The 42,067-nt window shown below is 63.0% G+C and carries 40 protein-coding genes and 1 pseudogene; 31 read left to right on the top strand and 10 right to left on the bottom strand.

The genetic code is table 11. From position 1 onward, the window contains the following. The first annotated feature begins 264 nt into the window (after positions 1–264). The 16 genes from Q0K06_RS07185 to Q0K06_RS07110 all read left to right on the top strand — a co-directional run bounded on the left by Q0K06_RS07185 (position 265) and on the right by Q0K06_RS07110 (position 16,298). On the top strand, positions 265–1,014 hold the full coding sequence (locus Q0K06_RS07185; protein ID WP_294550519.1) for a PHP domain-containing protein: 750 nt from the start codon (positions 265–267) through the stop codon (positions 1,012–1,014). A gap of 144 nt (positions 1,015–1,158) precedes the next feature. Then, complete coding sequence (gene nuoE / locus Q0K06_RS07180; RefSeq protein WP_294550516.1) at positions 1,159–1,653, top strand: NADH-quinone oxidoreductase subunit NuoE; 495 nt, start codon at positions 1,159–1,161, stop codon at positions 1,651–1,653. A 24-nt stretch (positions 1,654–1,677) separates the two neighbouring features. Next, positions 1,678–2,211, top strand: coding sequence for an ATP-binding protein (locus Q0K06_RS07175; RefSeq protein WP_294550514.1), 534 nt, complete (start codon positions 1,678–1,680; stop codon positions 2,209–2,211). A gap of 125 nt (positions 2,212–2,336) precedes the next feature. Then, entirely contained in the window at positions 2,337–2,705 is a 369-nt protein-coding gene (locus tag Q0K06_RS07170; RefSeq protein ID WP_294550511.1) for a (2Fe-2S) ferredoxin domain-containing protein, read from the top strand. 15 nt (positions 2,706–2,720) lie between these two features. Then, positions 2,721–4,523 (top strand): NADH-quinone oxidoreductase subunit NuoF, encoded by a 1,803-nt coding sequence (locus Q0K06_RS07165; RefSeq protein ID WP_294550509.1) that lies wholly within the window; start codon positions 2,721–2,723, stop codon positions 4,521–4,523. Between the two features lie 15 nt (positions 4,524–4,538). Further along, complete coding sequence (locus tag Q0K06_RS07160) at positions 4,539–6,293, top strand: NADH-dependent [FeFe] hydrogenase, group A6 (protein ID WP_294550505.1); 1,755 nt, start codon at positions 4,539–4,541, stop codon at positions 6,291–6,293. A gap of 185 nt (positions 6,294–6,478) precedes the next feature. Continuing rightward, complete coding sequence (locus Q0K06_RS07155) at positions 6,479–7,171, top strand: Crp/Fnr family transcriptional regulator (protein ID WP_294550502.1); 693 nt, start codon at positions 6,479–6,481, stop codon at positions 7,169–7,171. A gap of 75 nt (positions 7,172–7,246) precedes the next feature. Next, on the top strand, positions 7,247–9,259 hold the full coding sequence (locus Q0K06_RS07150) for an S-layer homology domain-containing protein (protein WP_294550500.1): 2,013 nt from the start codon (positions 7,247–7,249) through the stop codon (positions 9,257–9,259). 180 nt (positions 9,260–9,439) lie between these two features. Beyond that, entirely contained in the window at positions 9,440–10,132 is a 693-nt protein-coding gene (locus Q0K06_RS07145) for a Crp/Fnr family transcriptional regulator (protein WP_294550498.1), read from the top strand. Positions 10,133–10,344: 212 nt separating this feature from the next. Beyond that, positions 10,345–10,737, top strand: a complete 393-nt coding sequence (locus Q0K06_RS07140) for a zinc ribbon domain-containing protein (RefSeq protein WP_294550496.1) — start codon at positions 10,345–10,347, stop codon at positions 10,735–10,737. 86 nt (positions 10,738–10,823) lie between these two features. Then, on the top strand, positions 10,824–11,648 hold the full coding sequence (locus Q0K06_RS07135) for a purine-nucleoside phosphorylase (RefSeq protein WP_294550494.1): 825 nt from the start codon (positions 10,824–10,826) through the stop codon (positions 11,646–11,648). A 90-nt stretch (positions 11,649–11,738) separates the two neighbouring features. After that, entirely contained in the window at positions 11,739–13,040 is a 1,302-nt protein-coding gene (locus Q0K06_RS07130; protein ID WP_294550492.1) for an amidohydrolase, read from the top strand. 57 nt (positions 13,041–13,097) lie between these two features. Further along, positions 13,098–14,738, top strand: a complete 1,641-nt coding sequence (locus Q0K06_RS07125; protein ID WP_294550490.1) for a polysaccharide biosynthesis protein — start codon at positions 13,098–13,100, stop codon at positions 14,736–14,738. A 123-nt stretch (positions 14,739–14,861) separates the two neighbouring features. Further along, a complete protein-coding gene (mazG, locus tag Q0K06_RS07120; RefSeq protein ID WP_294550488.1) occupies positions 14,862–15,647 on the top strand; it encodes a nucleoside triphosphate pyrophosphohydrolase in 786 nt (261 codons plus the stop codon). A 68-nt stretch (positions 15,648–15,715) separates the two neighbouring features. Beyond that, positions 15,716–15,991, top strand: a complete 276-nt coding sequence (locus Q0K06_RS07115; protein WP_294550483.1) for an HU family DNA-binding protein — start codon at positions 15,716–15,718, stop codon at positions 15,989–15,991. A 64-nt stretch (positions 15,992–16,055) separates the two neighbouring features. Continuing rightward, positions 16,056–16,298, top strand: coding sequence for an RNA-binding S4 domain-containing protein (locus Q0K06_RS07110; RefSeq protein ID WP_294550480.1), 243 nt, complete (start codon positions 16,056–16,058; stop codon positions 16,296–16,298). A gap of 57 nt (positions 16,299–16,355) precedes the next feature. Here Q0K06_RS07110 and lepB (Q0K06_RS07105) read toward each other — a convergent pair whose 3' ends face one another. The 6 genes from lepB (Q0K06_RS07105) to Q0K06_RS07080 form a co-directional block, all read right to left on the bottom strand. Further along, entirely contained in the window at positions 16,356–16,934 is a 579-nt protein-coding gene (gene lepB / locus Q0K06_RS07105) for a signal peptidase I (RefSeq protein WP_294550477.1), read from the bottom strand. 12 nt (positions 16,935–16,946) lie between these two features. Further along, the gene (lepB, locus tag Q0K06_RS07100; RefSeq protein WP_294550474.1) at positions 16,947–17,534 is read right to left on the bottom strand and encodes a signal peptidase I; all 588 of its coding nucleotides are present in this window, start codon (positions 17,532–17,534) and stop codon (positions 16,947–16,949) included. Between the two features lie 106 nt (positions 17,535–17,640). Continuing rightward, positions 17,641–19,911 (bottom strand): AAA family ATPase, encoded by a 2,271-nt coding sequence (locus Q0K06_RS07095; RefSeq protein ID WP_294550471.1) that lies wholly within the window; start codon positions 19,909–19,911, stop codon positions 17,641–17,643. Continuing rightward, positions 19,908–21,008 carry a DNA repair exonuclease gene (locus Q0K06_RS07090; RefSeq protein WP_294550469.1) on the bottom strand — a complete coding sequence of 367 codons (1,101 nt, stop codon included), beginning with the start codon at positions 21,006–21,008 and terminating at the stop codon, positions 19,908–19,910. Before Q0K06_RS07090 ends, Q0K06_RS07095 begins: the two co-directional genes overlap by 4 nt. 28 nt (positions 21,009–21,036) lie before the next feature. Further along, complete coding sequence (locus Q0K06_RS07085; protein ID WP_294550467.1) at positions 21,037–21,816, bottom strand: TIGR00282 family metallophosphoesterase; 780 nt, start codon at positions 21,814–21,816, stop codon at positions 21,037–21,039. Continuing rightward, on the bottom strand, positions 21,813–22,217 hold the full coding sequence (locus tag Q0K06_RS07080) for a PPC domain-containing DNA-binding protein (RefSeq protein ID WP_294550465.1): 405 nt from the start codon (positions 22,215–22,217) through the stop codon (positions 21,813–21,815). The genes Q0K06_RS07085 and Q0K06_RS07080 overlap by 4 nt, the downstream gene beginning before the upstream one ends. Before the next feature lie 251 nt (positions 22,218–22,468). Between Q0K06_RS07080 and Q0K06_RS07075 the strand changes: the two genes are divergently transcribed. The 3 genes from Q0K06_RS07075 (at position 22,469) to trxB (ending at position 26,386) form a co-directional block, all read left to right on the top strand. Beyond that, complete coding sequence (locus tag Q0K06_RS07075; RefSeq protein WP_294550463.1) at positions 22,469–23,161, top strand: response regulator transcription factor; 693 nt, start codon at positions 22,469–22,471, stop codon at positions 23,159–23,161. A gap of 43 nt (positions 23,162–23,204) precedes the next feature. Then, positions 23,205–25,349 (top strand): HAMP domain-containing sensor histidine kinase, encoded by a 2,145-nt coding sequence (locus Q0K06_RS07070; RefSeq protein WP_294550460.1) that lies wholly within the window; start codon positions 23,205–23,207, stop codon positions 25,347–25,349. 131 nt (positions 25,350–25,480) lie between these two features. Beyond that, positions 25,481–26,386 (top strand): thioredoxin-disulfide reductase, encoded by a 906-nt coding sequence (gene trxB, locus Q0K06_RS07065; RefSeq protein ID WP_294550457.1) that lies wholly within the window; start codon positions 25,481–25,483, stop codon positions 26,384–26,386. Between the two features lie 36 nt (positions 26,387–26,422). Here trxB and Q0K06_RS07060 read toward each other — a convergent pair whose 3' ends face one another. Next, a complete protein-coding gene (locus Q0K06_RS07060) occupies positions 26,423–27,238 on the bottom strand; it encodes an SH3 domain-containing C40 family peptidase (RefSeq protein ID WP_294550455.1) in 816 nt (271 codons plus the stop codon). 241 nt (positions 27,239–27,479) lie between these two features. Here Q0K06_RS07060 and Q0K06_RS07055 point away from each other — a divergent pair, with 241 nt between their 5' ends. From Q0K06_RS07055 to Q0K06_RS07045, 3 genes are all read left to right on the top strand, one after another. Further along, a complete protein-coding gene (locus Q0K06_RS07055) occupies positions 27,480–28,490 on the top strand; it encodes a WYL domain-containing protein (protein ID WP_294550453.1) in 1,011 nt (336 codons plus the stop codon). Between the two features lie 64 nt (positions 28,491–28,554). Then, positions 28,555–29,241 (top strand): response regulator transcription factor, encoded by a 687-nt coding sequence (locus Q0K06_RS07050; protein ID WP_294550451.1) that lies wholly within the window; start codon positions 28,555–28,557, stop codon positions 29,239–29,241. A gap of 276 nt (positions 29,242–29,517) precedes the next feature. Continuing rightward, positions 29,518–31,986: a cation-translocating P-type ATPase gene (locus Q0K06_RS07045; RefSeq protein WP_294550449.1), complete on the top strand. Its 2,469-nt coding sequence runs from the start codon at positions 29,518–29,520 to the stop codon at positions 31,984–31,986. A 45-nt stretch (positions 31,987–32,031) separates the two neighbouring features. Here the strand turns inward: Q0K06_RS07045 and Q0K06_RS07040 are convergent, their stop codons facing one another. Next, positions 32,032–33,024, bottom strand: coding sequence for a biotin--[acetyl-CoA-carboxylase] ligase (locus Q0K06_RS07040; RefSeq protein WP_294550447.1), 993 nt, complete (start codon positions 33,022–33,024; stop codon positions 32,032–32,034). Between the two features lie 171 nt (positions 33,025–33,195). On the opposite strand from Q0K06_RS07040, the gene Q0K06_RS07035 reads away from it, so the two are divergent. From Q0K06_RS07035 to raiA, 8 genes and pseudogenes are all read left to right on the top strand, one after another. Beyond that, complete coding sequence (locus Q0K06_RS07035; RefSeq protein WP_294550445.1) at positions 33,196–33,735, top strand: biotin transporter BioY; 540 nt, start codon at positions 33,196–33,198, stop codon at positions 33,733–33,735. 64 nt (positions 33,736–33,799) lie between these two features. After that, the gene (gene yabP, locus Q0K06_RS07030; protein ID WP_294550443.1) at positions 33,800–34,087 is read left to right on the top strand and encodes a sporulation protein YabP; all 288 of its coding nucleotides are present in this window, start codon (positions 33,800–33,802) and stop codon (positions 34,085–34,087) included. Positions 34,088–34,098: 11 nt separating this feature from the next. Next, positions 34,099–34,311 (top strand): annotated as a pseudogene (gene yabQ / locus Q0K06_RS13925) (spore cortex biosynthesis protein YabQ); the annotation flags it as partial. Positions 34,312–34,591: 280 nt separating this feature from the next. After that, a complete protein-coding gene (locus tag Q0K06_RS07020) occupies positions 34,592–34,867 on the top strand; it encodes a septum formation initiator family protein (RefSeq protein ID WP_294550438.1) in 276 nt (91 codons plus the stop codon). A 44-nt stretch (positions 34,868–34,911) separates the two neighbouring features. Further along, the gene (locus tag Q0K06_RS07015; RefSeq protein ID WP_294550436.1) at positions 34,912–35,364 is read left to right on the top strand and encodes a S1 RNA-binding domain-containing protein; all 453 of its coding nucleotides are present in this window, start codon (positions 34,912–34,914) and stop codon (positions 35,362–35,364) included. 333 nt (positions 35,365–35,697) lie between these two features. Further along, complete coding sequence (locus Q0K06_RS07010; protein ID WP_294550434.1) at positions 35,698–36,855, top strand: amidohydrolase; 1,158 nt, start codon at positions 35,698–35,700, stop codon at positions 36,853–36,855. A 16-nt stretch (positions 36,856–36,871) separates the two neighbouring features. Continuing rightward, the gene (locus Q0K06_RS07005; protein WP_294550432.1) at positions 36,872–37,714 is read left to right on the top strand and encodes a fumarate hydratase; all 843 of its coding nucleotides are present in this window, start codon (positions 36,872–36,874) and stop codon (positions 37,712–37,714) included. A 129-nt stretch (positions 37,715–37,843) separates the two neighbouring features. Continuing rightward, the gene (gene raiA / locus Q0K06_RS07000) at positions 37,844–38,389 is read left to right on the top strand and encodes a ribosome-associated translation inhibitor RaiA (protein WP_294550430.1); all 546 of its coding nucleotides are present in this window, start codon (positions 37,844–37,846) and stop codon (positions 38,387–38,389) included. A gap of 63 nt (positions 38,390–38,452) precedes the next feature. On the opposite strand, the gene Q0K06_RS06995 is transcribed toward raiA, so the two are convergent. After that, a complete protein-coding gene (locus Q0K06_RS06995; protein ID WP_294550428.1) occupies positions 38,453–40,435 on the bottom strand; it encodes a hypothetical protein in 1,983 nt (660 codons plus the stop codon). 12 nt (positions 40,436–40,447) lie between these two features. Next, positions 40,448–40,912 carry a sigma-70 family RNA polymerase sigma factor gene (locus Q0K06_RS06990; protein ID WP_294550427.1) on the bottom strand — a complete coding sequence of 155 codons (465 nt, stop codon included), beginning with the start codon at positions 40,910–40,912 and terminating at the stop codon, positions 40,448–40,450. Between the two features lie 178 nt (positions 40,913–41,090). Here Q0K06_RS06990 and Q0K06_RS06985 point away from each other — a divergent pair, with 178 nt between their 5' ends. Then, complete coding sequence (locus Q0K06_RS06985) at positions 41,091–41,951, top strand: NYN domain-containing protein (RefSeq protein WP_294550425.1); 861 nt, start codon at positions 41,091–41,093, stop codon at positions 41,949–41,951. The last annotated feature ends 116 nt before the right edge of the window (positions 41,952–42,067 follow it).

The following is a 42,067-nucleotide window of genomic DNA, read 5'->3' as shown; positions in this document are numbered from 1 at the left end:
CAGGGTTTTGCTCCGCAAAACGCCTGTTAGGGCGTCAGACAGGTGTTGCCCTTCTGATGCTGAAAGGCGGTGAGTTCTATCCCAAATCTTACTTTCGATCTGCATCTCCACTCCTGTCTGTCGCCCCACCCGGCTTTAGCCGGGCGGGGACCCCGTCTTTTTTATCTGCTCGGGCGGAGTGAATCCGCCCGGCATCAGGGTTTTGCTCCGCAAAACGCCTGTTAGGGCGTCAGACAGGTGTTGCCCTTCTGATGCTGAAAGGCGGTGAGTTCCATCCCAAACCTTACTTTCGATCTGCATCTCCATTCCTGTCTGTCGCCCTGTGGCTCTGAAGACAACACCCCCGCCAACCTGGCGGGAATGTGTGCGCTGGCGGGCATTGAGGCCGCCGCCCTCACTGACCACAACACGGTGGGCAACTGCGCCGCCTTCTGTGAGGCTGCGGAACGGTATGGCATCATCGCCCTGCCGGGGATGGAGCTGACCACTGCCGAGGAGGTCCACCTGGTGTGCGTATTCGGGGATCTGGATGCCGCCCGGGTCTTTGAAGCCGAAGTATTCCGCCGCCTGCCGCCCCTGGAGAATAACCCACGAATCTTTGGCCCTCAGGTGAAGATGGACAGCCGGGACACCGCGCTGGGTGAGGAGCGGCGCATGCTCTCCGCCGCCACCGGCATCGGCATCTATGAGGCGCCCGGCCTGGTGGCGGCCCTGGGCGGGGTCTGCTGGCCCGCCCACATCGACCGCCCCTCCTTCTCCCTCATCTCCAACCTGGGCCTGTGGGACCCGGAGCTGGGCTTTCCCTTCGCGGAGGTTTCCCGCGCCTGTCCCCCCAGCTTTCTGGACCGGCCCGATTTGAAGGGGCTGCCGGTGATCACCGCTTCGGACGCCCACTATCTGGATCAGGTCATGGACGCCTGCCAGCAGATCACGCTGACAGAAAAAAATCCGGCCGCTCTGCTGAGCTGGCTCAAGCGCCCTGATTTCAAGGCTTTCAAAACAATGTCACCTTGAATTTTCAACCCTTTTCCCACATAATTTTGACAATTGTCCGGATTGCCTCTTGCACCCTTCAAAAAAGTTAGATATAATGAACAAATATTAGGCCAAAACAAAGCCCATACATTGAGAACATATACGAAAAAGGAGGACACCTACATGCCAAACTGCAAGACCGTTGTGCCCTACAACGGGACGCCTGAGCAGGAGGAGCGGCTGCGCCAGGTCATCGCCGAGCACAAGGGTCAGCCCGGCTCCACCATGCCCGTGCTCCAGGCCGCTCAGGAGATTTTCGGCTACCTGCCGGAAGAGGTTCAGATTATGATTGCGGAGGGGCTGGACATTCCCCTCTCCGAGGTCTATGGCGTCGCCTCATTTTACGCCCAGTTCTCCATGAATCCCAAGGGCCGGCACCAGATTTCCGTCTGTCTGGGCACCGCCTGTTACGTCAAGGGCGCGGCGGACATTCTCTCCGCGGTAGAGAAGAAGCTGGGTATCCGTCCCGGCTCCATTACCCCGGACGGCAAGTTCTCTCTGGACGCCTGCCGCTGCGTGGGCGCCTGCGGTCTGGCCCCGGTCATGATGGTGGGCTCCGATGTATACGGCCGCCTCACCCCCGACCAGGTCGGGCCTATCCTTGACAAATACGAATAATTGTCCGCCGGAGGGAGCGGAATAATGAAAGAGCTTTCCCTTCACATTCTGGACATTGCCCAGAACTCCATTTCCGCCGGATGCACCAGGCTGGAGCTGTCCCTGACCGATCAGGACGGACAGATCACCCTGGTCATCGGGGACAACGGCCGGGGCATGACGCCGGAATTTCTGGCATCGGTCACCGACCCCTTCACCACTACCCGCACCACCCGCAAGGTGGGCCTGGGCCTGCCCCTCCTCCGCATGGCGGCGGAGCAGACCGGTGGCAGCCTGGCCATTGAGAGCACGGTGGGGGTGGGCACCACGGTGACCGCCCGGTTTTGCACCGGCCACATCGACTGCCCTCCCCTGGGCGACATGGCGGGTACGGTGGCCCTGCTGGTGCAGGGCGCGCCGGAGGTGGACACCATCTACACCCACACCACGCCCCGGAGCTCCTTTACCTTTGACACCCGGGAGATCCGCGCCGTGCTGGGGGAGGGCATCTCCCTGGCCGAGCCGGAGGTGGCCGTGTGGATGCGGGGCTATCTGGAGGATCTGGAGCAGAGCGTTTGATCACGGCGCGGGATGTTTCCATCCCGCTGACAGGACCGCGGCGGGGTCTCCCCGTGCCGGCGGCAGCCCGGCGGGGCGCGCTCCGTCCGGGCGGAAGCCAACTTGTTTGAATGGGGGATGAATTTGTGAAAAGCCTGGAAGAACTGAAGGCCATCCGGGACCGCATGCAGAAGCAGGTCGGTCTGCGTGAGTCCGATGAGAATACCATCCGCGTGGTGGTGGGCATGGCCACCTGCGGCATCGCCGCCGGCGCCCGTCCCGTCCTGGAGGCCTTCCTGGAGGAGGTCAACAAGCGAAATCTGAAAGACGTCACCGTCACCCAGACCGGCTGCATCGGCGTGTGCCGGCTGGAGCCCATCGCCGAGGTATACGTCCCCGGCGAGGAGAAGGTCACCTATGTCAAACTCAAGCCCGAGATGGTGCCCAGGATTGTGGCCGACCATCTGGTCAACCGCCAGGTGGTGACCGAGTACACCATCGGCGCGGCGGAATAAAGGAGGGTATGCGGCATGAATCTGGTTCGATCCCACATCCTGGTCTGTACCGGCACCGGCTGCACCTCCTCCAACAGCCTGAAGATCATTGAGGCCTTTGAGCGCGAGCTGGAGGCCCAGGGCATGGCCAAGGAGGCCCAGGTGGTCAAGACCGGCTGCTTCGGCCTGTGCGCCATGGGCCCCATCGTCATGATCTACCCCGAGGGCGCCTGCTACACCAAGGTCACCCCGGCTGACGTGCCCGAGATTGTCTCCGAGCACATCGTCAAGGGCCGTATCGTCCAGCGGCTGCTCCACATGGAGAGCGACGAGGGCGGCACCGCCACCAGCCTGTCCGAGACCACCTTCTACAAGCACCAGCTGCGCATCGCCCTGCGCAACTGCGGCGTTATCAACCCCGAGGATATCGACGAGTACATCGGTGTGGACGGATACGCCGCCCTGGGCCGCATCCTCACCGAGAAGATCCCGCCCCAGCAGATCATCGACGAGATTCTGGCCTCCGGCCTCCGGGGCCGGGGCGGCGCCGGCTTCCCCACGGGCCGGAAGTGGCAGTTCACCCATGACGCCGTCTCCCCCGACGGGGTGAAGTTCGTCTGCTGCAACGCCGACGAGGGCGACCCCGGCGCCTTCATGGACCGCTCCGTGCTGGAGGGCGACCCCCACAGCGTCATTGAGGCCATGGCCATTGCCGGCTACTGCATCGGCGCTCAGCAGGGCTACATCTACGTCCGCGCCGAGTACCCCATCGCCGTCAAGCGTCTGGAGATCGCCATCAAGCAGGCCAAGGACTACGGCCTGCTGGGCGACAACATCTTTGATTCCGGTTTCTCCTTCAATCTGGAGCTGCGCTTGGGCGCGGGCGCCTTCGTCTGCGGCGAGGAAACCGCCCTTATGACCTCCATCGAGGGCAAGCGTGGCGAGCCCCATCCCCGTCCTCCCTTCCCCGCCAACAAGGGTCTCTTTGAGCGTCCCACCCTGCTCAACAACGTGGAGACCTACGCCAACATCACCTGGATTCTCAACAACGGCGCCGACAAGTTCGCCGCCATCGGCACCCCCAAGTCCACCGGCACCAAGGTCTTTGCCCTGGGCGGCAAGATCACCAACACCGGCCTGGTGGAGATCCCCATGGGTACCCCCCTGCGCACCGTCATCGAGGACATCGGCGGCGGCTGCCCCAACGGCAAGAAGTTCAAGGCCGCCCAGACCGGCGGCCCCTCCGGCGGCTGCATCCCCGCCAGCCTCATCGACACCCCCATGGACTACGACTCCCTGGGCGCCATCGGCTCCATGATGGGCTCTGGCGGCCTCATCGTCATGGATGAGGACAACTGCATGGTGGACATCGCCAAGTTCTTCCTGGAGTTCATCGTGGACGAGAGCTGCGGCAAGTGCTCAGTGTGCCGCATCGGCACCAAGCGTCTGCTGGGCCTGCTGACCAAGATCACCGAGGGCGAGGGCACCCTGGAGGACCTGGACACCATCGAGGAGCTGTGCTACCACCTGAAGTCCAGCGCCCTGTGCGGCCTGGGCCAGACCGCACCCAACCCGGTGCTGTCCACCCTGAAGCACTTCCGGGATGAGTATGTGGCCCACGTGGTGGAGAAGCGCTGCCCCGCCGGCGTATGCAAGAACCTGCTGCGCTATACCATCGACCCCGCCAAGTGCAAGGGCTGCACCCTCTGCGCCAAGAACTGCCCGGCAGGCGCCATCTCCGGCGCGGTCCGCGCGCCCCATGTCATCGACCAGAGCAAGTGCATCAAGTGCGGCGTCTGTATGGATAACTGCCGCTTCAGCGCCATTCTCAAGGGCTAAAGGAGGGGAAAGAAGATGGAACAGAAAATGGTCAATCTGAAAATCGACAATATCCCGGTCTCTGTGCCCGCCGGCACCTCCGTGCTGGAGGCGGCCCGGAACGCAGGCATCAGAATTCCCTCCCTGTGCTTCCTCAAGGACATCAATGAGATTGGCGCCTGCCGTATCTGCGTGGTGGAGGTCAAGGGCGCCAAGAGCCTGGTGGCCTCCTGCGTGTACCCGGTCAGCGAGGGGATGGAGGTCTTTACCAACACCGAGAAGGTCCGCCACTCCCGCCAGCTCACCCTGGAGCTGATTCTGTCCAACCACCGGATGGACTGCCTCACCTGCTCCCGCAGCGGCCGCTGCGAGCTGCAGGATCTGGCCCGGGACCTGGGCATCGACGCCGTGCGGTACGCCGCCGACAACCTGCCCCCCCAGATTGAGGACTCCGCGCCCCATCTGGTCCGGGACAACTCCAAGTGCGTCCTGTGCCGCCGGTGCACCGCCGTGTGCCGCAAGAGTCAGGAGGTGGGCGTCATCGGCTGCAACGACCGGGGCTTTGCCACCCACGTGGGCTGCGCCTTTGACCGGGACCTGAACGAGGTGGACTGCGTGTCCTGCGGCCAGTGCATCGTGGCCTGCCCCACCGGCGCCCTCCAGGAGAAGGACGACACCGCCAAGGTGTGGGCCGCCCTCAACGACCCCACCAAGCACGTGGTGGTGGGCCCCGCTCCCTCCATCCGGGTGACCCTGGGCGAGTGCTTCGGCATGCCTATCGGCACCAATGTGGAGGGCAAGATGGTCACCGCCCTGCGCCGTCTGGGCTTTGACAAGGTATTTGACGTGGACAACGCCGCCGACTTCACCATCATGGAGGAGGGCACCGAGTTCCTCCACCGCCTCCAGGAGGGGGGAACTCTGCCCCTCATCACCTCCTGCTCCCCCGGATGGATCCGGTTCTGCGAGCAGCACTACCCCGAGATGATTCCCAACCTGTCCACCTGCAAGTCCCCGCAGCAGATGTTCGGCTCTCTGGTCAAGACCTACTACGCCGAGAAGATGGGCATCAACCCCCTGGACATTGTGGTGGTGTCCGTCATGCCCTGCACCGCCAAGAAGTACGAAGTACGGCGGGAGGAGATGCGCCAGCACGGCTGGCTGCCTGTGGACATCTCCCTCACTACCCGGGAGCTGGGCCGGATGATCACCCGGGCCGGCCTGCTGTTCCAGAACCTGCCTGACGGCCAGTTTGACGAGATGCTGGGCGTGTCTACCGGCGCGGCCACCATCTTCGGCGCCTCCGGCGGCGTGATGGAGGCGGCCCTGCGCACCGTGGTGGAGATTGTCACCAAGGGCGAAATGAAGCCCCTGGACTTCACGGAGGTCCGTGGTATGGCCGGCATCAAGGAGGCCAGCTACGACCTGCCCGGCAAGACTGTCCGGGTGTGCGCGGTCTCCGGCCTGGCCAACGCCAAGAAGGTGCTGGACGGGGTCAAATCCGGCCAGATGCAGTACGACTTTATCGAGATTATGGCCTGTCCCGGCGGCTGCATCAACGGCGGCGGCCAGCCCATTCAGCACGCCGACGTGCGCAACTGGACTGACATCCGCTCCCTCCGGGCCAAGGCCCTCTACACCCAGGATGCCGGCATGACCTACCGCCGCAGCCATGAGAATCCGGTGCTCCAGCAGGTGTACAAGGAGTACCTGGGCGAGCCCGGCGGGCACCGGGCCCACGAGCTGCTTCACACCACCTATATCCCCCAGAAACGGTACCGGACTGAGTGATATACTACACTTTTCAGATGCGAGCTTAAATCAGAGCCGTCGCTTGACGGCTCTGATTTTTCTATCGTATTTTCAAAAATAGTCATTTGACGTTTTCTTTTTTCATCTTTTATGTATAATAGATAAAAAAGATGATATTACTCTTCTATTTCTTAGACTTATTTTTCTTTAGAGGAAGCCTTTTTATGGATATTGCATCGCTGACCATTCGTTTCCCTTCCATTTCCTCTTTTCTCAATGAGCTTCCCCCTGCGCTTCTCTCCCAGTCCAATTTAATTTATTTTCCCTTAGGGCACACCCTTGTGAAGCGTGATGACCCTGTGGAACATGTATATATCACCCTAAGCGGTGAGCTTTTGGCTTGTAACGAGACCATAGATGGCAAATTCTCTACTTTGCTGACCATGAACGCGCCCACCATTATCTCAGATCTGGAGATTCTTGCAGGGGAAAAGACTTATGTTGCCAATGTAGCCGCCGCCACAGACTGCTGGGCTCTCTCTATTCCGCTGGACCTTTTTGTCTCCACACTTCACCAGGATATTTCATTTTTGTGGTTGGTTACCTCCATCACAGCAAAGAAAAATTATGCTCTCTCCCATATGCGCGGCACTTCTGCTTGCCGCTCCAGTATAGATAAGACTGCTCTCTTTCTTCTCCAGTATTGCTCCGCCAGGGCTCCGTCTCCTCAGCAGGACACTGTCATTCAGCGCACCCGTGCGCTCATTGCCAGCGAGGTCATGGTTAGTCAAAAGACCCTGGACCGCTGCATTATCCGCCTCCGGGAGCTGGATTATCTCTCCATCGTCCACGGCAAGATTCACATTAGCTATGACCAGTATCAGCGTCTTCTCTCCAACTTTTTGCCGGAACTTTAGTTTGTCTGCCGCTTAAACAGGTCATTACGGACCGACAATCCGAAATGATATACTAAGAAACAAGGGAGGATCCACATGAAAAAAGCACTCAGTTTAATGCTCGTACTGACCCTGTTGCTTTCTGTCAGTCTCCCGGCGCTGGCCGCTGACAGCAGTCCGTCTGTCACGGTGCAGACGGTTGCCTGGCCAGTTGTCAAGGGCAGCGAGAGCGCCCCAGCCAATACGGCGACCTACTATCACTACATCCCCGACGGCTTTAAGTTCCGCGGAAACAGTACGCCGGTCATTTTTGTCCTGGGCGATAAAGCCTGGACACAGGACACCGCCAACGAAGCGCTGACCCGCGGCGGCTTTGATCAGATGGCAGCCGACGAAAACGGCCACATCGTATTTGTCAGCCCCTCCAACGGGAAAAACTGGACGGCTGACGATTATGCCCTGATGCAGACCCTCGCCACCAATATTACCGACGATTATACCTATGAGCTGGAGCAGCAGGGCACCTACGACACCGGAATTGGAGAGGACGGCCGTCTCTTTGCCGGGCGCTTCCGCCTCTATACCTTTGCCGAGGGCAGCGCCCAGGCCTTTGTTAAAGAGTATTTGGATACACCTGACGCCACATACTGGGTAGCCCAGTGGGACAACCTGGTGGACGGCTTTGGCGCCGGCTTCCACTATGCCGACGAATTTTCCCGCGATGATAACCTCAACGCTTGGGCGTCGCTTCGCCGCACCAACCGGCTGAGCATGATGGACGGCGTGTCCTATGTGGGCGAATACTCAGTCTATTCTGATTACGGTATTGAGGAGCGGGTCACGCGCTTTACCGCCTCCAGCGGCGTCTCCTTTGAGTACTGCATCTATCTGCCTGACTCCATTGATCTCACCGCTGCCTCCGGGAAGTATCCCCTGGTTTTTGTCTTTCATGGGGCTAATCAGCACCCTGACGGCTATATCCATCTGATGGACTGGCCCGTTGTGGGTGACCAGTACGGCTTTTTTACTGTGGCTGTCAACGGAAATCAGACAAATGCTGACCTGTTAGAGTTGCTGGATCAGCTCATTGAGACCTATCCCATTGACGCCAGCCGCGTCTACTCCACCGGCTACTCCATGGGTGGAATGAAAACTATCTCCCTCGGTTTTGAGCACACCGAACGTTTTGCCGCCATTGCTCCCACTGAGGCCATCCCCAATATGGGACGAGAGTCTTTTTCCTATGATGTTCCTGCTCAGGAAATTCCCACCTTCTGGATCGGCGGTGAGGGAGAGTTCCACATCATCTTCCCCAAGGATACCCCCTACGCCGTGGATTTCATCTCCTTGCTGGCAGAAACGAACGGCTTTACTTACAGCGGCATATATGACGAGAGCCTGGAGTACTACTTCGGCACCACCTTTGACCGCACCTATACCTATAACCGCGCCCCTGCCTACCACGGCGACGCAGGTATCTGGTCCATCCACGAGATGCTTGACCGCGACGGCGTGCCCTCTACTCTTCTCTCCTCGATCTCCAAGCTGGGTCATAGTGCTTACCTTCCCTCTGCCGAGCGCATCTGGAAGTTCTTCACCCAGTTCAGCCGTGCAGAGGACGGCACCTCTGTGTACCATCCCACGCCCTGGACTGACGTGGCCGCAGGCTCCTGGTATGAGGACGCTGCCGCCCACGCCTATGCCAACGGTCTTATGACTGCCTCTAATGGCGGTTTTGATCCTGCCGGTAGCTTTACCGGTGATATGCTGGCCAATGCCCTATACGCTCTCGCTGGTACTCCTGCCGCAGAAAGCGCTACTAGTTGGGCTTCTTCGAACGCTCTACCCACAGGTTCTGTCGCTCTCACCCGCGGCCAGATTGCCCAGGCTCTCTATGATTTCATGGCTCTTATGGATGGTAATCGTACTGTCTCTGCCGATCTGAGTTCCTTCTCCGATGGAGCTGGTGCTCCCGCTGCACTTCAGTGGGCAGTTGGCGCTGGAATAATAAATGGCCGTTCTGACGGTACGCTCGCTGTTAACGAAACCGCCAGCCGATCCGAAGCCGCCGTTATGCTCCAGCGGCTGGCATTGTTCCTGGCCCAATAACCACTTTTCCTGACTTGGAAAGGGCCGTGCTGTAAGCACGGCCCTTTCTCTCTATATCTTTCGCTTGTTCTTCCGCTTCCTATTTTAGCCAATTGTCCAATTTTATATTGCTTTTTCCCCTGTACTTATGTAAAATAGAGAGCAAGACACATTGACTTCACATTTCTGGAGGCGGCAACCATGGATCTCACCAGCTATCGCGAGAGCAGCAAGAAAGTCGCGGAATTTCTCAACAAGGTCCCCCCTGTATTGCTGGACAGCGGCACTCTGGTCCGGGTCCCCGCCGGGCAGGTGGTGGTGCGCCAGGAGGAGCCGGTAAAGTACGCCTGGTTCCTGCTCATGGGCGAGCTGCTCACCTTCAGCGAGACGGAGGACGGCAAGAAGTCCAGCTTCATCACCCTGGACGCCCCCAGCATGCTCTCCGACCTGGAGCTGCTGGCCGACATGCCGGTCTACGCCTCCAATGTCATGGCCAACACCGACTGCGACATGATCCGCTGCGACGCTGCCATGGTTTCCCGCTGGCTGGACAACGACCTGCCCTTCCTGCGGATGGTCTCCGCCCTGTGCAACCGCAAGACCTATGACAGCTCCTATTACCGGGGCAAGTCCGCCTTCCGCTCCAGCCTGGACAAGGTGGCCATCTACCTGCTGCGCTACTGCTCCATAACGCCCCCCACCGCCGCTCGTGAGACGGTGGTCACCAAGACCCGTCAGACCATGTCCAGCGAGCTCATCATGAGCGCCAAGACCGTGGACCGCTGCCTCCAGCAGCTCCAGGACGGGGACTATCTCTCCATCGTCCGGGGCAAGGTCCACATCAACGCGGACCAGTACGCCCGTCTGACGGAAAACTGGGGTAGGAACGACTAACGCCCCTTCCTGTTGCGTCTCTTCCGCCCGCTGTTCCCATCCGGGGGAACAGCGGGCTTTTTCTGCCGTTTTTTCCAGTTTGAACGGAAGTTTTGTCCCGCTTTTCTCCGATAACAGCCGTGTGTCCGTTGCTTTTTTCCCGCCTCTGGTGTAAAATACCTCTGACTTGCCGCATACTATGGCCTGAACGCTGAAAAAGGAGGTTCTCCGGTATGGATGAACGCGTGAGAGAGCTGCTGGATCGGGTGAGAGGCACTGCCCTGACTGTGAGCGAGGCTGCGGGCACCACCGCCCGGTATGCCGCCAAATGCGCCGGGCAGACTGTGGACATTGCCAAGCTGAACATGAAGATTTTTGACCTGAAGACCGACATCAACAACCTGCTACGGGAGGTAGGCCAGACGGTCTACGACACCCATCTGGGCCGCTCCGCCGACCAGTCCGCGCTGGAGGAGACTCTGGGCCAGATTGACGAGAAGAATCGCGCCATCGACGAACTGAAGGACCGCATTGCCGCCCTGAAGCACGCCAAGGAGTGCCCCGCCTGCGGCGCCTCCTGCGGCCGGGACGACAAGTTCTGCAAGCGCTGCGGCCGGCCCTTCTGACGTCGGACGGATTTGTTTTCTTTCCTTCCACTCACGCCGGGCGGGCCCGCCGCCCGGCTCCAACCACTACAAAGGAGGACAATCGTATGCACTATACCTTTGCCCAGTATCAGGAGAGCGCAGACTACATCCGCTCCAAGATCGGTGACTTTATCCCCAAGGCAGCCATGGTGCTGGGCTCCGGCCTGGGCTTCATGGGCGACGTGGTGAAGGAGCCCATTGTGGTGCCCTATAAGGAGATTCCCCACTTCAAGGCCTCCACCGCTCCCGGCCATAAGGGCCAGCTGGTGTTCGGCTATCTGGAGGACAAGCCTGTGGCCGTGATGCAGGGCCGTATGCACCACTACGAGGGCTACTCCTATGAGGAGGTGTCCTACGCCGTGCGTGTGCTTCGCCTGCTGGGCGCCGACACCCTCATCGTCACCAACGCCGCCGGCTGCGTCCGCACCGACTGGAAGGCCGGCGACCTGATGCTCATCACCGACCACATCAAGATGTTCTCCGAGTCCCCCCTCCGGGGCGAGAACCTGCCCGAGTTCGGCGTCCGCTTCCCCGACGCCTCCTCCCTGTACACCCCCGCCCTGCGGGATCTGGCCCGTCAGGCCGCTGCCGAGCTGGGCATCGAGCTGCGTGAGGGCGTCTACTTCTACTGCTACGGTCCCCAGTACGAGACTCCCGCCGAGGTGCGGGCGGCCCGTATCCTGGGCGGCGACGCGGTGGGTATGTCCACTGCCCCCGAGGTCATCGTGGCCGGCCACTGCGGCATGCAGGTGCTGGGCTTCACCCTGCTGAGCAACATGGCCGCCGGCATCCTGGATCAGCCCCTCAGCGAGCAGGAGGTGCTGGACGCCGCCGAGGCCTGCAAGGACAAATTCTCCCGGCTGGTGCTCTCCTGCCTGAAGAAGCTGTAAGGATAACCGCTCCATGGGAGACGGCGCCGGTTCCGGCGTCCGTCTCCGCGGTTTTTTCCCCACTGAATTCTGAGATAAGGGGGTTTTCCCATGTCTGTTTTGTTTGAAAACGCCACCGCCGTGCTGATGGATGAGAAAAACACGGTGCTGGAAGGAGCCTTTGTTGCTGTGGAGGAGGACAAGATCTCCTATGTGGGCGCTGAGCGCCCACAGGGGACCTTTGAGGAGGTTATTGACGCCGCCGGCAAGGTGCTCATGCCCGGTCTGGTCAACGCCCACACCCATGTGCCCATGACCCTCATGCGGGGGTACGGCGACGGCAACAATCTCCAGGACTGGCTGAACAAATTTATCTTCCCGGTGGAGGACAAGTGGGACGGCCGGGCCATCCGCTCCGCCGCCGCCCTGGGCCTGGCCGAGATGATCATGTCGGGCACCACCTGCCTGGCCGACATGTATATGTTCTGCGACGAGATCTGCCAGGAGGTGGCCGCCGCCGGCATCAACGCCAACATCGCCCGGGGCGTCACCGCCTTTGACCCCGCCGCCGACTTCTCCACCTGGACCTCCTGCGTGGAGACCCGGGAGCTGGTGGACAAATGGCATGGGTATAACAACGGCCAGATCCGCGTTGACGCCTGCCTCCACGGGGAGTACACCTCCTTCGCCGCCCCCCGGATTTGGGACGGGGTGGCCCAGTACGCCAGAGATAAAGGCCTGGGCATGCACATCCATATCTCCGAGACCAAAACCGAGCATGAGGAGTGCCTGAGCCGCTGGGGCATGACCCCGGTTCAGGTGATGGAGAAGCACGGCCTGTGGGATGTGCGGGCCATCGCCGCCCACTGCGTATGGACCACGCCGGACGACTGGGCTATCATGGCCGAGCACGGCGTGTCCGCCGTCCACAACCCCTGCTCCAACCTGAAGCTGGGCAGCGGCGTAGCCCCTGTCATTGGCATGCGGAAGGCCGGGGTCAACGTGGCCCTGGGCACTGACGGCGTGTCCTCCAACAACACCACCGACCTCTTTGAGGACATGAAGATCGCCGCCATGCTTCAGAACGGGGTGGAGCACAATCCTCTGGCTCTGCTGCCCTCCGACGCTCTGCGGATGGCTACCGTCAACGGCGCAAAGGCCCTGGGCCGGAACACCGGCCGTATTGCCGTGGGCTGCGATGCCGACCTCATCCTGGTGGACTTCAGCCACATTAACCTGATGCCCCGGCACGACGTGATTTCCAACCTGGTCTACGCCGCCCACGGCTGCGACGTGTCCATGAATATGTGCCGGGGCAAGGTCATATACAAGGATGGGGCCTTCCTCACCATTGACATCGACCGGGTCAAGCGGGAGGTTGAGGCGTATGCCCTGCCCCTGCTCTTCGGCTGAGCCGCCCGCCAACCAACACAGCCGCCCGGCGGCTGTCCCGTGAAAGGAATGTAGCCCTTGTCAAACGCAGAAAAGAAAAGCACCTTCTTCGGCGGCGCAGCCATTCTGGCTGTCAGCGCCATTTTGGTGAAGGTCATCGGCGCCATTTACCGCATCCCCCTGGGGAACATTCTCTCCGACGAGGTGATGGCCGACTACAACAGCGCCTACAACATCTATAACTTCTTCCTCACCATCTCCACCGCCGGCCTGCCCGTGGCCCTGTCCAAGACCATTTCCGAGGCCAACGCCCTGGGCCGCCACAACCAGGTCCAGCGCACCTTCCGGGTGGCTTTTGTTACCTTCCTTGTCCTGGGCCTGGTCAGCTTCTTCTGCATGACCGTGCTGGCCGCGCCTATGGCCCAGATCGTCATCAGCAACCCCAAGGCGGTGTACTGCGTCATGGCGCTGGCCCCGTCGGTGCTGTGCGTGTGCGTCATGTCCGCCTTCCGCGGATACTTCCAGGGCCACTTCAACATGATGCCCACCGGCATCTCCCAGGTCATCGAGGCCTTCTTCAAGCTGGTGGTGGGCCTGGCCCTGGCCCTCTTCCTGGTCAACGTGGTCCAGAAGCCCGAGCTGGGCAGCGTAGGCGCCATCATCGGCGTGTCCTGCGGCAGCGTGGTGGCCCTGTTGTATATCCTATTTCTGTTCTTCCGGGACCGGGGACGCCGCCGCACCCATGCCACCGACACCCCCGAGCGCTCCGGCCGCATTCTGGCCAATCTGCTGCGGCTGGCCATCCCCATCACCCTGGGCTCCGCCGCCACCTCTCTGGTCACCCTCGTTGACACCAAGCTGGTCATGAGCCAGCTCACCAACATCTTTGAGAATGTGGACGGCCTGCTTCTGAATGCCGACGGCACCGGCCCCGCCCTGGACGCCGCCCGCAATCTCTACGGCATCTACTCCAAGACCATGTCCATCTACAATCTGCCTTTCTCCATGATGGTTCCCCTCACCGCCTGCATCATCCCCGCCGTCTCCGCCAGCCTGGCCCGGCGGGACCACCTGGGGGCCCAGAAGGTCAGCGAGTCCGCCCTGCGCATCGGCCTGCTGCTGGCCCTGCCCATGGGCATGGGCCTGTTCGCCCTGGGCGGCCCCATCATGGGCCTGCTTTTCCCCGCCATTGACGTGGAGGTGGCCGGTCCCCTGCTGTCCGTACTGGGCCTGGCCTCCATCTTTGTGGCCCTCCAGCTGCTGTGCAACTCCATCCTCCAGGCTAACGGCATGGTCAACCTGCCCATCCTGGCGGTCATCATAGGCGGCGTGGTAAAGGTGATTGTCAACTTCATCCTGGTGGGCAATCCGGACATCCGCATCAACGGCGCCCCGGTGGGCACCCTGTGCTGCTTCATTGTCATCAGCGCCCTGGAGATTTTCATCATCCGCCGCTCCATCCCTGCGCCTCCCAGCTTCCTGCGGGCCTTCCTCAAGCCCTTTGTGCCCTCGGCCATTATGGCCGCCGCCGCCTGGGCCACCTACGGCCTGCTCACCAACTTCCTCCACTTTGGCAACGCCCTGGCTACCATCGGCGGCATCGGCGTGGGCGTGGTGGTTTACCTGGTGCTGGTGCTGGCTCTGCGGGTCATCTCCCGGGAGGACCTGGAGCTCATGCCCAAAGGCGACAAAATTGCCAGGATTCTGCACATTAAATAATCAATAGCCCGGCAGCCGCCCCGGCCAGCGCCCCGGAGCGGCTGCCAGTCCTATGAAAATAACGTTTTTTTCCCTATCCGGCGTGTAAAAAAGGCAAAAAGCGCTTGCAGGAGTGTACAAAGTATGGTAGATTTTCAGTACAAGGATTCCTATGATGTGAACGATTTGGTGGAAATTGTGCGGATTCTCCGCTCGCCCGGCGGCTGCCCCTGGGACGCCGAACAGACCCACGAGAGCATCCGGCGGGATTTCCTTGAGGAGGCCTATGAGGCCGTGGAGGCCATTGACGAGGGCAGCGCCGAGCACCTGAAGGAGGAGCTGGGCGATGTGCTCCTCCAGGTGGCCCTCCATGCCCGGATAGAGGAGGAACAGGGCTCCTTTGATCTGAACGGCGTGGCTGACGGGGTGTGCAAAAAGCTCATCTACCGCCACCCCCATGTGTTCGGCGACGTGGCCGTCTCCGGCACCGGTGAGGTCCTCACCAACTGGGAGGCCCTCAAGCGGAAGGAGAAGCACCAGGCCACCCACACCGACGCCCTCAACGCCGTGGCCCGCTCTCTGCCTGCCCTGTGGCGGGCCGAGAAGGTCCAGAAAAAAGCAAAGAAAGCCGGCTTCGACTGGCCGGACGTGTCCGGCGCAGTGGACAAGCTGTCCGAAGAGCTCACTGAGTTCAAGGCCGCCGTGGCTGAGAACAGCAACGTGGAGGAGGAGCTGGGCGATCTGCTCTTCTCCGCCGTCAATGCCGCCCGCTTTGTGAAAGTAGATCCGGAGGCCGCGCTTCAGAAGGCCACGGAGAAGTTCATCTCCCGGTTCCGCCGGGTGGAGGAGCTGGCCGGCGGCCGCCCCATGGAGGACATGGATTTGGCGGAATTGGACAAGCTATGGGAGCAGGCCAAGCACGAGGCTTAACAGCGGATACGCTTTAAGTGATAACTGCGGCGGAGAACCGCTGCCAAAATGTAGGAGGAATTTTTACCATGAATAAAGCCGAACTCATCAACGCCGCCGCTGAAAAGGCTGGCCTCTCCAAGAAAGACACCGAGAACGCCCTCAACGCCGCTTTGGATGTGATCTCCGCCGCTCTGGCCGAGAACGACAAGATCCAGCTGGTGGGCTTCGGCTCTTTTGAGGTGAAGAGCCGCGCCGCCCGCATCGGCCGCAACCCCAAGACCAAGGAGAGCATTGAGATTCCCGCCTCCAAGGTGCCTGTGTTCAAGCCCGGCAAGGCCCTGAAGGACGCCGTGGCCCAGTAAATTCATCCCACATGGAGCGGCTCCGGATGCCCGGAGCCGCTCTTTTTCAGAGAGGAGTTTTCCCATGCGACTTGATAAATGGCTTAAAGTCTCCCGCCTCATCAAACGCCGCACCGTGGCCAACGAGGCCTGCGACAACGCCCGTGTCACCGCCAACGGCCGCCCGGTCAAGGCCTCCTACGACGTGAAGGAGGGGGACGTGCTGGAGATCTGCTTCGGCGAGAAGGCCGTACGGGTGGAGGTTCTGGCCGTGTCCGAGGCTGTAAAGAAGAACGATGCCCCCGCCATGTACCGGGAGCTGGCATAAAAACGGAAAAGAGCCGTGTGCGCAGTACCGCGCACACGGCTCTTTTTATGCCCTGATTTATTCGATGGCTCCAAAGTCCTCGAAGGGCAGCACCACAAAGATCGCCCGGCCGATGACATACCGCTCGTCGATGACCCCCAGCCGCACGTCCCGGCTGTCGTTGGAGTGGTTGCGGTTGTCGCCCATGACAAAGATGCAGCCCTCGGGCACCGTCACCGATGTGATGCTCATGTTGGGGTCGCCGGGCTGGCGCATGGGCTCGCCCAGGTAGCTGTCGTCTACCTTCTCTCCGTCCACATAGACGCAGGAGGCGTTGTAGTCGATCTCCACGGTCTGGCCCTCAGTGGCGATGACCCGCTTCACGATGGGGCCGTCGGCAATCTCGGAGGGCTTGGTGAGCACCACCACGTCCCCCTGCCTGGGGGTATAGCCCAGCTCCTGGATGATCATCATGTCCTTGTCGTACAGGGTGGGCTCCATGGAATGGCCGGACACATAGATGAACCGGCCCACAAAAGTAAAGATGAGGATGATGCACACCAGGGCCATGACCAGGGCCTGGAGCCAGTCATACAGCGCCTGGGGCAGGGCAGGGCCCTGCTCCTCCTCTGTCTCAGGTTGCTTTTCTTCCGCCATTGGTTATGCCTCCTAATGGATTGTTTGCAGATGCCCCAGAGGGAACAGCACCGCCCGGGCCTCTCCCAGCACACAGCGCAGATCCACTGTGCCCAGGTTGGGATGCCGGCTGTCTGAGGAGTGGTTCCGATTGTCCCCCATGACGAAAATCTCGCCCTCGGGCACCGTCACTGTCTCCACGGGCGAGGAGGAAAAGGCGGGCTGAACCATGGCCTCCGCCACATAGGGCTCCTCCAGCCGCTCCCCATCCACGCTGACGCTGTTTTCTATATAGTTGATGACAACGGTCTGGCCTCCGGTGGCGATGACCCGTTTCACAATGGGTTCGTCGAGAAATGCCTCCTGGGTCAGCACCACAATGTCCCCCTGCTCCACGCTGGCCGCGCCGCTGCGCAGCAGCAGCATGTCCCCGTTGTGCAGGGTGGGCTCCATGGAGCTGCCCGACACGGTGACCACCCGCCCCACATAGACGAAGCACAGCACCACCGCCACAGAAATAAGCACAAAGGCCTGAAGCCAGAGGTACAGGTCCCCCTTCCAGGCGGCCTTTCCCTTCAGCTGCTCGATTTCGGGTCTCAGCTCACGCTTTCCCCGGGCCATGTCCTCATCTCCTATCCCGCAGATGATATATTATACCGCGCCCCGCCCCATATTGCAAGAAACAGCCTGCCGAAACGTAATTCCGGCAGGCTGTTGTCCGGGGTTCTCACTGTCCCCCGGAGAGGGTGAGCACCTTCACGTCTCCCGCATCCTTGAGGCACTCTGCCTCCCGGCCGTGGCAGGTGAAGAGGAGAATCTGCCGCTCCTCTGCCAGCTCCCGCAGCACATCCAGGGCCATGGCCATGCGGCTGTCGTCAAAGGCGTCCAGAGCGTCGTCCAGCACCAGGGGCGCCGGGTCCTCCTTGGGCAGGGCCAGGCGGCACACCGCCAGCCGCACCGCCAGATAGACCTGCTCCGCCGTGCCCTGGGACAGCAGCAGGGTCCGCCGGGGCAGAGGGCTGTCCGCCTCCTCGGCGGAGGCCTCCAGCTCCCGGGTCAGGGTCACCCGGCTGTATTTTCCGCCGGTGAGCCGGGAGAGCAGCTCCCCCGCCCGGGCGTTGAGGGCCGGGGAGAACCGGGACCGGAGCTGGCTGTTGGCCTCCTCCAGCCCCTCCAGGGCCAGGGTGAGAGCGGCGTACTCCTCCCGGCGGCGGGACAGCTCCTCGGTCAGTTCCTCCCGCCTGGACTGGAACAGCACCGGGTCGCCCAGGGTGTTCATCTCCCCCTGGGCCATGGCCTGGAGGCTGCGCAGCCGGCTCATCTCCCCCTCGGCGGAGGAGAGGGCGGCGGCAGCCTCCTGCGGATCAAAGTGCTCGGGCAGGGCCCCGTCCGGGTCTCCTTCCATCTCAATGGCCTGGGGCTTTGGCAGGCTGGCGGAGAGCTTCTCCGCCCCGGCCAGCCGCACCCGGGCGGTGGACAGCCGCTCCTCCAGGTTCAATGCCCGGGAGATGGCGGCGGACACGCCGAAAAAGTCCCGCACGCCCGGCTCAAAGGTGTGGACCAGGTCCATCAGTGCCCCGGTGAGCTCGTCCCGCTGGGCAATCAGCCGGCGGCGGGCCTCCGCCACCGCCTCAGCGTTCCGGCGGGCCTCCTGAGCGGCCACCCACTTCTCCCGGAAGGCGTTGGCCCGGGCGATGATGTCGTCGGGATACTCGGCGGAGTAGCGGCCCAGCAGCTCCTCCGCCTCTGCGGTCAGCCTGCCCGCCCTGCCCCGGCTCAGCGCCAGGGAGACCGCCGCGCCGATGACCAGCACCGCAGCGCCTGCAATGGGCAGGATATACCCGGCCTGGGGCAGCAGGAACCAGCCGGCGGCGGCGATTGCCGCCCCTGCCGCCACGGACGCCGCGGCGCCCGCCCACCCGGCCCGCACCGCGCGGGCGGCCTGGGCCCGGCACTCGGTGACCCGGGCGCTGTGGCCCGAGGCCTGCTGCCAGGCCTGGTCGGCAGTCATGTCCGGGAAGAGGGCGTCCGCTGTCTCCGCCTGGGCCGTCCGGGCCCTCTCCTCCGCCTCCTGCACCTGGCCCTCAGCCAGTTTCAGGTTGGCGTTTATGGTCTTGAGATAGGCCAGGTCCTCCTGGGCCTGGCGCAGGGTCTCCCGGTCTGGAGGCGCGCCGTGGCGGTTCTGGTCCGCCTCCAGGGCGGCCACCTCGTTTCTGGCCTTCTCCAGCTCGGCGGCGGCCTCCTCCCACATGCGCCGCCGCTCCCGGTTCTCCCGGCTCTGCCAGGTGGCAATGGCGGTCTTCAGGCTGTCCCGCCAGCGGGTCAGCTCCTCCAGGTCCCGGCGGGCCTCCTCCGCCTGGCGGGCAGCCTGGTCCTGCCGGGCCAGGGTGTCGTCCAGCACGGCCAGCTCGTTCTCCAGCCGGGGAATCTGGCCGCTCTTGTTGTACTTTCTCCGCCTGAGCCATTCCTTCAAAGTATCCTCCACCTGGGAGTAGGACACGTCCTCCTCCCCCGAGGACACCAGGGCGGCGATGCGCCGCTCCAGCTCGGCGTCGGCGGAGATAGCCGCGCCCCCCTGGCCCACAAAAGCGGACTTCTCAAACACGGACCGGGACACGCCCAGGATGGTCTCCCCGCAGTTGGCGGCGGTGAGGCCGGGGACGGGCTCTCCGGTGTCGCTGTACACGGCGGAGAAGGCGCCGAAGGGTGTGGTGCCCCTGGGGCCCCGCCGGATGGTGATCTGTCTCCCCTGCCACTCCAGCTCCAGAGCGCCCTCCATGGCGCTGCCCGACCAGGGCTGGTAGCGGTTCTTCTCGGCAATATAGTCCTGCCGGTCCCGCTCCCGGGTGGGAATGCCGTAGAGCATGGAGCGCAGGAAGGCGCACCAGGTGGACTTTCCGCTCTCGTTGGGGGCTACAATCAGGTTCAGGCCGGGTCCGGGCTCCAGCACGGCGTGATTCAGGCGGCCGAAGGTGGCCGTCATCTTGATGATTCTCATGGGCAGCAGTCCTCCCCGTTCTCCAGCGCCGCCAGACCGAAGCGGACGGCTTTTTCCACCAGGGCCCTGTCCTCGCCGGTCTCCGCCTGGGCCAGTCTGGCCTGCATCTGCCGCAAAAACAGCCCGGTGAGGGTGTCCTCCTCCGCCCGGCTCCACAGGTCCCGGCGGACCCGAGTCCGGTCCCGGAGGGTGACGCTGTAAAAATAGGGCTGGGCCACCGCCTCCAGCGCCTCCAGGTCCAGACCCTCCACGCCGCTCTCTCCGGTGAGGATGATGCGGCAGATGTCGTTCTCCCCGTCTCTGGGCAGGGCAGCGGCCAGGGTCTCCGCCGGATTTTCCCCGCCGGACAGGTCCACGGTGAGGATTTCATAGCGCCGGCGGCACAGGGGCACGAATTTGGCGGAGACCTCCCCCTTCTCCACTTCCACCACCAGCACGCCCTTGTCCCCCAGCTCGTCAAAGCCACGGCCCTCGGGGCAGCCGGGGTAGGCCCACCAGGTGTTTCCCTCCTTCCGGAGGCCGGAGCAGGCGTGGATATGGCCCAGGGCCAGGTAGTCCAGGCCGCTGGCGGCAATGTCCGCCCGGTCGATGGAGCCGTACCGCCCTCTGCCGTCCACGTCGCCGTGGAGGACCATCAGATGGACTCTGCCGTCCTCCGGGGCGGAAAAGCCCTTCAGAGGAGACCGGTCGCAGGAGGGGGCGATGAAGGCTGCGCCGTGGACGGCGCAGTTCAGTCCGGGCAGCTCCACTGTCTCCAGGGTGGAGCGGGAAAAGATATGTACGTTTTCCGGCCAGGCCCCGGCGCTCCAGGGAGAGCGGGCGGACCAGAAGTCGTGGTTGCCCGGGGCGATGAACACAGGGGCCTTCATCTCCCCCAGGGCCCGGGCCAGGGCCTGGACGGTCTCATAGCGGGCCTGATCGCTGTCCAGCAGGTCGCCGGATAGCAGCACCAGATCGGCCCGCTCCGCCTCGGCCAGCTCGGCCAGACGGGTGAGGAGCTGCCGCTGCTCCTCCCGCCGCTCCGCCGCCCGCTCGGGGGGCAGGGCGGCAAAGGGCGCGTTCAGATGAAAATCAGCGGCATGGATCAGCTTCAGCATGGTTCTTTCCTCCGGTTTTTTCTTCCGGTCAGTCCCGGATGTCCACCCGCTCCACGGACACGCACCGCTTGGTCTCCGTGTCGATGGAGAAGAGCACGCTCTCCAGCTTGCACGCTCCCCCGGCCGATTCGTACCGCTGGGGCAGGCCGCCCAGGAAACGGTTGATGGACTGCTCGGGCTTGATGCCCAGCACGGAGCGGATGGGCCCTGTCATGCCCAGGTCGGTGACAAAGCCAGCGCCCTTGGGCAGAATCTGGGCGTCGGCGGTGGGCACGTGGGTGTGGGTGCCCCACACCGCCTGAACCCGGCCGTCCAGATAGTAGCCCATGGCCCCCTTCTCGCTGGTGGCCTCGGCGTGGAAGTCCACCACTGCGATGTCTGCGCCGCCCTCCTTCAGGATGCGGTCGGCCACGGTGAATGGGTTGTCGAAATTGGAGTCCATCTCGCACCGGCCGATGAGGTTCATCACCCCGATGCGGATGCCCCGGGGCCCCTCAAACACCCCCCAGCCCCGGCCGGGCACCCGGCTGGTGTAGTTGGCGGGGCGGAGAATGTACTGGTTCTCGTCCAGGAAGGGGGCGATCTGGATGCGGTTCCAGGTGTGATTGCCCAGGGTGATGACGTCGGCTCCGGCATCGAAGATGTCCTGTGCCTGCCGGGGCAGGATACCCACGCCGGAGGCGTTCTCCCCGTTGACCACAGTGAAGTGGACGCCGTGGAGCCGCTTGACCTGGCGCAGGTGCTTGGAGAGATAGTTCAGGCCGTCGTCCGAGGTGACGTCCCCTACGGCCAGCAGATTGAGTATCATGGCTGTTCCTCCTGCCGGATGACCAGCTCGTCATAGCCGGTCTCCGGGTCAAATTCTGTGTCAAAGCGGACATCGGGCAGCTCCAGCACCACAATCTCCGCCGTTGTGTTGACAATGCACCCCGCCATCAGGTGGCCCCCCAGGGTGGTGAGGTCCTCCCGGGACAGGGAGATGTGCAGGTGGGTCCGCTTCTCTGACAGGGTACCCATCAGGGAGACGATCTCCAGGGGCTCGTCCAGAGTGCGCACCGTGACGCCCGAGGCGTCCCGCACCCGGGCCCGGCTGACGCAGCCCACCCCGGACACCACAGCAGCCGCCGGGACATGGTGCTCCCGGGCGAATTCCTCCAGCTTTTCCAGCAGGTCCTCTCCCCGCCGGAGCCGGAAGCAGTGGGTTTTCATAGACATGCCTCCCTTCCGTCCGCCTCTCCCACAGGGAGAGGTGAGACTTATATTATATGCGATTTTTCCTGCCAGAGCAATGCGCTTTCTCCTACGGCGGCGTTTTTCATTTGCCAGCAGCAGGCAAATAGGGTAGAATAGGGGGCGGACGCCGGGCCCCGGGCCCCGCTTCTTAAACAGTTCTTAAACCTTTCCGTTCTTGCGGCTTAAAGTTTCCGTGCTAGGATAATTTCAGACATGAGGTGAACAAGTTGTACAACATTCTCATCTGTGACGACGACAGGGACATTGTCTCCGCCCTGGACATCTATCTCACCAGCGAGGGGTACAAAACCTATAAGGCCTATGACGGCCTGGAGGCGCTGAAAATGGTGGACCAGTACGACATCCAGCTGGTGCTGCTGGATGTGATGATGCCCGGACTGGACGGCATCCGCACCACCGCCAAGCTGCGGGAGAGCAAGAACATCCCCATCATCCTGCTCACCGCCAAGAGCGAGGACTCGGACAAGATTCTGGGCCTGAACATCGGCGCCGACGACTATATCACCAAGCCCTTCAACCCCATTGAGGTCATCGCCCGGGTGAAGAGCCAGCTGCGGCGGTACACCACCCTGGGCGGCCGGGAGAAGACCGAGGACAACGTGATCCGCAACGGCGGCATCGCCATGGACGACGGCGCCAAGTCGGTGACTGTGGACGGGGAGAGCGTGTCCCTCACCCCCATCGAATACAACATTCTCAAGCTGCTGCTCAGGAGCCCGGGCCGGGTGTACTCCACCAGCCAGATCTACGAGCAGGTGTGGAACGACCCCTCCCTGGGCTCGGAGAACACGGTGGCGGTGCACATCCGCCACCTGCGGGAGAAAATCGAGATTGACCCGGCCAACCCCCGGTATATCAAGGTGGTGTGGGGCCTGGGCTATAAGATGGAGAAGCTGTAAATCCCCGCTTCTCCGGCAAATCAACTGACAGGAGCTGATTTCTGTGAGAAGCTTCAATTTCAATCCGGTGTCCCGGGCGGGGGTCTTTCTCCTGACCATGGCGGTGCTGGCGGCGGCCTTTCTCTCCAGCCTGCTCACCGCTGTCAACTGGGACGACCTGTGGACCGGCGGCGACTACTACAACAGCAACACCGCACGGGAGGACATGTACTCCGACCTGAGTCAGGTGGAACAGCTGGTGGATCTCCTGCTGCGGGAGCGCTGGAGCGGAGACCTGTCCTACCTGGAGGAGCAGCAGCTCAGCGGCCTTCAGGATCGGCTTTCCCCTGAAAACACCAACTTCCGCTACCAGGTCCACGACCAGTCCGGGGCCCTGCTGGCCTCCAATCTGAACGGGGCATCCCTGGTGGACACCACCGGCGCTCAGATAACCAACGCCGCCACCATTACCTACGGCAACGACCTGGCCTATGACGACTACACCTATTACGATGAGAATCTGGATCGGTATATCCGCATGGTGCGCACGGAGGAGGGCTTTGTCGCCTGCGACCCGGCGGACAGCGTGGAACATTTCAACGCCTACGGTTACTACTCTAACGGCGAGAGTTTTGACGTCTATGACGAAAGCTTTGACACCCGCATCAAGCGGGAGGAGGTGGTCATTCAGGCGGGTATTACCAACCCGATGGTTATCCCGGACCGCTACTCCAGCAACCGCTTGACCTATGCCGACCTCCAGAGCCGCCTGCCCTATGTGGCCTTGGCCGCCCTGGTCTTCTGCCTGCTGAGCCTGGCGGGTATCCGCAGCCTGCTGCTGGACTGCTGCCGCCGCCGGGAGGACGGCTCCGTGCCCCTCACCTGGCAGGAGCGCATCCCCTACGACGTCTACCTGCTGGCGGACTTTTTCCTGGCCGCCGCCCTGCTCTCCGCAGGGGACCAGGTGTCCTATGTGTACAACCAGGGCAACACCCGCCTCTTTGTGCTGGTGGGCCTGGCCGTGTTCGCCATGGGCGGCGCAGCCCTCACCCTGGGCCTGCTGATGACCACCGCCATCCGCCTGAAAAACCACAACCTACTGCAGTCCATGCTCCTGTGGCGGATGCTCAGGGCCATGGTCCACGGCCTTTCCCGGATGGTCCACGGCTGGAGCATGAGCCGCCGCACTGTAACCCTCTTTTTGCTCTACCTGCTGGGCAGCGTGCTCACCGGTCTGACCGTGGTGCTCATCCCGGTCTACCAGGGCTTTGTGCTCTGGTGCCTGTGCCGGTGGAACCGCCAGTGGAAGGCCATCCGGGCGGGCACGGCGGAGATTGTGGGCGGTAACCCGGAGACCAAAATCGACACCACCGGCATGTACCGGGACCTGCGGGAGCATGCCGAGCAGCTCAACGACCTGGGCGCGGCGGTGAGCGCGGCGGTGGACCAGCGGATGCAGTCCGAGCGGTTCAAGGCCGAGCTCATCACCAACGTGTCCCACGACCTGAAAACTCCCCTCACCTCCATTATCAACTATGTGGACCTGCTGAAAAAGGAGCCGCTGGACAACCCCAAGGCGGTGGAGTACCTGGAGGTGCTGGACCGGAAGAGCCAGCGGCTGAAAAAGCTGACCGAGGACCTGGTGGAGGCCAGCAAGGCCTCCACGGGCAGTCTGCCCGTCACGCTGGAGCGGCTGGGCATCGTCCAGTTCGTGGGCCAGGCGCTGGGGGAGTACGAAGAACGGTTCCAGGCCTGTCATCTGACGGCGGTGCCCACCCTGCCCGCCGACGAGCTGTTCATCTGGGCCGACGGCCGCCACCTGTGGCGGGTTATCGACAACCTGTTCTCCAACTGCTGCAAGTACGCCCTGGAGGGCACCCGCATCTATCTGGACGTGACGCGCTGGGAGGGCATGGTCACCCTGTCCGTGAAGAACATCTCCCGCCAGCAGCTCAACATCCCCCCGGATCGGCTGATGGAGCGTTTCGTCCGGGGCGAGGAGTCCCGCACCACCGAGGGCTCCGGCCTGGGCCTGTCCATCGCCCGCAGCCTGACCGAGCTTCAGGGCGGCGCCTTCCGGCTGGACATTGACGGAGACCTGTTCAAGGCCTCTGTCTCCCTCCCCGAGGCAGCGGCTCTGCCCGAGCCCATCCCCGAGCTGCCCGCAGAGCCGGAAAGCGGCTCCGCCCCCCTGGATCACAGCGCATAAACCTTCGCCGGCACGGGACAATATCTCGTGCCGGAAATTTTTTTGCTTTTTTGTGCGATTCCCCTTTTCAACTGTGCGGTCCTATGATATGATTCTATTAACAAGAATAATTCTTATTATGAGGTGATTCCATGTACGACGTCATCATCATCGGCGGCGGCCCTGCGGGCCTGACCGCCGCCATCTACGCCAAGCGGGCCGGATATTCCACGCTGCTGCTGGAGGGGGGTACCCCCGGCGGTCAGGCGGCCACCACGCCGGACATTGAGAACTGGCCGGGCAGCAAGCAGGTTTCCGGGCCGGATTTTGCCATGAACCTTTACGAACAGGCCCAGGCTCTTGGCACTGACATCCGCTTTGAGCAGGCGGCCTCCCTGGCCGACCGGGGGACATACAAGACCGTGACCACCGGCGGCAGCGCCTATGATGGCCGGACAGTCATCATCGCCAACGGCGTGCGCCGCCGGAAGCTGGAGGTGCCCGGCGAGGAGCGGCTGGCGGGCCGGGGCGTCAGCTACTGCGCCACCTGCGACGGCAACTTCTTCCGGGGCAGGGACACGGCGGTGGTGGGCGGCGGCAATACCGCCCTGGAGGACGCTCTGTTCCTGGCCAATATCTGTCCCAATGTGTACCTGGTCCACCGGCGGGATACCTTCAGGGCGGAGCGGCATCTCATCGACGCCCTGGCCTCCGCGCCCAACATCCACGTGCTCCTCTCCCACAGGGTGGTGGAGATCCAGGGGGAGCAGGCCGTCACCTCCCTGCTGGTGGAGGGCCCGGAGGGAAGGCGCTCCCTGCCCGTAGCGGGGGTATTCGCCGCCGTGGGTTTAGTCCCGGACAACCAGGTTTTCTCTCCGCCCCTGGAGCTGGACCAGGAGGGTTATATTATCGCCGGAGAGGACGCCCGCACCAACGTGCCCGGCGTCTTTGCCGCCGGAGACACCCGGGTGAAGGACCTGCGCCAGCTGGTTACCGCGGCGGCCGACGGGGCCTCCGCCGCCACCCAGGCCGGGCGCTACCTCCAGGCCGGACAATAAGCGGCGCGCCGCCTGTTCCGGCGGCGGACCCGCCGTTTAAAATATGGACCCCACCGCCGTCAGGCTTCCGGCCAAATCGGCCCGGTAGCCGGCCCGGCCGGGAGAGAGGCTGTTGATGACAACGCCGTCATCCCCCGCCCGGGCGGTGGCGTGGATATACCGTCCGTCCCCCAGGTACATGGCCACATGGCCGGGGAAGAAGAGCAGATCTCCCGGCCCCATCTTCTCCCCGGGGATAGGCCGGACGGGGTAGCCCTCTTTGATGGCCGCGTCCCGCCAGATAATCACTCCGCAGAGCAGATAGGCCATGGAGCACAGCCCGGAGCAGTCGATGCCCATGGGTGTCTTGCCCCCCCAGCGGTAGTGGGTTCCCCGGTAGGCCAGAGCAGCCTCCACCAGGGCGGCGCGCATACGATTCTCATCCCCATAGGCAGGCGCAGTGTGGAGCTGTCCCAGAAAGCTGCTGCGGAGATATCCCTCCTGTCCGCCGGGGAGCAGCACCCGCTGCCAGCCGTCTTTTGCCTCCCCCTCCGGGGCCGCCAGATCTCCCCGGACCAGAGCGGCCACCGGCCAGGCTGCCGCGTCGGGAGCGGACAGCACATCGCAGGCGCTCCGAAGCACCACCTTCTTCTCCCGGCGTACCCAGCGCTCCGCCGTCTCCTCGCCGAAGAGGAGGCAGCTCTCCGGGGCATAGCCGGTGTAGCCGTAGTGGGTACGCACCAGCCGCCAGCCGGCGCCCGTATCCTCCAGCACCTCCACCACCATGCCCCCCAGTGCCTCGTCCGCCCGCCCGCACTGGAGCGCAGGCCCGCTCATCAGCGGACAGATGGATGCCGTTACCACTGCACGCATGCTTCATTCTCCTCTCTTTCCCGGACCGCCGTCCGGTAACTGCCGTTCTGCCTATCAATACGAGGGTAGCACAGATTCCATTCCCTGTAAAGCTGTCCAGTCCTTCCTAAAAAGATTGAAAATTTTCCCTTTTATTATCCTGTGTCACTTGGCAGAGAAAGAAAAATATGGTATGCTTCTGAAAAGTCCGTTTTATCGTACACTTTTTGCGTTACGATGGTATGGAAAGGGGGGATGCGCCATGGCGAGAGGCGCGAATCAAAAGCTCAAGCTGCCGCTGCTGGAACGGGCTCTGTTCCGTGAGACCGACGAGGACCACCCCATGACCGTCCAGCAGCTGATCAGCTCCCTGGAGGCCCACCAGGTAGGCGCAGAGCGGAAAAGCATCTATGACGACATGGACGCCCTGCGGGAGCTGGGCCTGGACGTGCAGAGCAGAAAGGGCAAATCGCCGGGCTGGTTCATTGGCAGCCGGCTGTTTGAACTGGCCGAGCTGAAGCTGCTGGTGGATGCGGTGCAGTCCTGCAAATTCATCACCCGGCGCAAGTCGGATGCGCTGATTCACAAGCTGGAGACCCTGACCAGCCGCCACCAGGCCCGCTCGCTTCAGCGGCAGGTCTATGTGTCCGGACGGGTGAAGGCCATGAACGAGAGCGTGTATTACAACATTGACAAGCTCCACAGCGCCATAGCCACCGGTAAGTCGGTGACCTTCCGGTACTTTGAATACAATGTGCGGAAGGAGAAGGTGTTCCGCCGGGAGGGGCGGCGCTACCAGGTGAGCCCCTATGGACTCATCTGGGACAACGAGAACTACTATCTGGCCGGATACGACCACCTGCATCAGGAGATGCGGCACTACCGGGTGGACAAGATGGCCGAACTGGCAGTGACCTGTCTCCCCCGGCTCGGAGACGAGAGCTGCCGGGACTTTGACCTGTCCACCTATGCCCAGAAGCACTTCGGCATGTTCAGCGGCCGGGAGGCCCAGGTGACCCTCCGGTGCCGGAACCAGCTGGTTGGAGTGGTGCTGGACCGGTTTGGGCAGGACGTAATCCTGGTGCCCGATGGGGACGACTGCTTCACGGTCACTGTCCGCGCAGTGGTGAGTCCTCAGTTTCTGGGCTGGCTCTTTGGCCTGGGCGCCGGCGCCGAGCTGGTGGGGCCCGACTGGGCGGTGGAGGCCTTTCGCGCACAGCTGCACAGCGCGGAGGGCGCCCTGTCTCCTCCGGCGGAGGCCAGCGGCCTGTAAGATAGACGTTTTCTCTTTCCCTGTCCTGTCCCCGACGACTTCTCAAGGAAAGGATGACATCTCCATGGCAGCACGGATTTTGATTGTGGATGATGAAGAAAAGCTGCGGGCCGCTGTGGCGAAGCACGCCCGCCACGCGGGCTATGAGATTGCCGAGTGTGCCGACGGACACGCCGCGGTAGCGCGCTGCCGGGAGGGCGGCGTGGATCTGGTGATTCTGGATATCATGCTCCCCGGCCTGGACGGCTATGAGGTGCTCCGGGCCATCCGCACCTTCTCCGATATACCGGTGATCATGCTCTCTGTCCACGGCGAGGAGCAGGACAAAGTCCGGGGCTTCAAACTGGGCGTGGACGATTTCATGGTCAAGCCCTTCTCACACCGGGAGCTGATGTGCCGGGTTGCCGCCATTCTCAGGCGACGGCCCGCTCAGGCCCTCTCTCCCACCCTGGGCGCCGGCGGCCTGGTGGTGGACCCGGCGGCCCGGCGGGTTTCGGTGGACGGGCGGCCGGTGGGACTCTCCCCCAAGGAGTTCGACCTGCTCCTTCAGCTGGTCTCCCACCCCGGCGCCGCCATGCCCCGCCAGCTTCTGCTGGAGACGGTATGGGGCGCCGACCGCCCCAGAGGAGAGCGCACCCTGGACACCCATATCAAGCAGGTCCGCCGGGCCATCGGCCCCTATGCCGGCTGTATCGTCACCCTCCGGGGCGTTGGATACCGCTTCGATGCCGTCCCGTCCCAGTTCCTCTGAGCCGGATCGGCCAAGCCGCTCCCATCAGCCTGCTGGAAAATTTCCGGCAGGCTGATTTCATACCCGCCTTCCGCAGCGCGAGAGCAGGTCCGCGGCTCATGTCCCGCTGTCTCCGGCAGACATCCAAAACATTTCCTTCTGTTTTTATAAAACGTTAAAAATTTCTTACTGGATTTCCACTGCTTTGCCCTTTAGAATATACATTATCAGACAGCTCCCCCTAATTTCCAATCTTCTCCCCGGTCCGCCGGGGCGTTTTGTGAGGCGTTTGAAGATATGAAGAAACAGCAGACCAGCTCCGCCGCCGTCCAGGCCCCGCCCCCTCAGAGCAGGCGGCCCGTCTCCCCTGTCCGCACTGACCCGGAGCAGGGACTCACCTCCGCCCAGGCGGCGGAGCGGGCCGCGGCGGGGTATGCCAATACGCCGGTGGAGGCCCCCACCAAAACGGAGAAGCAGATTATCCGGGAGAATGTGTTCACCTTTTTCAACCTGATTTTTGTGGTGCTGGCCGTGTGTCTGGCGGTGGTGGGTGATTTCCGGGACATGCTCTTTCTCCTGATCGCCATTGCCAACACGCTCATCGGCATTGTCCAGGAGATCCGCTCCAAGCACACCATCGACAAGCTCACCCTGCTCTCCGCCCCCAAGGCCACGGCGGTACGGGACGGCAAGGTGATTACCCTGCCGGTGGCCAAGCTGGTGCGGGACGACGTGGTGGTTTTCTCGGCGGGCAGTCAGATCCCGGCGGACGCGGTGATGGTCTCCGGCTCCCTCCAGGTCAACGAGGCACTCATCACCGGCGAGCCGGACGCCATCCCCAAGGCGGCGGGGGACGAGCTGCTGTCGGGCAGCTTTGTGGTAGCGGGCAGCGGCCGGGCGGTGCTCACCCGGGTGGGCGCCGAGTCCTACGCCTCCCGCCTCACCCTGGAGGCCAAAAAGGGCCACGCCCCCCGGCAGTCCGAGATGATGAACTCCCTGGACAAGCTCATCCGGATCATCGGCATCGCCCTTATTCCTATGGGCGTAGCCCTGTTTGTCAAGCAGTACTTCTTTCTGGAGACCGGGATCCGCCACGCCATGACCTCCACGGTGGCCGCCCTCATCGGCATGATCCCCGAGGGGCTCTACCTGCTCACCAGCGTGGCCCTGGCAGTATCTGTGCTCCGTCTGGCCCGGAAGCGGACCCTGGTCCACGACATGAGCTCCATTGAGACTCTGGCCCGGGTGGATGTGCTCTGCGTGGACAAAACAGGCACCATCACCGAACCGGGCATGGCGGTGGCCGGCCTGGTGCCCCTGGACGAGGAGCTCTTTCCCGTCCGGACGGTAGAAGCCGCCCTCAATGCCTTCTATTCCGCCGCCGATGCCGACAACGACACCGCCAAAGCCCTCAGGGCCCGGTTTTCCGGCAAGTCGGTATGGAAGGCGGAAAAAGTAATCCCCTTTACCTCGGCCACCAAGTGGAGCGCCGTTACCTTTGTTGGCCACGGCACCTATGTGGTGGGCGCGCCGGAATTTGTCATGGGCCGGCGTTACGCCGACCTGAAGGAGACGGTGGAGGAGTACTCGGGCAAGGGGGAGCGGGTGCTCCTGCTGGCCAAACACGAAGGCCCCATCACCGGCGGCCATCTCACCGGAAAGCTCTCCCCCATGTCCCTTATCCGCATTGCCAATAAAATCCGCCCCGAGGCCCCCGACACCTTCCGCTACTTTGCCCAGCAGGGAGTGGCGGTAAAGGTCATCTCAGGGGACAACCCGGTCACTGTTTCCCAGGTGGCCCTCCAGGCGGGCATCCAGGGGGCGGAGCAGTATGTGGACGCCGCCACCCTCAAGTCGGACGCGGACATCGCTCAGGCGGTGGAGCAGTACACCGTATTTGGCCGGGTGACCCCCAGCCAGAAGCGGAAATTCGTCCAGGCCCTGAAAAAAGCGGGCCATACAGTGGCCATGACAGGGGACGGCGTCAACGACGTTCTGGCCCTGAAGGACGCCGACTGCGGCATCGCCATGGCCTCGGGGGCGGACGCCGCCTGTCAGGCCGCACACCTGGTGCTGCTGGACTCCAATTTCGCCTCCATGCCCCAGGTGGTGCTGGAGGGCCGCCGCGTGATCAACAACATCCAGCGGGCCGCCTCCCTTTTCCTGGTGAAGAATATTTTCTCCTTTCTCCTGTCCCTCATCACCATCTTCGCCACCGCCATGCCCTACCCCTTTGTTCCTCTCCAGCTCTCTCTCATCTCCGCCCTCACCATCGGCGCCCCCTCCTTCTTCCTGGCCCTGGAACCCAACCGGGCCATCGTCAAGGGCCGGTTCCTTCCCAATGTGATGAAGCAGGCCTGCCCCGGCGGCCTGACCAACCTGTTCCTGGTCCTGGGGGCGGAGGCCTTTGCCTACGCCTTTGGATTTTCCACGCAGTCCCTGTCCACTGTCTCCGCTATGCTTATGGCCTTCAACGGTCTTATCGTCCTCTTCTACGTGTGCCGCCCCTTTGACTGGAAGCGAAAGGTGCTGTGGGGCGCCATGACCGTATCCATGGTGGTGTGCGTGGTGCAGCTGGGCTCCTTCTTCTCCCTGGAGCCCCTGACCCTTCAGACCGGATTGGTGTTCTCCGTGCTGCTGCTGCTGGCCGTGCCCTGCCAAAAGGCGGTGCTCAAGGCGATGGAGCTGTGCACCCTGGTATACAGAGCCTTTGCTGCCCGGCTGCGGGCCCGCAGCCGCCTCCGGGTGCTGCCTGAGGACGTATAACCCCTGTAACGCAAAAAAGGAAGCCGCCGCGGCGGCTTCCTTTTTTTATTCCGCATACCCAAACAGCCCCCGGACGGACACGTCCCCGGCATTGACGGTCTCCCGGGTGCCGTCCTCCCGGCGGACGATAAGGGAGAAGTCGCCGGCCAGTTCCTCGGCCACGCCGGTGAAGGTCTCGCTGCCCCGGAGGACCCGCACCTGCTTTCCCAGAGTGAGACAGTCCCTGCGGTAGCGCTCATACCAGCTGTCCCGCCGGTCAGGGAAATCCCGATACATATTGTCCAGGGCCCGCAGCAGGGCGACGGCCAGATCGGTGCGGCGGGGCGCCTTCCCCAGAGCCTGGGCCAGGGAGATGGCCACCGGAGCGGCCCCGGGGCCGAAGTCGGCCGCCTGCTGGCTGACGTTAATGCCAATGCCCACCACTGCATACTGGAGGCGGGCGCTCTCCCCCTCCATGCCTAGTTCTGTGAGAATGCCGCACAGCTTCCGCCCCTCCAGCACCAAATCGTTGGTCCACTTGATGCCCGGCCGGACGCCGCAGACCTCCTCTACTCCGTCGCACACCGCCACCGCCGTCCAGGCGGTCAGCTGGGGCAACTGGTCCAGGGTGCACTCGGGCCGCAGCAGCACAGAGCAGTACAGCCCCTTTCCCGACGGGGACTCAAACTCCCGCCCCCGGCGGCCCCGGCCGCCGGTCTGTCCGTCGGCGAACACCGCCAGGCCCTCAGCCCTGCCCGCCAGGGCCTGCCGTTTCACCTCGCTGTTGGTGGAATCCACAGTGGGCAGACATAGAAGTTCCCGGCCCACCAGGCAGCCGTTCAGGCCGCCGGACAGCGCGCCGGCGCTGAGCAGGTCGGGCGCTTCCACCAGCCGGTAGCCCCGGTTGGTGGCGGAGGAGATGACATACCCCTCCTGCCGGAGGGCCTCCACCGCCTTCCACACCGCCGCCCGGGACACCCCCAGGCGTCTGCTCATAGCCTCCCCCGACAGGGGGCTCTCCCCCTGCTTCAGCAGGGCCAGCACCTCATCCCGCAGCACAGCCCTCTCCCCTTTCCTGTTTTGTGTTCCATTGTATCCCCCTCATCCTCTCCCGTCAACCGCAATTGTAACCCTCTTTCAAAAATCAGTTGACAATCCTCCAATTGTAAACTATTCTATTTTATGAGTTTACAATCATCCCGAACCTCTGCCGGGAGAGAGGAGCACATTATGAAGACAAGAAATTTGGTTCTCACCGGAATCATGGCCGCCCTGCTGGCCGTCTGCGCCTGGATCTCCGTCCCCACCACGGTGCCCTTCACCCTCCAGACCATGGGGGTATTCCTGGCGGTTGGCCTGCTGGGCGGAAAGCTGGGCTCTCTGGCGGTGGGGGTATACCTGCTGCTGGGGGCGGCGGGCCTGCCCGTGTTCTCCCACTTCACCGGCGGCATCGGGGCCCTCATCGGCACCACCGGCGGCTATCTGCTGGGCTTTCTTCTCATCGCCCTGGTAATGTGGGCCGCCGAATCCCTGCTGGGCAGGGGGCCTCTGGTCTACCTGACCTCCGCCGTCATTGGTCTGGCGGCGTGCTACCTGTTCGGCTCGCTGTGGTTCCTGTACCTCTACTCCGCCGGCGGCGCTTCGGCCGATATGCTGACCGTGCTGGGCTGGTGCGTGTTCCCCTTCATCCTGCCCGATCTTGTCAAGCTGGCCCTGGCCTTTGCCCTCTCCCGGCGCATAGCCCCCGCCCTGTCCAGACAGCGGACCTGACCGGGCATATCCTGTCCCCCTCCCCCATATAGATAGTGCAGAGACTGAAAGGGAGGGACGTACCATGCCCTATGAGGAAAAATCCATCCGTACCGACGCGCCCCACCACCTGATTCTGGAGGGCCGGGAGCAGCTCTCGGTCTCCGGGGTGGAGGAGGTTGAGAGCTTTGACGAGACCCAGATTGTCATGTACACCACCAAGGGGACGCTGATTGTCCGGGGCGGCGGGCTGCACATTGAGAAGCTGAGCCTGGACGGAGGGGACCTGAAGGTGGAGGGGGAGATTGACTCCCTCGCCTATGAGGACGGCGGCCGGGACAAGGGCGGCCTGTTCTCCCGGCTGTTCCGCTGAGGGGCCGGACCGTGGAAATCTCAGTGGCTGGGCAGGCCTTTGCCCTTCTGTCCGCTTTGGCGCTGGGCGTCCTGGTGGGCCTGCTCTACGACCTGTTCCGGGTGCTCCGGGTACGGGTGCGCCTGCCCCTGCTGGGGGGTGCGCTGGACCTGCTGTTCTGGCTGGCGGTAACGGTCTCCCTCTTTGTGTTCACCATCAGCCTGGGGGGCGGCCGGGTCCGCCTCTTCCATATCGGCGCCATCTTTCTGGGCGCGGCCGGGTACTTCCTCCTGCTCAGCCGCTGGGCCCTGAAACTGGGCTATCTGCTGGCCGACGCGGCAGGTTTTTTGTGGCGTTTTCTCCTCCTGCCGGCCACGGCGATAAAAGCTCTGTGTAAAAAAATTAAAAAACTTGCGAAAAATCACTTTCATTATAAGCGGAGATGGTATAAAATAAGGCACATACCCGAAGAGATGGCGCAAGCTGCCCGCAGGCGGGCGGCGCGCGGAGAAGGAGGAGCCGGATATGAAGGTCAAACGTGCGGGACTGCTCACCAAGATCGTCGTACTGGCGCTCCTCATCGGCTTGGCCATCGCCCTGCTGGATCTGCGGAGCCGGCTGGAGGACGCTCAGGCCCAGAAAGCCGTGCTCACCGCCCAGGTGGACGCCCAGACTCAGGTCAACGCCGACCTGTCCGACGCCGTGGAAAACAGCGATGACCCCAAGCGGCAGCAGGATATTGCGCGGAACTCCCTGGGTCTTGTGCTTCCCGGCGAGAAGATCCTGCGGATCACCGAGTAGCGCATCCTTCCGGGTGAATTTTGAAGGAGGATATATCGGTCAGTATGGAGTTTGGTGTTGGTTCTATCCTGGAGGGTAAGGTTACAGGTCTTACGAAGTTTGGCGCGTTCGTGTCTCTGCCCGAGGGCAAATCTGGCCTCGTGCACATTTCCGAGATCGCCTATTCCTATGTGAATGACGTCAAGGACTACTTAAAAGAGGGTCAGGAGGTCAAGGTCAAGGTCATCGGCATTGACGAGAACGGCCGCATCAACCTCTCCATTAAGAAGGCAATGGATCCTCCTCCCCGCCCCGCCGGCCAGGGCCGGTCCGCGGGCGGCGCCCGTCCCGCTGGAGGCGGGCGGTCCGGCGGCTTTGGCCGGGGCCCTGCGGCCTCTCGCGAGCCCGCCAGCTTTGAGGACAAGCTCAAGCAGTTTATGCAGGCCTCGGACAGCAAGCTCTCCGAGCTCCACTACACGGAGAAGCGGAGCAGCAACCGCCGCGGCGGCCGGAAATAAGCGCTCAGCATCCGCGCAGCCTGTCGAACCCGGTGGTTCGGCAGGCTGCTTTTTCTTCCCTCCGGCGCAGCATTTCATGCGCATATGGGTCTGCCCCGGCCCCGGCGCCCAGCCTTATGGCTGCGCCGCCGGAATCGGCCCGGGGCCGGGCGCCGGGCGCTTCCACGGCAAAAAAAGAACGCCCGGTTCCGGGCGTCCAAGGTGCGCGGGAGAATGGAATGAGTTCCCTTGCTGGAATTGAGATGGATTGCATATTGGATGAGCTGCAAACATAATATAACTTATTTTCCTATATTTGTCAAACACTACTTTTGTCGAAAGGACGGGATTTCTTTGCTGATTACCAACGGAATTCTGCACACCATGGACGGCCCGGTTATTGAGGGCGGCTTTGTCCATGTGGAGGGAGGCAAGATTGCGGCGGTTGGACCCATGTCCGACCTGCCGGCGGGAATTGAGGGCCCGGTAGTGGACGCGGCGGGCCGCCATGTCTGCCCCGGCCTGGTGGACGCCCACTGCCACCTGGGACTCTTCGGCGACGCGGTAGGCTTTGAGTCAGACGACGGCAACGAGTCCACCGACCCCTGCACCCCCCACCTGCGGGCCATTGACGCGGTCAACGCCCTGGACCGCTGCTTTGCCGACGCCCGTGCCGGCGGCGTCACCTGTGTGCTCACCGGTCCGGGCAGCGCCAACCCCATTGCCGGCCAGTTCGCCGCCCTCAAGACCAGCGGCCGTTGGGTGGACCAGATGATTGTGGCCGCCCCAGCGGCCATGAAGTTCGCCCTGGGAGAGAACCCCAAGAACGTGTACAACGACCGGAAGGAGACGCCCATCACCCGGATGGCCACCGCCGCCATCATCCGGGAGAACCTGTCCAAGGCCCTGGAGTACATGGATAAGCAGAACAAGGCCGACGAGGACCCGGAGGCGGAGGTTCCCGCCTTTGACGCCAAGCTGGAGGCCCTGGTTCCCGTTCTGAAGGGCACCCTGCCCGTCCACTGCCACGCCCACCGGGCGGACGACATCGCCACCGCCGTGCGGCTTGCAAAGGAATTCGGCGTGCACCTGGTGGTGGTCCACGGCACTGAGGCCTACCGCATCCCCGACCTGCTGGCCCAGGAGGGGATTCCTGTCATCACCGGTCCCTGCCTCACCGACCGGAGCAAGCCGGAGCTGGGTGGCCAGAACCAGGAGAACCCGGTGATCCTGGCCAAAGCCGGAGTGAAGGTGGCCATCTGCACCGACCACCCGGTCATCCCGGTCCAGTACCTGCCTGTCTGCGCTGCTATGGCCGTACGCGCCGGTATGGACGAGGAGGCCGCCCTGGCGGCCATTACCATCAACCCGGCGGTCATTGCCGGAATTGCCGACCGGGTGGGCTCTCTCACCCCCGGCAAGGACGCCGACATTGTCCTCTCTACCGGCCACCCCCTGGACTGGAAGAGCAAGGTGGAGCAGGTGTACATCGGCGGGGTCCAGGTGGTCTGAACAGGAGGGGCATAGGATGCGAGAAATCCGGTTTGATGACATTGCAGCCGCCGTGCGGGACGCCTGCATCCGGGCCAACACCGTGCTGCCCGGCGACCTGTGCACGGCCATCCGCGCCGCGGAGGAGACGGAAGAATCCCCGGTGGGCCGGGCCATCCTGGGCGACCTGGAGGAGAACTTCACCTTTGCCGCCCAGCGCGGCCTGCCCATCTGTCAGGACACAGGCATGGCGGTGGTCTTTCTGGAGCTGGGCCAGGAGGCCCATATCACCGGCGGACTGCTGGAGGACGCGGTGAACGAGGGCGTCCGCCGGGGCTATCTGGAAGGTTCCCTCCGGTGCTCGGTGGTGGGGGACCCACTCCGCCGGGAGAACACCGGGGACAACACCCCTGCCGTCCAGTACCTGCGCCTCACTGAGGGCGACCGGCTCACCATCACCGTGGCCCCCAAGGGCTTCGGCAGCGAGAACATGACCCGGCTGAAGATGTTCACCCCCGCCGCCGGGCGTCAGGAGATTTTGGACTTTATCGTGGAGTCGGTGTCCCTGGCCGGGTCCAACCCCTGCCCGCCGGTGGTGGTGGGGGTGGGCCTTGGCGGCACCTCCGACCGGGCGGCCCTGCTGGCCAAGCGGGCTCTGCTCCGCAGCGTGGACACCCGCAGCGCCGACCCCTTCTACGCAGAGATGGAAGCAGAGGCCCTGGAGCGCATCAACGCCCTGGGCATCGGCCCCCAGGGGCTGGGCGGTCGCACTACCGCGCTGTCGGTGGCCATCCTGCCCGCCCCCACCCATATCGCGGGCCTGCCCTGCTGCGTGAACCTAGGCTGCCACGTCACCCGCCACGCCAGCGTAACACTCTGATTGATTTTGTCCGTTGTTCACAAATTGTTGTAGCTTTTTCCTTCGAGTGTGGTATAATTGAGACAAGGAAGCCGGACCACTCCGCTTCCAATGAGTGCCCTCCCCAAAGGGCGGAAGGAGCTGACAACTATGAAGTTCGTGTTCACAGACAAGAAGGTCAACCTGCCCCGCAAGGTGCATGCCTATGCCGAGAAGAAGGTGGGCAAGCTGGACCGTTATTTTAAGGCGGACGCGGAGGCCGCCATCGTCTTCAGCGTGGAAAAGGACCGCAACAACGTGGAGCTGACCATCCGCTCCGCCGGCACCATCATCCGCGTGTCCGAGAGTACCTCTGATATGTTTGCCACCATCGACGCCGCCGTGGCCTCTGTGGAGCGCCAGCTGCGCAAGAATAAAGCCCGCCTGGAGAAGCGCCTGCGTCAGGACGCCTTTGTCCGCTCCGTGGACGAGGAGGAGCTCTCCTCCTTTGTCCCCGACACCGAGGAAGAGGAGTTCCACATTGTCCGCACCAAGAAGTTCCCCATCCGTCCCATGAGTGTGGAGGAGGCCATTCTCCAGATGAACCTGGTGGACCACACCTTCTTCGCCTTCCGTGACGCCGACGCCGACGGCTCCTTCGCCGTGGTGTACAAGCGCAACGACGGCGGCTACGGCCTTATCGTGGACGAGCCGTAACAGCAGTATACAGCGAGGCGGCCGCCCTTCCGGGCGGCCGCCTCTTTTTGTTTCCTCTCTGTCTCATCCAAAAGCGGCGGCCATGCCATCCGCGTCCATGGGGTACCACTCCGGCTCGGCCTTGGCCTCCTGCGCCTCAGAAGCGGACCAGAAAGCCGCCTCGTCCGCCGGCGTGCCGTCCACTACATAGCGTTCGCCCAGGCAGTAGGTGACATTCTCCTTCTCGTACGCCGTAGAGGTCAGCGATGTGATGCGGGCATACCCCCAGTCGAACGCGCCGCTGGAGTAGTGGAAGGTCCCGTCCGCCCTCAGATCGCTCATGCTCCGCAGTCCGAAGCCCCGGGCATAGAGCCCGTCCCCCTCCCGGAACAGCACCACGGTGCACTCATCATATGCCTCTCCCATCCACACCTTCAAAACCAGCTCCTCCTCGCCGTCCCCGTCCAGATCCAGCAGGGCAAAGGCGGTGGGCTGGGCCTGGATGCTCTCGTCAGGCGTGAAAATCCAGGAGATGGTGGACAGCTCCAGTATCTGGCCGCTGGCGGCGTCCCGGAAGGAACCCCGCCCCTTCAGGATGTCCTCCCAAGTCGCCGCCTGCCCGGGCGGAGTGCTGTACTCCTTGAGAATCAGGTCGTAGGCCTCCTGAGGGGTGACTCCGTCCAGGTCATACCGCACCAGCACGTTTTCGCTCTCGTAGTAGACAGAGAAGTTTCCACGCCAGCCGTCCACGTCGCCGCTGTCGCCGTCCACCCAGCGCATCCGGGCGGCAATGACCTGGGCCGTCACGTCCTCAATGGCGAACACCGGGTTGTCAAACTCCTGCCGGTACTCCTCGGGCACCGAGTCGGAATATGGGGTGGCGTAGAGGCTCATGTCGTACTTCTCCCGGTCCGCCGGGTCGGTGAGGGTGAAGTCGCCCCAGGTGCCGGCGTCCAGGATGTCGATGGAGATACTGGTGTAGTACCCCGACCAGTTGAGGGTCAGGTAATCCCGGTCCCGGCCCCACTCCCGCCAGGCCCCCTCAAAGGTAAAGCCGTCGGGCACGTACAGCGGGACGTAGGCTCCGAATTTTTCGTCATCCATGGCCTCCTCCCAGGTGAGCATCTTCTTCCCCCAGTCGGGCACGTCGCCGTCATAGACCAGCAGGCTGTCCAGGTGCAGCTTTGTGCCCGCAAAGGTGTTGGCCGCCTGGGTGCACAGGTACTCGGCGTTCTCCTCCTCCACCTGCCGGGCCTCAAAGCTCAGCCCCGCGTTCCCCGACATCATGGTAATCTCATAGATATAGCCCATCTCCCCGCTGCCGTCCCATCCGTACCGGCCGCCCTTGCTGCCGTAGATCATGACGCCGTTGATCTCGGTGGCGGTCTGATCGGGGTCAATCATATCGGTCAAGGGATAATCCCCCGGCCGGACCGTGAGGGTGAAGCCGTTGCGGCTGTTGCTCCGGCTGACGCCGTTGAGCCAAAGCTGCCACAGGTTTCCCTCCCCGTCGTAGACGGCCTTTCCGGTGATGTCGTACCCCACCCAGTACAGGGACCAGGGGGCATCCTCCGCCCCGGGACCACCCAGCAGCTCCACCATCTGCGCCCGGGTCAGCTGCTCCTCAAACCAGCCGTCCGGGTAGGCGATGGAGGCGCAGATCTCAGGAGCATCTCCGTACTCCACCCCCTGGATGTTAAAGCTGCTGTGGGGCTGTCCGTCAAAGGGGTCCACGGGGGAGAGGACGTATTCGCTGTCCCGGTCCGCCGCAATGGGTTCCGTGTCCTCCGGGGCGGGGTCAGTGGCCTCAGGCCCGGCGGTATTCTGTCCGCCGGGGATCTCCTCCAGCATCTGGCTTGGGCCGGTGTCCCCGCCGGGCAGGCCCGTCAGGCGCCATATTCCAAAGGCCGCCGCGCATACCAGCGCCAGGCAGGCCGCCGCGGTCAGCCACCGGGCGGGGGAGGGCCGCCGGGCCGGCCGCCCTTTTCCCGCCAGGGCGTCCATCAGGGCCCGATGTTCCTCCGGGCTCAGCTTCACCCGGTTCATATAAGAACGGTAGTGTTCCATGCTCTGCTCCTTTCACTCGGTATCCGCCAGAAGGTTTCTGAGTTTCTGCCTGGCCCGGGCGAGCCGGGACCGGACGGTTCCCTCGCTCTGGCCGGTCATGGCGGCAATCTCCGGCGTGCTGTACCCCTCGTAGTAGTAGAGGTGGACCGCCGCCCTGTCCCTGGGGGGCAGGGCCAGCACCGCCTCCAGCACGGCCTCCTCCTCCGGCTCGGGGGCGGGCAGGCCCTCGCTGAGGGCCGTGCGCCGCCTGCGCCAGGGTGAGCGGAGCCGGCTCCTGCAGCCGTTCACCGTCACCCGGATGAGCCACGCCTTCTCGTGCTCCGGGCTTTCAAACTCCGGAGCCTTTTCCAGATACTTCACAAATGCGTCCTGCACCGCGTCCTGGGCCTCGTGGGCATCCCCCAGGATGGCCAGGGCGGAGCGGTACAGGGTGTTCTCGTACTTCCTTACTGTCTCTTCCAACCGGTTGGGGTTCATTCCCGTCCCCCCTTTCACCTTATATACGCTTTGGCGCGGCCAAACGCTGCGCCTTCAGTCCAGCTTTTTCCGCCGGAATTCTATTCCTCCGCCGGCGGCTTTGTGCTATACTGGGTTTATCCCTTGTGACCTGTCCCGGTTTCCGGGTTTTGATACTGATATGAGGAGATTATCGCACATGGACAATCAGGATCTGCGGCTGGCCGTGCTTATCGACGCGGACAACGCCCCCCGTTCCGCCCTGCGGGACATTATGGCCGAGGCGGCAGTGTACGGCACGCCTACGGTCAAGCGCATCTACGGCGACTGGACCACTCCCAACATGGCCTCCTGGAAGCCCCTGCTGCTGGAACACGCCATCACCCCTATCCAGCAGTACAGCTACACCACCGGCAAGAACGCCACCGACTCGGCCATGATCATCGACGCCATGGACCTGCTCTACTCGGGCCGGTGCGACGGATTCGTGCTGGTGTCCAGCGACAGCGACTTCACCCGCCTGGCCACCCGGCTGCGAGAGGCGGGCATGAAGGTGTACGGCATGGGGGAGAAAAAGACCCCTCTGCCCTTTATCGTGGCCTGCGACAAGTTTATCTACATCGAGGTCATCCGTGCCGCCGGGGAGAAGGCCCGGCAGGAGGCTCTGGCGGCGTCCGCCCCTGAGCCGGAGCCTGCTCCGGAGCCGGAAAAGGAGAGCCAGGCCCCCAAGAAGCCGGCCAAAAAGGCGGCCAAGAAGAAGGCTGCTCCCACCCAGGCCCAGCCCCCTGAGCCGGAGGAGATCGCCGGCGTGCCCCGGGCTGTGGTGGATCTCATTGCCGACTCCCTGGAGAGCATCGCCGATGAGGACGGCTACGGCTTTATGGGCAAGCTGGGCAACCTGCTGCTGAAAAAGCAGCCCGACTTTGACCCCCGGAACTACGGCTACTCCAAGCTGACTCAGCTGGTGAAGGCCCTGGACCGGTTTGAGGTGGTCTACCGCCAGACCAGCGCCGATGACCCCACCAAGCATGTATACCTGCGGGACAAAAGCAGAAAATAATTGCGTTTTGTATTTCTGCACCGGCGGCAGTCCCCCCGAAAAAGTCACAACCTCCGGCTAAGCCGGAGGCTTGATTAAGCCCTATAAGGGCATAATACAGACAATACCCCTAAAGG

Source organism: uncultured Pseudoflavonifractor sp. (genome assembly GCF_944387805.1).
Lineage (GTDB): Bacteria > Bacillota > Clostridia > Oscillospirales > Oscillospiraceae > Pseudoflavonifractor.
Note: the sequence above shows the minus strand (reverse complement) of the source record. Positions and strands in the feature narration are given on the sequence as shown.

Excerpts from the sequence above, each read along its gene's own strand:
- nuoE (WP_294550516.1), top strand. The coding sequence starts at position 1,159 with ATGCCAAACTGCAAGACCGTTGTGCCCTACAACGGGACGCCTGAGCAG.
- Q0K06_RS07175 (WP_294550514.1), top strand. The coding sequence starts at position 1,678 with ATGAAAGAGCTTTCCCTTCACATTCTGGACATTGCCCAGAACTCCATT.
- Q0K06_RS07165 (WP_294550509.1), top strand. The coding sequence starts at position 2,721 with ATGAATCTGGTTCGATCCCACATCCTGGTCTGTACCGGCACCGGCTGC.
- Q0K06_RS07160 (WP_294550505.1), top strand. The coding sequence starts at position 4,539 with ATGGAACAGAAAATGGTCAATCTGAAAATCGACAATATCCCGGTCTCT.
- Q0K06_RS07155 (WP_294550502.1), top strand. The coding sequence starts at position 6,479 with ATGGATATTGCATCGCTGACCATTCGTTTCCCTTCCATTTCCTCTTTT.
- Q0K06_RS07150 (WP_294550500.1), top strand. The coding sequence starts at position 7,247 with ATGAAAAAAGCACTCAGTTTAATGCTCGTACTGACCCTGTTGCTTTCT.
- Q0K06_RS07145 (WP_294550498.1), top strand. The coding sequence starts at position 9,440 with ATGGATCTCACCAGCTATCGCGAGAGCAGCAAGAAAGTCGCGGAATTT.
- Q0K06_RS07140 (WP_294550496.1), top strand. The coding sequence starts at position 10,345 with ATGGATGAACGCGTGAGAGAGCTGCTGGATCGGGTGAGAGGCACTGCC.
- Q0K06_RS07135 (WP_294550494.1), top strand. The coding sequence starts at position 10,824 with ATGCACTATACCTTTGCCCAGTATCAGGAGAGCGCAGACTACATCCGC.
- Q0K06_RS07130 (WP_294550492.1), top strand. The coding sequence starts at position 11,739 with ATGTCTGTTTTGTTTGAAAACGCCACCGCCGTGCTGATGGATGAGAAA.
- mazG (WP_294550488.1), top strand. The coding sequence starts at position 14,862 with ATGGTAGATTTTCAGTACAAGGATTCCTATGATGTGAACGATTTGGTG.
- Q0K06_RS07115 (WP_294550483.1), top strand. The coding sequence starts at position 15,716 with ATGAATAAAGCCGAACTCATCAACGCCGCCGCTGAAAAGGCTGGCCTC.
- Q0K06_RS07110 (WP_294550480.1), top strand. The coding sequence starts at position 16,056 with ATGCGACTTGATAAATGGCTTAAAGTCTCCCGCCTCATCAAACGCCGC.
- lepB (WP_294550477.1), bottom strand. The coding sequence starts at position 16,934 with ATGGCGGAAGAAAAGCAACCTGAGACAGAGGAGGAGCAGGGCCCTGCC.
- lepB (WP_294550474.1), bottom strand. The coding sequence starts at position 17,534 with ATGGCCCGGGGAAAGCGTGAGCTGAGACCCGAAATCGAGCAGCTGAAG.
- Q0K06_RS07095 (WP_294550471.1), bottom strand. The coding sequence starts at position 19,911 with ATGAGAATCATCAAGATGACGGCCACCTTCGGCCGCCTGAATCACGCC.
- Q0K06_RS07090 (WP_294550469.1), bottom strand. The coding sequence starts at position 21,008 with ATGCTGAAGCTGATCCATGCCGCTGATTTTCATCTGAACGCGCCCTTT.
- Q0K06_RS07085 (WP_294550467.1), bottom strand. The coding sequence starts at position 21,816 with ATGATACTCAATCTGCTGGCCGTAGGGGACGTCACCTCGGACGACGGC.
- Q0K06_RS07080 (WP_294550465.1), bottom strand. The coding sequence starts at position 22,217 with ATGAAAACCCACTGCTTCCGGCTCCGGCGGGGAGAGGACCTGCTGGAA.
- trxB (WP_294550457.1), top strand. The coding sequence starts at position 25,481 with ATGTACGACGTCATCATCATCGGCGGCGGCCCTGCGGGCCTGACCGCC.
- Q0K06_RS07060 (WP_294550455.1), bottom strand. The coding sequence starts at position 27,238 with ATGCGTGCAGTGGTAACGGCATCCATCTGTCCGCTGATGAGCGGGCCT.
- Q0K06_RS07055 (WP_294550453.1), top strand. The coding sequence starts at position 27,480 with ATGGCGAGAGGCGCGAATCAAAAGCTCAAGCTGCCGCTGCTGGAACGG.
- Q0K06_RS07050 (WP_294550451.1), top strand. The coding sequence starts at position 28,555 with ATGGCAGCACGGATTTTGATTGTGGATGATGAAGAAAAGCTGCGGGCC.
- Q0K06_RS07045 (WP_294550449.1), top strand. The coding sequence starts at position 29,518 with ATGAAGAAACAGCAGACCAGCTCCGCCGCCGTCCAGGCCCCGCCCCCT.
- Q0K06_RS07035 (WP_294550445.1), top strand. The coding sequence starts at position 33,196 with ATGAAGACAAGAAATTTGGTTCTCACCGGAATCATGGCCGCCCTGCTG.
- yabP (WP_294550443.1), top strand. The coding sequence starts at position 33,800 with ATGCCCTATGAGGAAAAATCCATCCGTACCGACGCGCCCCACCACCTG.
- Q0K06_RS07020 (WP_294550438.1), top strand. The coding sequence starts at position 34,592 with ATGAAGGTCAAACGTGCGGGACTGCTCACCAAGATCGTCGTACTGGCG.
- Q0K06_RS07015 (WP_294550436.1), top strand. The coding sequence starts at position 34,912 with ATGGAGTTTGGTGTTGGTTCTATCCTGGAGGGTAAGGTTACAGGTCTT.
- Q0K06_RS07005 (WP_294550432.1), top strand. The coding sequence starts at position 36,872 with ATGCGAGAAATCCGGTTTGATGACATTGCAGCCGCCGTGCGGGACGCC.
- raiA (WP_294550430.1), top strand. The coding sequence starts at position 37,844 with ATGAAGTTCGTGTTCACAGACAAGAAGGTCAACCTGCCCCGCAAGGTG.
- Q0K06_RS06995 (WP_294550428.1), bottom strand. The coding sequence starts at position 40,435 with ATGGAACACTACCGTTCTTATATGAACCGGGTGAAGCTGAGCCCGGAG.
- Q0K06_RS06990 (WP_294550427.1), bottom strand. The coding sequence starts at position 40,912 with ATGAACCCCAACCGGTTGGAAGAGACAGTAAGGAAGTACGAGAACACC.
- Q0K06_RS06985 (WP_294550425.1), top strand. The coding sequence starts at position 41,091 with ATGGACAATCAGGATCTGCGGCTGGCCGTGCTTATCGACGCGGACAAC.